The following is a 55,738-nucleotide window of genomic DNA, read 5'->3' as shown; positions in this document are numbered from 1 at the left end:
GCTGGCCTTCAACCTGCCGGCCGCACCGGAGGCGGGGGAGCGCATCGCCGCGGCGCTGGGTGCCGAGGGGCCGATCATCGGCCTGGACCGGCTGCGCACCCAGATCGACGTCCCGCGGGCGCTGCGCGACCACGGACTCAAGGAGGCGGACCTTCAGCGCGCCGCGCAGCTGATCCTCGACGTCGTCCCGGCCAGCAACCCGCGCCGGATGACCCCCGCAGACGCGACCGCGCTGATCCGCGCCGCCTGGTCCGGAGCGGATCCGGCCGCATCGCCCGAACGACCCCAGCAGTCATAGATCGCAGCAGTCACCTCCACAGAAGGGCATCATCATGACCTACCTGCTCGGCTCCCACCACGTGACGCTCTCCGTCGGCAAGGCCCAGGAGGACGTGGACTTCCACACCAAGGTCCTGGGCATGCGGTTCATCAAGAAGACCGTGCTCTACGACGGCTCGATCCCGATCGATCACCTGTATTACTCCAATGCCAACGGTGACCCCTCCGCAGTGGTCACCACCTTCCCCTGGGCCCAGCAGGGGATCTTCGGCACTCGGGGCACCAACCAGGCCCGCGAGGTGATGCTCGCAGTGCCCGCGGGGTCCCTGGACTTCTGGGCGCAGCGACTGAGCTCGATGCAGATCGAACACCAGCAGTCGGAGCTCTTCGGTGAGCGGCGTTTGGCGTTCAACCACCCCTGCGGCCTGGAATATGTCCTGGTCGGAGTGCACGGGGACCCCCGGGTGGGTCACCCCGGACACGGGGTGCCGCCGGAGCACGCGGTGCACGGGATCTACGGCATGGGCATCCATGTCTATGACCAGGACCGGATGGTGGACTTCGCCAAGGATGTGTTCTTCCTCGGCGGTGAGATCGCCGAGGCCGGCGATGTCGCCCGGTTCAAGGTCGGCTCCGATGAGTTCGGGAACTGGGTGGAGCTGCGCGGCAATCGCACCGACGAGCAGGGCACCTGGCGCTTCGGGGCAGGGACCTATCATCACTTCGCCTGGAACTTCGACACCCTGGAGAACCAGGAGGCCTCGAAGTTCGTGATCGAGGGTGCCGGCTACACCGACATCTCCGAGCTCAAGGACCGCACCTACTTCAAGTCCCACTATGTGCGCACCCCCGGAGGTGCCCTGTTCGAGCTCGCGGTGACCCACGCCGACGGCGGCTGGGACTGCGACGAGTCCCCCGAGGAGCTGGGCCGGAAGTTCATGCTGCCCCCGCAGTTCGAGCACGAGCGCGAGCACATCATGTCCCAGCTCGAGCCGTTGAGCGTGGACGACTGATCCGCCGTGCCGACCCATGACCAGATGGGCCTCGTGCACCACGGCGCCGCCGCCGAGGAGGCGCGGCTGGTGGTGTACGGGGTCCATGGTCGCACCCAGAGCCCCGAGTTCTTCATCGACCTCGCCGCACGCTTGACGCTGGAGGGGATCTGCTGGTGGCTGCCGAGCCCGGCAGAGCACTCCTGGTATCCGGGGAAGTTCATGGAGCCGCCCGAGTCCAACCAGCCGCAGCTGGACCAGGCGCTGGGGGTGATCCACAGTCAGCTCTCAGGCCTCCTCCGCGAGCGCGACGCCGGCGGCCCCCCCGGTGGTGGTCTTCGGATTCTCCCAGGGAGCCTGTCTGCTGACCGAGCATCTGCTCACGATCCAGCCGGCCGTGGACGGCGCGGTGCTGCACACCGGCGGATATCTCGGGCCGCGGCCGCGCAGCTTCGCCCCGACCGCCTCTCCCGGTCTGCGCGGACTCGCGGTGGAGCTCTTCTGCGCCGACGAAGACCCCTGGGTGCCGCTGCACCGGGTGAAGGACACCGCCGCGGCATTCGAGGGGCTGGCCGGGGTGACCACGCTGAGCGTCTACCGCGACGAGGAGCACCACATCACCGACGACGCCGCCGCCCGGATCCGTCACTATCTGAGCCGGAGGTCCCGGGACTGAGCCGCGTTCGGGGCTGAGCCGCCCTCGGGACTGGGTCGCCGGCGGACCTCAGCGCAGCTCGCGGGCCAGGCGCCGGATCGCGGCCGGACCCACCAGGTCCCCGGTGAGCAGCGGCAGCGTGTCCACCGGCACCCCGGGAAGAAGCTCGGTGAGCGAGTCGAGGTGGCGCTGCTCCTGCTGTCTGCGCTGGGCCAGATAGTCGCCGGCGTCGGTGGGGGAGAGCCGGTTGACCACCAGGCCGCCGACGTCGACGCCGGCCTCGCGCAGCTGGGCGCAGAGCTCCACGGATTCCAGGACCGGGAGCCGCTCCGGGGTCAGCACCACCACGAAGCTGCAGACCGCTGAGTCGGCGAGGACCTGGCGCATCATCTCGAAGCGCGCCTTCCGGCGGGTCAGCACCTGCCGGATCCGCTGATCGCGGTTGGTCGGGGAGGTCTTCGCGGGATCGTCGTCGCCGTCGAGGACCCGCACGGCCGCCCCGAACCGCTCGGCCTTGCTGCGTCGGGTCAGCAGCCCCGACATCCAGGTGGACATGATCTCGGGCAGCGCCATCAGCCGGGCGGTGTGGCCCGAGGGGGCGGTGTCGAACACGATCAGGTCATGGGAGTCGAGGCCGTATTCGATGAGCACGGCGATCCGTTCCAGGATCGCGGACTCATGGGTGCCCGGGGAGTGGGCGGAGAGCTTCAGATGCGCCGCTACCTGCGGGTGCAGGTGAGCGGGCATGAAGTCCCGCAGCGTGGCTCCGACCTCGGCCAGGTGCTCGTCGATGGTGCGCTGCGGGTCGATCTCCACCCCGCGCAGCACCCCGCCGGAGACCTCGTCGCGGTAGAGCTCCACCGGGTCATCGCCCACACCCTGGTCCCACAGATGGCCCAGATTGTGCGCGGGGTCCGTGGAGACCAGCAGCACCCGGCGACCGGCGGCCGCCTGATGCAGCGCCACGGCCGAGGCGGTGGCGGTCTTGCCGACTCCGCCCTTGCCGCCGAGGAAGAGCACCCGGCGTCGTTCAATCAGATCCAGCAACATGCGTGCAGCGTCCTTTCAGCAGCAGCCGAGTCCGTCCATCGGGGAGTGCTCCAACCCCTGTCGGGTGTGCCATTCATGCATCCGGTCCAGCATCTCGGGCAGCAGCTCCAGCGTCATCCCGGAGGCGGGATTCGGCAGGCCCAGCGCCTCGGAGAGCACCAGCATCATGAACAGGTCTTCCTCGTCGCGCTTGGCGCGGGCGAAGACGCGTCGATACGGGGCGACGTAGAACTCATGGAGTCCGGCGTTGAACCGTCGCCACAGGCTCGCCGGCTCGCCGGGTCCAAGGTCACCGCCGCTGGAGCCGAGAGCACCGGCGCCGCGGGCACCGGGTCCACCGGATCGAGGGCCATCGGCGTGCGGATCACGCCCAGATGAGCTTGTCACGGTGTCCCCCTTCCCCGCAGGAGCGGGCCATCTCGTGTGAGGCACCTCATGTTACGCGAGGCCGGCCGCGACGCGCTGGAGTCCTTGACGAAGCCGGGTTGTCGGACGACACTGGTCCTAAACGGACACACGTCCGCATCTTGAAAGGTGATCATGGACATCGGTCTGCTGCTGCTGCGCCTGGTGCTGGCGCTGATCCTCTTCACCCACGCCAGCCAGAAGCTCGCGGGCTGGTTCGGCGGCAACGGACTGCGCCGCCAGGGGGAGATCTTCGCCTCGCTGGGGCTGCGCCCGGGGCGAGGAATGGTCCTCGCGGCGGGGCTCTCGGAGCTGATCGCCGCGACCCTGCTGCTGCTGGGGCTGCTCACTCCGGTCGGAGCGCTGCTCGCGGCCGGAACCATGGTGGTGGCCGGAGTCACCATGCAGCTGAACTCCGGGAAGTTCTGGAACATCGCCGGAGGCGGGGAGTATCCCTACGTGCTCGCGGCCGCCGCCGCCGTGCTGGGCTTCACCGGCGCCGGAGCCTATGCGCTCGACGCGCAGTTCTCCGGGGCGGCGTGGAGCACGCTGATCCATGAGCCCGCGGCCTGGGTCGGGGTCCTCATCGTGCTCGCGGCGCTGGCGGCGGCGGTGCCCTTCGCCCTGGTGGTCCGCCGGTCGGCCCGCTGAGCGTCGGAGCAGATCCAGCCTTCGGCCTGGCGGCAGACGACTGGGGCTGCGCTCCCCTCGAGCGCAGCCTCAGTGCTTCCCTGCACGTGACCGGTGCGAGGGATCACGTGCAGGTGTTCTGCTGGCTCAGGCGTCAGGGCCCCGCCCCTGCGCGGAATGAGTCGTGTCCGTGCGGTAGTCGGTGTAGGTATAGGGGTTGTCCAGGATCTTGGTCTCCGGGACGTCCGGGCTCATGCCGGCGTCCCACTCCTGCTGCCCCAGCTCCGAGGTGATGTGCTCCACGGTGGCCTCCACGGTCCGCCGGACCTTGGCCATGTCCACATCCACCAGCTTGTGCTCGTGCTTCACGATCCGGCCGTTGACCATCACGGTGTGCACATCCCCGCGCTGGGCCTGGAAGACCACGTGGCCGTGCGGGTTCAGGATCGGGAACATCGCCGGGGAGTCGTCGTTCTTGATCAGCACGATGTCAGCCTTCTTGCCGACTTCGAGGGAGCCGATGGACTTCTCCATCCCCAGCGCCTCAGCACCGCCATGAGTGGCCCAGCCGACCACCTGATCCGCGCGCAGGCCCAGATTGGTGCAGGTCTCGCCGGTGGCGTGATGCTCGAAGTGCTCCCGCGCCCGGTCTGAGCTCAGCGTGGACCGCATCGCCGCGAACGGATCCGCGCTCCACCAGACCGAGGTGTCCACCGAGAGGGAGACCGGGATCCCGTGCTTGCGCAGCTGCCAGGAGGACGGATAGCCCTGGCCGCAGCTGGACTCGGACTCCGCCGAGACCGAGGCGGCGCCTCCGGTGGCGGCGATCCGCTGATAGGAGTCCTGGTTCAAGGTGGCCGCGTGGACGTACACGGTCTTCTCGTTCATGAACCCGTGCTCGTGCATGAGCCGGATGCCGTCGTCGTTGGTCGCGCCCCAGACGCCGGCGTGGGTGGTGACGCCCACTCCCAGGTCCCGGGCGACCTCGAAGGCCTTCTTCTCCGGGAACTCCGGGTCGCCGGTGACGTCGAAGGCCATCTGGAAGCCGAGCATGTCGTCGCCCAGCTGACCATCGGCGCGCGGGATCCGGCGGTCCACGAAGTCGCGGAACTCCGGCGAGGCGGACCACTCCCAGGGCCCGGCGTGGATGTTGCCGTAGGCGAAGACGAAGCGGCCGGCGACCTCTTCGAGCGCATCCACGGCGGCGTCGGCGTGGTCCACGGTGGAGAGCCCGTGGGACCAGTCCACCGAGGTGGTGACGCCGGAGTCGATGGCCTCCACGGCGGAGAGCAGGTTGCCCGCATAGATGTCCTCGGGACGGAACTTCCTGCCGTGCTCGAGGTAGTTCCAGACGAAGTACTGGGTCAGCGTCCAGTCGGCGCCGTAGCCGCGCATGGCGGTCTGCCACATGTGCCGATGTGTGTCGATGAACCCGGGGGTGATCATCCCGCCCTCAGCGTCGATCACCCGGGCGTGCTCGGGCGCTTGAAGATCCGGACCGATGGCCGCGATGGTGTCATCCACCACCAGGACATCGCCCCGGGTCAAGACGCTGTGCTGCTTGTCCATGGTCAGCACGATCCCGTTCTTGAACAGAACGGGCGCGCCGGTGCCGTTGGATGCGGCGTCAGAACTCATGTCAGCCTCCTGTGAAGATCTCTGTGATGGACCTCACGATAGCGTGCGTTCGCACAGTGGACAAGAGTCCGATTACTTCGTGACGGCGATCTCTCGAGGTTCATTCTAGAATTCACCACCGGATGCACGCGGGGTTGACGCCCGCGCATCCACGGTGTGAAACTGATCACGAGCTACGCGGACGACTGTCCGCATGACGACGCATCGGGGTGAAGCGCGCCGGTGCGGGAATCGTAGAAAGAGGACTCCGTGATGAGCCAGAGCAGTCCCCATGAGACCGGCGCCGCCGCGCAGTCCGGAAGCGAGGCAGGTGCACCCGCGAGCGGCGGTCTGCCGCTGGAAGGCGTCCTGATCGCGGACTTCTCCCGGGTGCTCGCCGGCCCCTACGCCACCATGCTGCTGGCAGACCTCGGTGCCGAGGTGATCAAGGTCGAGGGCACCGGCGGTGACGACACCCGGACCTGGGTGCCGCCCCGGCGGCCCGACGGCGTCTCCACCTACTACGCCTCGATCAACCGCAACAAGAAGTCGATCGTGCTGGACTTCAAGGACGCCGAGGACCTCGCCGCCGCCCAGCAGCTGGCGCGCCGCGCCGACGTCGTCATCGAGAACTTCAAGCCCGGAGGACTCAAGAAGTTCGGACTGGACTACGATGCGGTGGCGAAGACCAACCCCAGCGTCATCTACTCCTCCATCACCGGCTTCGGCACCGAGGGAGAGGGTGCGAAGTACCCCGGCTACGACCTGATCGTGCAGGCGATGTCGGGGTTGATGAGCCTCACCGGCTCCCCGGACGGTCCGCCCTACCGGGCGGGGATCAGCGTGTTCGACGTGATGGCCGGGCTGCATTCGACCATCGGCATCCTCGCCGCGCTGCGCCAGCGCGACCACACCGGCGACGGCACCCACGTCCAGGCGTCCCTGATGGCCTCGGCCATGTCCGGGCTGGTGAACCAGACCCACGCCTACGTCGGCGGCGGCACCACCCCGATGCGGATGGGCAACGCCCACCCCTCGCTCTACCCGTATGAGGCCATGCCCACCGCCGATGACGACGTGATCATCGCAGCCGGAAACAACACCCAGTTCAGCAGGCTGTGCACGGTGCTGGGGATCCCGGAGATCGCGCAGGACGAGCGCTTCGCCGACGTCGGGGACCGCACCGACCGCCGCGACGAGCTGCGCCCGATCCTGGAGGCGGAGCTGGCGAAGCACACCGCCCAGGAGCTCTTCGAGAAGCTCAACGACGTCGGCGTGCCCTGCGGCCCGATCAACACCATCAAGCAGGGTGTCGAGTACGCCGAGGCGCTGGGACTGGAGCCGGTGGTCCAGGTCGGCAGCGGGGAGAACGCCGTCCCCGGCGTCCGGCACCCGCTGACCTTCAACACCATGACCCCGCGCTATGAGCTGGCTCCGCCGGAGCTGGGGGAGCACACCGAGGAGATCAAGGCATGGCTGAAGCAGGCCGAGTCCGGACACGACGAGAGGACCCAGCGATGAGCGCCGCGCAGCCCGAGGAACAGACGCCGAGCTACCCCACCTCGCTGGGGACCTCCACCACCGAGGAGATCAGCCTCATGGGGCAGTCCCTCGCTGAGGATCTGATGGGCAAGGTCGGATTCGCCGAGCTGGCCTTCTGGATGACCGCCACCCGCCGACCCACCCCCGGTGAGCTGCGGACCTTCGAGGCGGTGCTGGTCGCACTGGCCGACCACGGGTTCACCCCCACCGCGATCGCCGCCCGGCTGACCTACCTCTCCGCCCCGGAGTCCATCCAGGGCGCCATCGCCGCGGGCCTGCTCGGCGGGGGGTCCCGCTTCCTCGGGGTCACCGAGGACACCGGCAGGTTCCTGCATCAGGTGCTCGAGGCCGACGACGGCGAGCGCAGCACCGACGCGGACTATGACGCGCTGGCGCGTGAGGCGATCACCCGGGCGCGAGCAGCGAAGCAGATCGTTCCCGGTCTGGGCCATCCGGTGCACAAGCAGGGTGACCCGCGCACGCCACGGCTGATCCAGATCGCTGAGGAGGGCGGCACCCGGGGGGAGCACCTGCGCCTGTTCGAGGCCATGGGTCGGGTCAGCGAAGAGGTGCTGGGAAGGAAGCTTCCGCTCAACGGCGCCGGGGTCTGCGGAGCGGCCCTGGCCGACCTGGGGCTCCCGGTGGACTTCCTGCGCGGCTTCGCCCTGCTCGCCCGGACTGCCGGGCTGCTGGGACAGATCGCGGAGGAGCGGCGCAACCCGATCGCCAATGACATCTATATGCACGTGGACCGGAATGCGAGGTTCGTTCCCCTGGCCCCGGAGCCCGCAGGCACCGATGCGTCCCATGAGTCTGACCAGAGCGGCCATACCGACCAGAGTGGCCATACCGATCAGGAGAGGCAGAGCTGAGCATGGCAGAGCTGACCGCGGTGCTTGCGAGCACCCACCACCCGTTCTACTACAAGGCCACCACCTCCCCGGAAGATCAGCGACCGCCCTATGCCGCCGACTGGCAGCGCAAGGTGGAGGCCTACCGCGAGACGCTCACCGCCGCGGAGCCCGACATCCTGGTGATGGTCGGGGCGGATCACTTCCACCAGCTCTGGCTGGACAACTATCCGCAGTTCCTGATCGGCAAGCAGGAGACCTACGACGCGACGTTCTACAACGAGGAGCGCGAGTTCGGGATCCCGAAGTACACCCTGGCCGGCGACATCGAGCTCTCCCGGTACATGCATGAGGAGCTGCTGGGCAAGGACTTCGACTTCTCGGTCAGTCACGAGCTGAAGATCGATCACTCCATCATCTGCCCGATCATCACGGTCCGGCCCGACGCAGATCTGCCGATCGTGCCGATCTACACGAACATCTTTGTTCCCCCGCTGCCCTCACCGCGCCGGTTCTACGCTGTGGGACGCGCGATCCGGGAGATCATCGACAGCTTCCCCAGCGACAAGAAGGTCGCCGCGATCGGCACCGGGCATCTCTCGCTGGAGCTCGGCGGGCCGCGCCAGTTCGGCGAGCACGGCCCCGATCCGCTGTTCGACGCCGATGCCATCGAATGGCTCTCCACCGGCAACATCGACGCGATCCTGGACAACGTCACCCACGAGTCCATGGCCGGGGCCGGCAACGCCACGCACGGCTTCATGGACCTGCTGCTGATGATGGGCATCGCCGGGCCCGGCGTCCACGCCGACTACGTCGATCACCTGGACCTGTTCCACACCCGGGAGATGTACATGACCTGGTACCCGAACAAGACCCAGGAACAGCTCGACGCCGCCGCCCGCGCGGCCGCGACCGCGAATGCCAGCACCGGGCCGATCTACGCCTCTGATCCGGCCTGGGAGAAGTTCCGTGTGACCCAGGAGCAAGCATGAGCAAGTACTACGTCAACAAGTTCCTCTACACGATCGACCGGGATCCCGAATGGGTGGCCAGTTACCGCGAGGACCCTCGGGCCACGGTGGACCGCTGGGAGAAGGAGGTCGGGGGCTGGCTGAACCCGGTGGAGCAGACCAGCTGGCTCGAGTTCACCGCTGAGGAGCGCGAAGCTCTGGCCACCCATGACTATGTGTGGCTCTTCGAGCACGGTGCCCACTTCTTCCTGAACCTCACCCTGTTCATCGCGCTCTTCGACGAGGAGTATGCCGCCGAAAAGGGTCCGCTGGCGTTCCAGACCGAGATGGCGCAGAAGCTGGGCCACTGGACCGGACGGGACTACCCCTCCGTCGCCATGTGAACCGTTCGGGCCGGCTCAGCCGGCAGTCGGGTCTTGCGCGCTAGTCCTCCGGTGAGGCCAGCAGCGGGATGCGTCCGACGTCGGCGGCGTCCCGCTCCCGGACGTGGCTGGGCAGTGACTGCCAGCGGGTCCAGTCCTCGGTGACCGCGTCGGCGGCCTCGCGCAGGGGCGGCAGGTGCTTCGTCAGCAGGGCTTCCACGCTGGTCTCGGCCGCATGCACGGTGGTGTTCATCGAGGCGAGCACCCGGCCATGGGAGTCCCGGACCGGCACGGCGATCGAGCGGATTCCGCGGGCCAGCTCTTCATCGGCCAGCGCATAGCCCTGCTGCTTCACCCGGTCCAGCTCCTCGAGGAACGACTTCTGGTCCCACTGCACGACCGGGATCACCGAGGAGCGTGAGGGGTCGGAGAGTCGCTGCAGGATCTCGCGGCGTTCCATGTCGGCCAGCAGCACCTTGCCCTGCGAGGTGGGGGGCGCCGGGAAGCGGGTCCCGATGTCGACCCGCAGCCCGATCAGCTTCGGCACCGCGACGCGGGCGACATAGACGATGTCCGGGCCGTCCAGCTGGGCCATCGAGGCAGACTCGTGGGTATGGCTCACCAGCGCCTCGAGGTGCGGCTTCGCCACATCCCAGAGTCCGAGCGAACCCACATAGGCCATGCCCAGCTCCATCACTCGGGGGGTCAGCGCGAAGAGGCCCTTGTCTGCGCGCACGTACTCCAGCTCTTGGAGCGTCATCAGGATCCGTCGCGCGGTGGGTCGGGCGAGATCGGTGGCCTTGGCCACCTGGCTCAGGGTCAGACTGGGGTACTCGGGAGTGAACGCCGTGATGACGGACAATCCGCGTGAGATGGCCTCGATGAATTCGGGACTTCGCTCCGGTGACATCTGGTTCCTTTCAGTGGAGCTGGGTCTGGGGCTGGTCGACGCGGGCTTCGCGCAGTCTGGTCCAGGTCCGGACGAGCTGGCTGAACTCCTTGACCTGCACCAGGACGTGATCGCGTGCGGTGTTCTCTGCGGTCTCGCCCGCTCCGGCGCTGATCGCGTTCACGATCGCGCGGTGCTCGGCCAGGGAGCGGCGCATCCGGTCGGGAGCGCGAAGCTGGAGTCGCCGGTAGGGCTGCAGCACGCGGCGCAGGTGGTGCGCCTGCTGCTGCAGATAGCCGTTGCCGCAGGAGTCATAGATGATCCCGTGGAACCAGGCGTTGGCGTAGTAGTAGCCATCGGCATCCCCTTGAGCTTCGAAGCGCTCACATTCTTTCAGGGCCTGGCCGAGTTCCGCCAGGGCCTCGCGCTCGATGTGCCGGGAGGCCAGTCGGGCGGCCATGCCTTCGAGCTCAGCCATCAGCTCGAAGCGCTCGGCGAGCTCGGGCAGGCTCAGCTCGGTGACGTAGGTGCCCTGCTTGGGGCGGATGCGCACCAGGCCGGAGCGCTCCAGGGCCTGCAGCGCCTCCCGCACCGGGGTGCGCGAGCACCCGAACTCTTGCTGCAGCTTGGCAGGGTCCAGCCGCTCGCCGGGACCGTACTGTCCATCGACGATGGCGTTCTCCAGCGCGTCGCGCACGCGCTGGGATTCCGGGACTCTGACCATGACACCTCCTGTCACGAGCATATCGCCAGCCGCATAGTGTGGCGTGGATCACGTTTATACCCTATAGTCCCTGTTATATACATCACAGCCACTGATATACACTGAGGGAGGGATCATGGCGACTACTCAAGGCTGGCTCCTCGCCGACCTGCTGCGCAGCCTCGGCGGACACAAGGCCCACCCTGGCATCGACAGCCACGAGCCCGCAGCGCTTGATCAGCTCACCGCCGCCTGTGCGGTCTTGATGGGAGACCTGGGCGAGGCCTCCATGCGGGCCGTGGCGGAGCGGGCACTGGCCACCTACCGCGAGCTTGACGATCAGTCGCGCATCGAGTTCTTCGCACATATGCTCCACGCCTACGCCGTGGAGCGCGACGAGCTGCGCCGGGCCTACGCCACGTGGGAAGCCAGCGAAGGACAGGCCGAGCTGGCGGACCTCTTCGACGCCAGCGAGCCACGACGCCAGGCGCTGCTGCGGCGGCTCAACCATGCCCCCGACGGCACGCTGCACCTGGTCAACATGCGCGCTGATCTGCGCCAGGCGATGCGAGACCACACCGATCTGGCCCCCTTGGACCGGGACTTCCGGCACCTGCTGAGCTCCTGGTTCAACCGCGGGTTCCTGCGCATGGAACAGGTCGGTTGGGACGCCTCCCGGGAGATGAAGAATCATCTGCTGCGCTACGAGAAGGTCCATCCCATGCGGGACCTGAACGATCTCAAGCGTCGCCTGCGGCCCAGGGACCGCACCTGCTACGCGTTCTTCCACCCCGCCACCGGGGACCTCCCGCTGATCTTCGTCGAGGTGGCGCTGGTGAAGGGCATCCCCGGGGCGATCGAACCCCTGCTCAGCGCCACCGAGGCGCTGCCCCCGGCCAAGGCCGACACCGCAGTGCTGTATTCGATCAACAACTCCCTGGACGGTCTGGCGGGCATCTCCTTCGGAAGCCTGCTCATCAAACAGGTCATCGATCAGGTCTCCACCGAGCTGCCGCATCTGGCGAACTTCGTCACGCTCTCCCCGATCCCCGGGTTTCGACGCTGGCTGCGCGAACAGGCCCGCACCGCGGCATCCCCTGAACTCGCCGCACTGCACATCGACCTCACGGAGCTGCGCGGCCCGGCGCAGATCGGGACCGAGCAGATCGGGACCGCGGAGCTGCGCTCCCGACTCTGCTCGGCCGTGGCCCGCTACGTCGCCGTCGAGCGCCGCGCTGACGGTCAGCCGCTGGATCCGGTGGCGCGCTTCCATCTGGGAAACGGGGCCACCGCCTGGCAGCTGCACTGGCCGGCCAGCGGAGCGGACTACATGTGGGACCAGTCCTACGGCGCGATGATCAACTACCGCTACGACCCCGCCCTGGTGGAGCGGCGCCACGAGGACTACGTCCGGCACGGGGTCATCGCGCTGGGCGGCCAGGTCTCGGACCTGCTTCCCGCCGGCGCAGCCCGCAGCCCAGACACCAACAGTCCAGACGCCAACAGCACAGCAGACACCGCCGACATCGGCAGCACAGCAGACATCCGCAGCGAGAAGGGAACCGCGCCAGTGGACAACCACACCGAGGGCATCTACCAAGGCTTCATCCAGCAGACACAGGCGCACCCTGAGAAGCCGCTGTTCCATCTTCCCGACGGGCGCAGGCTCAGCTACGCGCAGGTGCTCCACACCTCGCGGCGGATCGCATCGAAGCTGATCGGCGACGGCGTCGTCCCCGGCGACCGGGTGGCCGCGCAGGTGGAGAAGTCCCCCGAGGTCATCGCGCTCTACCTCGCCACCCTTCAGGTCGGCGGGGTGTATCTGCCGCTGAACACCGCCTACACCGGGTCGGAGATGGACTACTTCATGTCCGACGCCGCCCCGCGGGTGCTCGTCTGTGACCCGAGCCAGGCCGCCGCACACGTCAAGCGCGGCCGGGACGGCATCGTCGTCGAGACCCTCGGCGCCTCCGGCGAGGGCACGCTGCTCGCCGCCGAGCTGGAACACACTGAGATCGCCCAGCTGCGTCCCACGGACCCCGGCGCCATCCTCTACACCTCCGGGACCACCGGCCGGTCCAAGGGTGCGGTGCTGACGACGGGGAACCTGGCCGCGAACTGCGCCTCACTGCTGACGTCCTGGGAGTACACGAGCGAGGACGTGCTGATCCACGCGCTGCCGATCTTCCACATCCACGGGCTCTTCGTCGCGGTCAACATGACCCTGGTCGCCGGCGCCTCCATGATCTGGCTGCCCAGATTCGATCCCGACGCCGTGCTCGACGCCATGCCTGAAGCCACCGTGCTGATGGGGGTGCCCACCTTCTACACCCGGCTGCTGGGCACCGAGCGGCTCAGCGTCGAGGCCTGCGCCGGGATCCGGCTCTTCGTCTCCGGCTCGGCGCCGCTGCTGGCCAGCGACCACGAGGCCTTCGAGGCCCGCACCGGCCACGCCATCCTGGAGCGCTACGGGATGACCGAGACCGGGATGAACACCTCCAACCCCTACCGCGGGGGACCGCGCCGTCCCGGCACCGTGGGACATCCGCTGCCCGGCGTGGAGGTGCGGATCGTGGATCGGGAGAGCCAGGCGACGCTGCCCCAGGGCGAGGTCGGCATCATCGAGGTCCGCGGCGCCAACGTGTTCGCCGGCTACTGGAACATGCCGGAGAAGACCGCCGAGGAGTTCCGCGAGGACGGCTTCTTCATCACCGGGGATCTCGGAGTGATCGATGACCAGGGCTACCTGAGCATCGTGGGCCGCGACAAGGACCTGGTGATCTCCGGAGGCTTCAACATCTACCCCAAAGAGGTCGAGGGGCTCATCGATGTTCACCCCGGGGTCTTCGAATCCGCCGTGATCGGCGTCCCGCACCCGGATCTGGGCGAGGGCCTGGTGGCCGTGGTGGTCCCCGCCGGCGGCGACGCTCCCGATGAGACCAGGATCCTGCAGGCGCTCGCCGGAGAGCTGGCCCGCTTCAAGCAGCCCCGGGCCGTGCGCTTCGTGGACGCGCTGCCGCGCAACGTGATGGGCAAGGTCCAGAAGGCCGAGCTGCGCAAGCAGTACACAGATCTCTTCAGCAGCTGAATGCTCGCTCAAGACACTTTCATTCCAAGTCAGGAGTAGACGATGGTTCTCTATGGAGTCGCAGCGCTGGCGCTGTGCATGCTCGTAGGAATGTTGATCGGAGATGTGCTCGGGGTCGCCGTCGGCGTCGACGCCAATGTCGGCGGGGTGGGCTTCGCGATGATCCTGCTCGTCGTGGCCACCGACCGGCTGCGCAAACGGGGCCTGTTCCCGAAGCCGACCGAACAGGGGGTGCTGTTCTGGTCCGCCCTGTACATCCCGATCGTGATCGCGATGGCCTCCACGCAGAACGTGGCCGAAGCGATCGGCGGCGGGCCCATGGCCGCGATCGCCGGTCTCGGGGCACTCGCCGCAGGCGCCGCCCTGGTCCCGGTGATCGCCCGCATCGGCGGACAGTCTGAACCGCTGCCCGCGATGACCGAAGAAGAGAAGGCGGAGGCCTGAGATGGACATCATTGCTGATGTGCTCGAACGCAACGGCCTGCTCTTCGCCTTCGTGGTGGTCGGTGCGCTGATGATGATCTCGGGCTGGCTGTCCAAGACGCTGACCCGGGGCCGCCTGCAGGGCTCCGCCATCGCCATCATGCTCGGCCTGGTGCTGGCCTACTTCGGCGGCATCAACACCGGCGGCGAGGCCGGCCTGGCCGACATCGCCATCTTCAGCGGCCTGGGCCTGATGGGTGGCGCGATGCTGCGCGACTTCGCGATCGTCGCCACCGCCTACGGCGTGGACCTCCAAGAGATCAAGAAGGCGGGTGCCGCCGGTGTGGTCGCGCTCATCGCGGGCATCGTGGTCTCCTTCGTGGTGGGCGCCGCCGTGGCCGCCGCCTTCGGCTACACCGACCCGGAATCGATGGCCACCATCGGCGCCGGCGCCGCGACCTACATCGTGGGACCGGTCACCGGCACCGCGATCGGGGCCAGCTCAGAGGTGATCGCGCTCTCGGTGGCCGCCGGGCTGATCAAGGCGGTGGTGGTCATGGTCTGTACCCCGCTGATCGCCCCCTTCATCGGTCTGAACAACCCGAAGTCAGCCATGGCGTACGGCGGACTGATGGGCACCACCTCCGGGGTCGCCGGCGGACTCGCCGCCACGGACAAGCGCCTGGTCCCCTACGGAGCGATGACCGCGACCTTCTACACCGGCCTGGGCTGCCTGCTCGGCCCCTCGGTCTTCTACTTCGCCCTGGTCGGCCTCTTCGGCTGAGCGGCGGAGTCAACCAAGCCCACGACGACGACGGCGGCTGTTCACCTCTGCACAGGTGGGCGGCCGCCGTCGTCGTGCTGCGGGGACTACTTGTACCCGTCCACCATGGCGGCGGCGATGTTCATATACGCCCGGCGGGTCTCCTCCTGGAGCATGTCCAGGTTGATCCGGTCCCCGTCCACCACGGCGCGGTCGAAGGGCACCACCACCAGCTTGCCGCAGTAGCCGCGCAGACTCTCCTGGATGGCCTGCTTGTCCACCCGGTCCGAGACGCGCTCCTTGTCCGTGATCACCACGATGGATTCCCGGGCCAGCCGCTCATAGCCGTGATTGGCCAGCCAGTTCAGCGTCTGCAGCGCGCGCTGGGCCCCGGAGACCGCGAAGCCGGCGGCGATCACGATGTTGTCGGCGGTGTGCAGGATCCCCTTCATGGCGTTGTGGGTGACCCCGGTGCCGCAGTCGGTGACGATCACCGAGTAATACTTGGCGAACTCCGCATGGATCCGACGCCACTCCTCGGCGGTGAGGCTGTCGGAGAGGGCCGGATCCTGTTCCCCGGCCAGCACGTGCAGCCGCCCGGCCTGCTGCAGGTAGCCCTGCAGCGCGGTCAGCGAATCGACCTGTCCGAGCTGCTTGAGCAGGTCGGTGATGCTCGGCGGCTGATGCGCCTGGATCGCCCGCTCGCCGAGGGCGCGCTCGACCAGGTCCCCGGAATCGGGGTTGGCGTCGATGGCGCAGGGGATGTCGCCGCGATGCTGAGCCAGGGCCATGCCGATCCCCACCGTGGTGGAGGTCTTACCGATCCCTCCCTTGAGGGAGAGCACAGCGGTGGTGTGGCTGCCCTGCAGGGGACGGGAGATCCGTTCGATCAGCTCCTGCTCCTGCAGCTCCTTCTGGCTGGGTCCGATGTTGATCACTCCACCGGTCGCCGTATAGAGGAACCGGCGCAGACCTCCCTGCGGCCGCTCCGGTGCGACAGAGATGAAGGGTCGCCCCGCATCGGCCAGACGCCGTCGTTCGGCCCGGGTCCGAAGCTCCCTGGGCTCGTCTCCGGGCTGCTCGGCCGGACTCGGCGCGTCGCCGCGGCGCTGGTTCTGCGTCAGAGGCGTCGCCTCGGCTGGACGCATCAGCTCGACCGGCCGCTGTGGCTCGTCTGGACTCGGGGACATGTGAACCCTCCCGTTGAAGGATGAGACGCCTGAGGAGTCCCTGCCCGTGCAGGCTGGCCTCCATGGCCGGGCCATGCTGTGAAGCGGGCTGCGGCACATCATGAACAGTTGCACAAAGACAGTAGATCCTGTCAACACAATAAGCGATCCAGCGGTTATTGCACCCGAGACAGCATGGATTTATGCCCGATGAACATCTCCGTGTGGTGGTGACACATGACGACGGCCCGCCGGTGAGCACCGGGCGGGCCGTCGTCGTTCCTATGCAGCTGGTGCTTGAGGCTCAGACCTCGGCAGGCTGGCGCTGATGCACCCGGGCCGAGTGGGCCAGCTTCACGGTCCAGGTCTCACCCGGGGCCATGGTCTTGCGGGTGCCCTCGACGTTGACGTCGATCGGCTCCGCCGAGCCCTCGGAGAGCTTCAGCTCCACCTCATCATGGTTGATCGAGACCACGATGGGCTGGTTGCGGTAGCGCATCCTGAAGGTCAGGGACGGCAGCTCGTCGGGCAGCAGCGGGTGCAGCCACAGCGCGTCGGCGCGGGTCTCCACGCCGCCGTAGCAGCGCAGCACCATGTCCACGGTGCCCGCCATCGCCCCCAGGTGCACGCCCTCGCGGGTGGTGCCGCCCTGGGTGTCGGCGAGATCAGCCTCCAGCGCCTCCTTGAACAGGTTCCAGGAGCCGGAGCGATCGAACCGGGCCGCCACCCAGCCGTGGACCAGCCGGGAGAGCGTGGAGCCGTGGGAGGACCGGGCCAGGTAATACTCCACCGTGCGGCCGAAGTCCTCCATGGAGAGCGTGTAGCCCATGTGGTCCAGGGTCTCGACGAGCTCATCGGCGGAGAAGATGTAGCACAGCATCAGCACGTCGGCCTGCTTGGAGAGCTTGTACCGGTTGGTCGAATCACCCTCGGCCTGCAGGATCAGGTCGAGCCGGCCGATGTTGCCGTACTTCGCGCGGTAGCCCTCCCAGTCGAACTCCTCCAGGGCCTCATAACCCTCGAACTGGCTGATCACGTTGTCCTCGTGGAAGGGCACATGCAGCCGCTTGGCGATGTGCTCCCAGTGGTCCAGCTCGTCTTCGAAGATGTCGAGCCACTCCGAGAGCGGGTCATCGCGGCCGTCGAGGTCGCGCACCAGCCGTGCGGTGTGGCGCAGCATCCAGGAGGTCAGCACATTGGTGTAGGCGTTGTCGCGCAGGCCCGTCCCGGGCGCCTCGGCGGTGCCGTCGTGGTACTCGTCCGGGCCCATCACACCATCGATGCTGAACCGGTCGGTCTCGGCGTCGTAGGTGGTCATCGAGACGAAGAACCGGGAGATCTCCACCAGGATCTCGGCCCCGTAGTCGGCCAGGAAAGTGTAGTCCTGCGTGGTCTCGAAGTACTGCAGCACCGAATAGGCGATCGCCAGCGAGACGTGCCGCTGCCGGTGGGAGTTGTCCGGCATCCACATCCCGGAGCGCGGGTTCCACAGCTCGCTGGGAGTCTCCTCGCGGCCGTCGGAGCCGGACTGCCAGGGGAACATGGCGCCGTCGTAGCCCTCGCTGCGAGCCATGGAGCGGGCCTCGCTGAGCCGTCGGTAGCGGTAGAGCAGCAGCCCACGGGTCAGCTCGGGCCGGCGCAGGGTGAGCATCGGGTACATGAACATCTCGTCCCAGAAGAGATGCCCGCGGTAGCCCTCCCCGGTGAGGCCGCGCGCCGGAAGCGTCGCATCCAGATCGTGGCGGGCGCCGAAGGCGGTCTGCAGCACGTGGAAGGTGTGCAGATTCAGCGCCATCTGCTGGCGGGAGGCGTTCTGCCCGATGGAGACCGCGAAGCGGTGCCAGAGCACGCCCCACATCTCCTCGTGATAGGTGAGCATGGTGCGGAAGCTCGAGGCCCGCTGGACCTTCTTGACCGCGTTGTGCCAGACCGTGGAGATCGCCTGGTCGTGGGAGTTCGAGACCGCCGCGATCTTCTCCAGGATCACCGGCTTCCCGGATTCCAGCGCCAGCGAGATGTCGTGGCCCGCGACGAGCTCACCCTCGTGGATCGCTCGGCGCATCGGGTTGCTGGTCCCGGAGGTGGTCACCGTGGTGCGGGTCGCCAGCGCGATGCGCACCTCGGACTGGTTGGTCTGGGTCTCCAGCAGCACCGTCTCGCCGTCGACCTCGCGGGACTGCACCGGTTCCAGGTGGTTGCCGGCGAGCTCGCGGTCGGCGTCGACGTTGCGGTTGGCCACCCGGCCATCGATCATGGAGCGCACGTTGACGTTGCCGGACCAGTTCTCGGCCTCGATCTTCATCTCCAGCGCGGCGATCTGCACCCCGGCCAGGGACTGGAACTGGCGCATGGTCACCTTGGTGCGGCGACCGTGGAGGTCCTGGTAGCGGGCGATCCGGGTGACCACGCCGCGGCGCATGTCGAGTTCCTGGTGGTAGTGGATCAGCTCCGGGGAGCCCGGCAGCAGCGGGGTCCCGGCATCCGGGGTCACCTGCAGGAAGGTCCAGTCCGGCACATTGACCATGTGCTCGGTCTCCACGGTCTTGCCCATCAGGTCGGTCTTGAGCCGGTTGAACACCCCGGCGATGTAGCTGCCCGGGTAGTGGGTGGCATCGGCGGCGGTGCCCGGGTAGTGCCCGCGGGTGCCCCAGTAGCCGTTGGCCATCGCCATGAGCACCTCGCGGGTGGGCTCCAGCTTCGGATCGAAGCCGTCATAGGAGAGCACCCAGTCGGAGTCATAGGGGCGGGTGGTGCGGCTGGAGAGGTTCATCACGGCGAGATCGGTGACGACGACGTCGGCGCCCGCCTCCTTGAGCCGGGCCGGGTCATCGCCGCGGTTGAGTCCCACGACCATCCCGAAGTCCCCGGCGCGTCCGGCCTGGACGCCGGAGGCCGCATCCTCGATCACGATGGTGTCCTGGGGCTCCACGCGCAGCAGCTCTGCGGCGTGGAGGAACATGTGCGGGTTGGGCTTGCCCGGCAGACCCAGCTCCAGCGCGTCGGAGCCGTCCACGATCACGGTGAACGCGTCGAGCAGCCCGGCGATGGTGAGCACCTCGCGGCCGTTGCGCGAGGAGGTCACCAGCGCGGTCGGGATCCCGTCCTTGCGCAGCTGGGTGATCAGCTCGACGGTGGTGTGGAAGACCTCCACGCCGTCGCGGGCGAGCACGGACTCGAAGTAGCCCTGCTTGCGGGCCGCGAGCCCGTTGACGCTGAGCGTCTCGGGCGCGTCATCGAGGCGGCCCTCGGGGACCTCGAGATTGCGCGCCTCCAGCAGCGACCGCACCCCGTCCTCCCGCGGCCGGCCGTCGACGAAGTTCAGGTAGTCCTCTTCGGTGAACTCCGGCTGGGGGGAGCCGGCGATCTCGGGCAGGGCCGTGTCGAAGAGTTCCTTCCAAGCGCGCGTGTGCACCCCGGCGGTATCGGTGACGACCCCGTCCATGTCGAAGATCACGGCACGGAAGTGACGCAGTGCGTGGCGCTTGGCCTCAGCGCTGTGTCGGAAGGGATTCTCAAAGGGATGCATATCGGCCTCACGCGGAGATGGTTCAAAGGTCGGGTGGCTGCCCATGGACGGGGCTCGTCCGGTCGGGCACGGTGCCCCATCCTAGGTCTCTAGGGTCCACGATATACACCCGACGGGTTACCACCTATGGCGCAGGTCTCCCACGTGGGGGTGCTAGCGTCATTGTCATGGCGCGGCGAAGCAGCATCGAACTGACTTTTCGAGAGGTGGCGGGCACCTCTCCGGACTCCTATGTGGCCGCCGGCACGGTGGTGGACTGGATCGATAAGACCGCCTATGCGTGTGCGGCCTCCTGGACCAGGACCGACTGCGTGACCTCCTACGTGGGCAATATGCACTTCACCGTGCCGGTCCCGCGGGAGACCCCGGTCACGGTGCAGGCCCGGGTGGTCCACACCGGGCGCACCTCGGTGCACATCCAGACCCGGGTGCTGATCCGCAAGGACGAGGGCTGGGTGGTCTGCACCGAGTGCTTCATGATCTACGTGGCCGTGGGCGACGACGGCGAGCCCGCCGCCGTTGCCCCCTTCGAGCCGCAGACCGAGCTGGAGCGACGACGGGACCTCGACGCCTCCCAGCGGATGGTCTATCGCCGACAGATGGAAGAGACGATCCAGTCGCTGCCCGAGGGCATCGGCAGCTCCGAGGCGCTGACCCTGCGCTTCCTGGCCGACACCGACGAGCGCTACCCCGATGGCAAGATCCGCGGCGGTGCAGTGATGAAATGGATCGACAAGACCGCAGAGATCTGCGCGGAGCGATACAGCGGCTATGACGTCGCCGCCGTGCTCACCGGCGGTGTCCGCTTCTACCGTCCGGTGACGGTCGGGGACCTGGTGGAGGTCGATGCCCGGCTGGTGCTCACCGGGTCCAAGTCCATGCACGTGCTGGTCCGCGTCCGTGCCGGTGACCGCCGCGAGAAGCACCCCGCGGTGGTGGCCTACGGGCTTCCGGTGATGGTCGCCCCGGACGGCGAGGGCTCGGCCCGGCCGATCGCTCCGTGGGAGCCGATCACCGACGAGGACCATGCGGTGGCGGCCCAGGCCCGGAAGCTGCGCGACCTGCGCAACGCCACCTTGCTGACGCCGAGCCCCATCACCTCGCAGAACTGACCCCCTCACCTCACAGAACTAAGCTGGTATGCGATGACTCAGCCTCCGCAGAACCCCTACGGCCAGGACCCGGGCTACCCGGGCTACCCGGCGCCCGATGCCCACGGTCCGCAGCCCGGGCTCTACGGGCAGCCGCATGGCCAGCAACCCTCGCCGTACGGGCAGCCGCCGCAGCAGGGCCAGCAGGCCGGCCTCTATGGGCAGCCGTCGTACCCCTACGGGCAGCCGCCGCAGGATGCCTGGCCGCCCCAGGGCCACCCGGATCAGCAGGTCCAGCTGCCGCAGGGCGGCTGGCCGCCGGCGTCGTACCCTGCGCGCAAGCGGCAGCGCGACTCTGAGCCCGGCCGGTTCATCTGGGGCGATCTCATCGCCGTGCTGGCCTATGTGGTCGTGATGCTCGTCGGCGGGGTGAGCCTGCTGGCTCTCCTCCCGCCCTTCTCCACGATGCTCGGCTCCGGGGTCGAGGAGCAGGAGCAGCAGGCGCTGTTCCTGCTCAACGTCATCGGCTACACCGTGATGGTGGTCATCGCCCTCGCCTTCTCCGCCAAGGCGCTCATCCGTTCGATCCGGGCCTTCGGCCACCTGTGGTGGTTGAAGCTGCTGCTGGTCCCCGTGGCGTGGGTGGGCACGCTGATCGTCACGGCGGTGCTGGTGCTCAGCCTCGGTGGAGAGCCGGAGACCTCGGAGAACCAGCTCGCGATCGAGTCGATGCTCTCGTTCGTGCCGTTCCTCGCGGCGGTGCTGGTGATGGGTCTGCTGGGCCCCTATGTGGAGGAGTACTTCTTCCGGCACCTGATGATCGGCAAGCTCTCCCGCTATATCAACATCTGGATCTGCGGCGTCCTCTCGGTGATCACCTTCCCGCTGCTGCACTTCATCCCGGCCCTGGTGATGATGCTGGCCGACCCCGGGGCCCCCACGGACCTGACCCTGATCTCGGTGGTGCCCTACGTGGTGATGGGCTCGGTGTTCACCCTGGCCTACATCCTCACCGGGCGCTCGCTGGTCTACGCCTGGCTGCTGCATGCCTTCAACAACGTCATGGCCCTGGTGATGGCCTACTTCGTCCAGCCCCAGCTGGAGCAGTTCCTCGAGGACAGCGGCATGGAGGAGATGCCCGGTCTCCTCGCGAACACCGGTGCGGTGCTGCGCGTGCTCACCGAGACCGCCCTGGCGCTGACCGGCGGCAAGTGAACCCGCAGCCTCCGGAACTCGAGTCGAGGGCCCCGCGCGACCCACGCCCGATGGGACGCCAGATCCTCGCCCTGGCCGTCCCCGCCCTCGGGGCGCTCGTGGCCGAACCGCTGTTCCTGCTCGCGGACACCGCGATCATCGGCCGGCTGGGCGTCGATGAGCTCGCCGGGGCGGCCCTGGGAATCACGGTGATGCACACGGTCACCGGACTGATGATCTTCCTGGCCTACTCCACCACCCCCGCCGTGGCGCGACTTCTCGGCGCAGGCCGGCTCTCCCGGGCGCTGGCCGCGGGTCGTGACGGCCTCTGGCTGGCCGTGATGCTCGGTGTGGTGCTGGCCCTCGCCGGCCTGGCCTTCGGGGAGTCGCTGCTGATCGCCATGGGCAGCACCGGAGAGATGCAGGTCCACGCCTGGAACTATCTGCTCTGGTCGCTGCCCGGGGTGCCTGCGATCCTGCTGGTCTTCGCGGCCGTCGGGATGCTGCGCGGGCTGCAGGACACCAAGACCCCGCTGATCGTGGCGGCCGTGGGCTTCGGCGCGAACATCGTGCTGAACCTGGTGCTGGTCCATGTGGTGGGACTGGGAACCGCGGGAGCCGCGCTGGGCACATCGATCGCCCAGTGGGGGATGGCGGTGGCGTACCTGGCGATGCTGGTGCCCCGGATGCGGGCGGCTGGCGTGCCCCTGGGTGTGGACCCGATCGCGCTGCGCCAGGCGGCCAGCGTGGGCTCCTGGATGATGCTGCGCACCGTGTCGCTGCGCGCGGCCATCGTCGCCACGGTCCTGATCGCCACCGATCTGGGACCGCATACCCTCGCCGCGCACCAGGTGGCGTTCACCATCTTCTCCACCCTGGCGTTCGTGCTCGACGCGCTGGCCATCGCTGCGCAGGCGCTGATCGGCAAGGAGCTGGGCGCCTCCCGGGTGCGCGAGGCCAAGGCGATGACCCGCACGATGATCCGCTGGGGGCTCGGGTTCGGCGTGATCACCGGCGGGCTGATCGCGCTCGCGGCACCCTTCGCCCCGGCGCTGTTCACCCCGGACGCCCGCGTGGCGGCCGGCATCACCGCCGCGCTGCTGGTCATGGCCGCGGCCCAGCCGCTCGCCGGTTTCGTCTTCGTGCTCGACGGCGTGCTCATGGGTGCCGGCGACGTGCGCTACCTCGCCGTCGTCGGCCTGGTGAACCTCGCGGTGTACCTCCCGGTGCTGTGGTGGGTCTCCAGCGCCGGATTCAGCGGCACCGAGGCGATCCTCTGGCTCTGGGCCGGGTTCGCCGTGGTCTTCATGGGGGCCCGCGGGGTGACGCTCGGGATCCGCGCCCGCGGTGAGCGCTGGATGATCGCCGGCGAGCACCGCTGAGTCGCGGAGGTCAGAGGTGGTGCCGCATCCCGCCCGTGGGCCGCGGGTCATGGCCGCGGCTGTAGACTTCTAGGCGTGCCTGTGCAGAAGATCCCCGCCTCCACCGCCGAAGAGCTGACCCGTCCGGTCTGGCTGCGCGCGGTCATCACCGTCGTCTTCGCAGTGGTCGCGATCTTCTGGCAGGAGGAGACCGTCACCCTGCTGAAGATCTCGATCGCCGGGTTCTTCGTGCTCGGCGCCACGGCCGTCTGGGACTACGCGAAGGTCGAGGCGGTGCCGATCTCGCTGCGCGGTCCGCTGGCCATGGGCGCTGCGGCCTGGGTGCTCTCCGGTGTCGCGGTGATCTTCGTGGACACCGCCACCGCGGCCGCCGTGATCGCTGCCATCGGCTTCGCCGCGATGGGCGTGGCCGAGCTCATCGGAGGCCTCCGCGCCAGGAACGACTTCGTGCCGGCACGGGACCAGATCATCCTCGGCGCCGTGGGCGTGCTGACCGGCCTCGCGCTGGGAGTCGGCCTGCACCTGGACCCGCACGGGATCCTCGGGCTCGCCGGCATGGGCGTGGTCATCATGGCAGTGGTGCTCTTGATCAGCGGCGCCGGACTGCTCCATGACGCCAAGCGCGGGCGTGCGTCGACTCGTTGAGTCGCTGAATCGTCCCCGTTCTACTACAGGACGTAGAATTGATCTGGTGGTGCCGCGCCGCACGCGCAGCCCATCAGAGACCAGATACCGATGCTCAGGAACGAGGAACTCCAAGTGGCTGAAGACGATAAGGGGCGCCGATCTCTGCTTGAGACGGTCAAGGCTCCGCTGATCTTCTCTTTCGCCATGGGCTTCGTGGCGGGATTCGTCACGCTGATCACCTCATCCGGCGGCACCGACAACCCGGCCCGGCTTGACCTGGGGCTGATCGCGTTCGGGATCGGGTTCATCGCGACGCTGCTGGTGATCTCGATGCTGCACCTGGCGTCGCGGGAGAACCCTGAACACCTCGCGGAGGGCTCCGGCGTGAATCGGAACTCCGAGGAGCTCTACCGCCAGCAGGTGGCGAAGCGCCGCGAAGACGCCCGGCGCAATAAGGCCGACGAGGCCGCTCAGGCCCGGCGGGGTGCCGGGGAGCCCGAGGACGGCGATGAGCCGACCTACGGGCGACGCGACGAGCGTCGCTGATCCGCCACCGTCGCTGATCCGCCACGGTCGCTGATCCGCCACGGTCACTGACTCTTCCGACTCGCCGACCCTCGGCGGTGACCGACCTGCCCGGGTCGCTGACCCTCACGGCCGGCAGATCCTCCAGGTCCGAGGATGCGGGCCAGCACGGATTCTGGGCGCGCTGGTCCCGGGCCCACTGACTCCGGCGCCTCAGCACCAGCACCAGTCGACCCGGGATCACGCTGCCTGACTGACAAGCACGTCACAGCCTCCTGTTTCCGTGACGGTCCCTCAGTCATCCGGCTATTTCTTGACCTTCTTCTTCTCTTTCTTCAGCTTCTTGGCCGATTTCTTCTCGCGCTTCTCCATCAGCTCGTCCCGCATCCGATCCCGGAACTCCTTGGCCGCCCGTGCGGACTGAGATGTCGGCACTTCGATCTGGGCCGCCTTCTCTGCCGCGCTCGGCTTGGCCAGTCGCGGACTGTCCAGCGTGTCCACAAGGGCTCCCTGGTGCCGGGTCGAATGCACCGCGGCGGCAGCAGCTGCCTCTCGTGCCGTTGAGAACGTCTTGCGGTGTGCCGCCTGACGTGCTCGGTAGGCCCGGACATGGGCGCGGTTGGCGCAGTTGCCGAAGTCGCAGAACAGACGTGAGCGATTGCGGGTGAGGTCGATGATGACCGCATCACAGCTCTCACCCTTGCAGGTCCGCATCCTCACCGTCTCATCCCGCACCACCAGGTGCTGGATGGCGGTGGCGATGCTCGCCGTCATCACATCTGCCAGATCCTTCGACGCCGGGACCGGCTCGGCGCGGTACTCGCCGTCGGCGCCGCGAGCGACCCTGAGCCCCACACCGTGCAGCAGCTCGTTGAGCACCTGCACCGGGGCATCGGACTCGATCGGCGTCGAGCTCCAGATCCGCTGAACCTTCTCACGCAGGTGCTGCACCTTCTCGAGCTGCGTGCGGTCAGCGCCGGACGACGCCCACCGCATGCCGGGATCTCGTGAACCCAGATAATCCTTGAGCTGCGTCACCGTGGTGAGCTGGTCAAGACCGGGCGTGGCACTGCGCAGTCCAGCACTGGTGTTGACCAGGTCTGCTGCCGCTACGAGGGTTCGGTCAGTATCAACATCGAACATGCATCTCCTCTCCCGAGGTCATAGCACCCGTCCGAGATCCGCGGCCTCGCGGCGGCGGGCGCTGGTGTGCGGCTAATGCTAGTCCATCGGTGAGGCAGAGCCCGGGTCGGTCCACGGGTCGGATGCTGCGCTCACGCGTCAGGGCCGAACCGTTTCTGCAGCCTGGAGAGTGAGGCCTCGATCCCACGCCCGTTGCGGGAGTAGACCTTCGAGAGTCTCAGGGCCGCTCGCATGACTCGGAGCTGAGCCCGTGCGTCGTAGGACTCGGTGACCACTGTGCGGTTCGTGTCCGCCGGGACCGGGGTCATCTCCCAGCGCCACCGGTGCCCGGTGGGCTGGGCCCACTCCAGCACCCCGGTCCGCTGCGGCGTCGGCGGAGCCGCGGTCAGCACCCTCAGCGGCAGCCGGTAGGGGATCCCGAACACTCGCATGGCAACGCTGAAGCGATCGCCGGGCTGAAGGCGATGCGGACCGAACGCCCGGCTCTGCACGGTGCCGGATCCGTCGATCTCATGGTGCCGGTGCGGATCCGCGACCAGGGCGAAGACCTGCTCCGCCGAGGCGGAGACCTCTGCGCTGAAGGCCACGACATGGTCACCTCGATCCACCGGCTGAGGCGGGCGGAGGGCGTCTCGGTGGCCGGGTGCGTCAGGCGTCGGAGTGCTCATGAGCGCCAAGTCTAGGGCGGCACTGCCCACCGGAGGGGTCCGTTCGCTGGGAGTTCACCGCACCAGCTTGCAAGAAGCTGGTGCGACGGCAAGGCTTGGGCGGTGATCAGATCCCCGTCCACCCATGGCACCGCCCGCCGACTTGCGGCGCAGGCGGCGGTGGAGGAGGCCACCCACCCCGCGGAGACCACCCGGTCCCAGGCCGAGACCCAGGCTCGGCTCCAGGTGCTCATCGAGTCCCGGGCGATCTGGTGCGCCATCGGCGGCGCGCTCATCGGGCTCGGACTGGGATTCTTCGTCTTCGGCGATCACCGGCCGCCGCTCGCCGGGGAGGAGTCCATCCAGGTCTACGGCTCCGTGGTCGGCGGCGTCACCGCCGCGCTCGCCTTCCTGCTCGGCTTCTCGCTGAACACCCGACTGGCGAACATCTGGCTGGGCCAGCGACCCCGGATCCGGCAGGTGATGGACACCCTCGCACTGCTGGTGGTCCACGCCTCGATCGCGGTGATGGTCTCCCTCGGCCTCTTCCGAGTCTTCCAGGAGGCCTTCATCGGGCTGACCGTGGACCACATCGCGGGAGCGGTGCTGCTGGCCATCGTCGGGGGCACGGCCGGATACTTCAGCTTCAACTCCGGCGCGCGGATCAACGCGTTCACCCTCTCCACGCTGCTCGCGATCTTCACCGCCTCCGGCGTGCTGGTCTCGATGATCTTCGCGGAGAACCCGTTCTGGTGGCACGTGATGTTCTCCGAGCTGGGCACCGGCCAGGCCGGGCTGACCTCCTTCTGGACCTTCAACACCACCCTGGTGGTCTCCGGAACGATCATCACCACCCTGACCGCGTTCATCACCCGGGACCTGGAGATCTGGTCCGATCACATCTCCGGCACCCGCGACCAGGAGCTGGAGCGGCGTCAGGCAGGCCGCCGCCGTCCCAACGGCAGCCTGCCGCTGGGGGCCCGGCTCACCGCAGCGGTGAGTCGGCACGTCTCTCGCCCACGGATCGGACTGGTCCGTTCGGTCATGATCGCCATGGGCGTCTCCCTCGCCGGGGTCGGGCTGGTGCCGATCAGCCTGCATCACGACATCCACGTGCTCTTCACCGCCGGCTTCGGCTTGTCCTTCCTGATCCTGCTCCTCGGCATGCCCTACCTGCTGCCCGGCTTCCCGCGCACCTTCTACCTGGTCAGCTACCTGGCCGCCGCGGGCGTGATCTTCGCGGGCGCCCTCTGGGAGCCCATCGGCTACTACAACCTGACATCATTGGAGCTCATCGGCGCCGCCGTGCTGCTCTCCTGGATGGTGGTGTTCATCCGCAACATCGCGGCCCAGGTCGCGCAGCTGAAAGGCCCCTTCTCATGAAGCGAGCCGCCGTCGTCGGGTCGGGTCCGAACGGGCTGACCGCAGCCTGCCTGCTGGCCCAGGCCGGCTGGGAGGTCACCGTCTACGAGGCCGCCGACGCGCCCGGCGGCGCGATGCGCTCAGCCGAGCTCTTCGCTGGTGAGCTCGGCCGCGGGGTCCCCGGCGGGGAGGGCGTGATCAGCGACCTCGGCGCCAGCGTGTTCCCCTTCGGACCGCCGCCGGTCCCCGGGGTCGAGCGCCACGGCCTTCAATACGTCCACCCCCCGATCCCCGCCGCCCACGGGCTCGACCACGGCGCCCCGCCGGTCCTGCTGCACGCCTCGGTCAGCGACACCGCCGCGGGGCTGGGCCCCGACGGCACCGCCTGGACTCGGGTCTTCGGACCGGTCGCCCGGGACTGGGACCGGGTGCTGCGCGCCGGGATGACCCCGGTGACCGCCCCGCTGAGCAACCTGCAGTCCGATTCGGCCGCGCGTCGGGTGCAGTCCCTGGTGCAGATCGGGGCGCGCGGCGCCTGGCCGGCGACCTGGCTGCAGCAGATCTTCACCGAGGCCCCGACCAAGGCGCTCTTCGCCGGGCTCTCCGGGCACGCCACCACCGACCTGCGCAGACCGCTGACCTCAGCCTTCGGGCTGCTGCTCGGCGCCGCCGCGCAGGTGAGCGGCTGGCCGGTGGCCCGCGGAGGCTCCGGCGCGGTGGTGAGCGCCCTGGTCGCGGAGCTCGAATCGCACGGCGGCAGGGTGGTCACCGGTCGCCGGATCACCGGCCTGGAGGAGCTGCGCCAACCCGGCAGCACCGGAGCCCAGGCGCACATGCCCGACGCGGTGCTGCTGGACCTGACCCCGCGGCAGCTGCGCGGCTTCGGCGGACTGCGGCTGCCGCGCGGCTACTCACGGGCGCTGAGCCGGTGGAACTATGGCAGCGGCATCGTGAAGATCGACTACCTGCTCGAGGGCCCGATCCCCTGGCGGCATGAGTCCATGGGCCAGGCCGGCACCGTGCACCTGGGAGGGGGAGCCTCGCAGATGGCTGCCTCCGAGGCCGCCGCCGTGCGCGGCACTCTGCCCGGACGGCCGTATGTGCTGCTGACCCAGCCCAGTGTTGCGGACGCCTCCCGAACACCCGATGAGCGCACCGTGGCCTGGGCGTACGCCCATGTGCCCGGCGGACTCTCCGGACCTGCGGTGACGCGCGCCGCGAAGATGATCGAGGCCGAGATCGAGGCCCAGGCCCCCGGGTTCGGCGCGACCGTGCAGGCGCGCAGGCTCTGGAGCCCCGCGGACCTGCAGGAGTGGAACCCCAACCTGGTCGGCGGCTCGATCAGCGCCGGTGCCCCGACGCTGCGCCAGTTCCTGGCCCGCCCGGCGCTGCGCGCGGATCCCTACCGGGTGCCGCATGCCGGGGATGAGGCGCCGGGTGCGCCAGAGGTCCTGACGCCTGATGGTGCCGGCCCGGAGGTCTACCTCTGCTCCGCCTCAGCGCCTCCGGGCGGCGGGGCGCATGGAATGGCCGGGTTCCATGCCGCGCAGTCGGTGCTGCGCCGACACCCGAAGCGGCCGAACTAGAAGCCGCTGAACGCCAGCAGACCGGCGACCACGAGCATGATCGCTCCGACGAGGATGTCGAGCACCTGCCAGGTGCGCGGCCGGTTGAGCCACTTCGAGAGCACCGCACCGCCCAGGGCCAGCGCGCTGAACCAGATGATCGAGGCCAGCACCGCGCCGCCGGCGAAGAGCCAGCGCTGATCCCCGAAGGTGTTCGCCATGGTGCCCAGCACCACCATCGTGTCCACCCAGGCGTGCGGGTTGAGGATGCTCACGCTGAGCCCGGTCGCGGCGATCGAGGAGATCCGGGTGACCTGGACCCGCTGTGCCTGCTTGAGGGCACCGCCGCCTCCGCCGGAGCCGGCGGGCGCGTCGTCGTCGTGCTGCTGGCTGGAGAGCTCGACGTGGACACCGGGCTTCAGAGCCTGACCCGCGCGGCGGGCCGAGCGGAAGGAGCGGTAGGCGAACCAGGTCAGGTAGGACACGCCCAGCCAGCGCAGCACCTCCATCAGCCACGGCGCGTGATCGAGTACCGCGCCGACCCCTGCGGTGCCCAGTGCGATCAGCAGGATGTCGCCGAAGATGCAGCAGGTCACGGCCAGCAGCACGCGGTCCCGGCGCAGGCCCTGGCGCAGCAGCCAGGCGCTCTGCGGGCCGATCGCGACGATGAGGGCCAGGCAGGTCAGGAATCCGGTGAGCAAGATGGTCATGGCTCCATCTTGGAACCCACACCCCCATCCGCACCAGCTCATCATCCTTCACTATCTGAAGCAATGCTTCAGATGCCCAGGTAGGCTTGTCCCCATGAACACCGATCACCTGCGTGCCTTCGTCGCGGCGGTGGACGAGGGGACCTTCGAGTCCGCCGCCGCGCTGCTGCAGATCTCCGGCTCCGCCTTCTCCCAGCGGATCAAGGCGCTGGAGAAGGAGGTCGGCCATGTGCTGCTCACCCGCACGGTCCCGGTGGTGCCCACCGAGTCCGGGGCGGAGCTGCTGCGGATCGCGCGGCAGACCGTGATGCTCGAGGATGAGGCGCGACGCAGCCTCGGCTTCCACCGGATCCCCGGACAGGCGGCGCCCACGGTCACCCTCTCGGTGGCGGTGAACGCCGACTCCCTGGCCAGCTGGTTCCTGCGGGTGCTGCAGGAGGCCGCCACCTGGGACGATGTGGAGCTGCATTTCTACGCCGAGGACCAGGAGCACACCCACGAGCTGCTGCGCAACGGCACGGTGGCTGCTGCGGTGGCGGAGAACCCCGCGCCGGTCTCCGGATGCCGCTCCACCGTGCTGGGGGTCATGCGGTACTGGCCGGTCGCGAGCACCGAGCTGCTCGATCGGCACCGTTCCATCGGCGGGACGGTGGACTGGCAGCGGGTTCCGCTGGTGGAGTACGGCATCCGGGATTCGCTCCAGCGCACGGGCCTGCGCCGGCTCGGGGTCTCCGGGACTCCGACGACGCATATGGTGCCCTCGGTGGAGGCCTATAACGCGGCCGTCGGCTACGGACTGGGCTGGGGGATGATTCCCGAGTCCATGATGCCCGCCGGGGTCATGGAAGGGACGCATCGGGACCTGGCGATCGTCCAGGAGATCGGTCAGCAGGAGACCACCCTGCACTGGCAGCACTGGTCCAGCACCACCTCCGCGATGGACCGGCTGACCGCGGCGGTCCGCCGCGCCGCGGCCCGGATGAGCTGACCAGGAGTCCGAAGAGCCTAAGTCCTTCAAATTTTGAGGAATGAACCGGGAATGATCGGTGTTGCACCCACCATGAGCATCAGCACAGAGCGCCACAGCGACCATTTCGAACTCGGCCTGCACACCTTCGGGGACGTCACCAAGACCCTCGACGGCGAGCAGGATGTCCCACAGCCCCAGGTGCTGCGCAACGTCCTGGCCGAGGCCAAGATGGCCGACGCCTCGGGGGTCGATGTGATCGGCATCGGTGAGCATCACCGCCCCGACTACGCGATCTCGGCACCCGATGTGGTGCTCTCCGCGATCGGCGCCGCCACCGAGCGGATCAAGCTCGGCTCCGCCGTCACCGTGCTGTCCTCCGACGACCCGGTGCGCGTTTACCAGCGCTTCGCGACCATCGACGGCCTCACCAACGGCCGCGCCGAGGTCTCCCTGGGCCGCGGCTCCTTCATCGAGTCCTACCCGCTCTTCGGCTACGACCTCTCCGACTACGAGCAGCTCTTCGAGGAGAAGGTCGAGCTCTTCACCCGGCTGCGCTCCGAGGGCCCGATCAGCTGGCAGGGCAACACCCGCGGGTCGCTGAACAACCAGGAGATCTACCCCAAGACCGACCACGAACACGGCCTGCCCACCTGGATCGCCGTGGGCGGAACCCCCAATTCGGTGGTCCGCGCCGCACGCCACGGTCTGGGCCTGGAGCTCGCCATCATCGGCGGCGCCCCCGAGCGCTTCCGCCCACTGGCCCAGCTCTACCAGAAGGCGCTCGATGAGTTTGGTCACAGCGGCAACCGCCGGATCGCCGTGCACTCCCACGGTTTCGTCGGCCCCACCGACGAGGAGGCGCTGGACGTGTTCTACCCGTCCTGGGCCGAATCGATGGCGAAGCTCGGCCGCGAGCGCGGCTGGGGCAACGGCCACCCCTCACGGGCCCAGTTTGAGCAGGAGGTCCACCAGGGAGCCCTGTACGTGGGCTCCCCAGAGACCGTGGCCAAGAAGATCGTGCGCACCCAGAAGCTGCTCGGCAACAGCCGATTCGGCATGAAGTACGGCAATGCCAGCCTCGCGCACGAGCACATGATGAGCGCCATTGAGCTCTACGGCACCCAGGTGAAACCCCTGGTGCTGGACATGCTCAGCGACTCCTGAGTCGCCGGTGATCGGTGTCAGCGCGCCATGAGCGCGCTGACACTGCTTCGAGGTGCAACGGTACTGTGGTGACATGGCATCGCAGGAAACGCGCGAAGAGACGCATGAGGACCAGAGCCAGGGAACGGCGCCCGGGCAGCAGGACACGCAGAACCAGGGTCAGGTCGACCAGTACCCCGAGACAGACCTGTCCGTCCGCGACGGAAGCATCGTGGTCTACTCCGACCCGGGTCGCACCTCGCTGCTCGTGCGCAAGATGCTCCAACAGCCGCAGCGGGGCCGCCGCGCCGGCTGGGCCCGTGGTGCCGAGGTCACCCAGGAACAGGTGCTGATCCCGCTGCGCGAGGATGCCACCCTCGACCTGGAGGTGGCCAAGCGCTGGGCCCGCGAGGCCGAGGCCGACATGACGGTGATCGTCACCGAGATCCCGCGCATGGCCGGGGAGCGGCCCAAGACGGCGGAGCTGCACTTCTCGGACCGGCTCGCGATCATCTCGCTGCCCGCGCTGGGGCCGACGTTCATCATGCATTCGCTGCGCCGCGAGCTGCACCGTGTGGTCACCGCTCTGATCAACGAGTCCGTGGAGCCCGCGCGCCAGTACGGCGGCTACTACGCCCACGTCGAGGAGCAGAAGGGCGATGACACGTTCTTCATCTCGCCCGGGATGCTGTTCCCCGGGCGGTTCTGGATGACCTTGGGGATGGTGGCGGCGAACGAGCCGTTCTGGTCCCTGCCCAAACTCTCCGGCGTCTTCGCCGCCGCGGCCGCCACCGGCGCCTTCGGCATCTTCTTCACCACGATCTGGGAGATGGCCAGCTTTCTGCCGCATTGGCGACTGGCCATCGTCTCGGTGGCTGCGATCAGCATCGTCACCGCCTGGCTGATCATCAGCAATCGGCTCTGGGACAAGTCCGCCGCCGTCGGGGGTGCCCGCGAAGCCGCGATGTACAACATCTCCACCGTGATGAGCCTGCTCAGCAGCGTCACCGCGCTCTACCTGGTGCTCTTCGGCTCGATCCTGGTGGTCGGGCTGCTGCTGATCGAACCAGGGTTCATGGCCGAGATCCTGGGGGAGGAGACCGGCTTCGTCAACTACGTCGAGATCGCCTGGCTCTCCGCCTCCCTAGGCACCTTCGCCGGGGCGATCGGTGCGAACTTTGATGACAGCGTGGACCTGAAGAACCTCACCCAGGGTTCCCGCGAGCTCCAGCGCTACCCGAAGGACGCCGAGCAGCGCTGAGTCCCGTGCGGGAGTCGGCCCTATCCCGTCGGGGTCCAGTTCTGCAGCCCGGCGATCCAGCTGTCCCCGTCCACCGTGGTGGCGACGTCTGTGGCGAGTGTGAGTGATTCGATCATTGGTTCATTATTTCGGAGGACCGCCGGGAAAAGCGTCAGCCTGAGGGCTGATCTGCGGCTTTATCGGCCGCCCCCGCTGCGCTGTGCCGCTCTCGAGCGGGCCGGGCCGCGAGGTGCTGAGTCCCGATGTGCCGAACTGTGCCGTCCTGTGCGGAGCCGATGGAGTGCCGAATCCCGGTGTGCCGAACCGCACGTTCTTGCACTTGTGCAAAATTGTATCGATGCATAAGATGCACTAGTGCAAGAAAACCTGACTCAACGCAAGCGCAACCAGCGTGACACCTGGAACGCGATCCACCAGGCGGCCTTCGGGCTGGCCTCCTCCAAGGGGCCAGGGGCGGTCACCGTGGATGAGATCTCCGCTCAGGCGGGCGTCTCCCGCCGCACGTTCTTCAACTACTTCCCGGTGAAGGAGGACGCGGTGCTCGGGACCCGGTCAGCAGAGCTGGACCCCGCCGTCGTCGAACGGTTCCATGCCTCCACCGAGGATGAGCTCACCCGCGTGGTCCACCTGTTCGTCTCCGTGGTGCGCACCTGTCTTCCGGAGGAGACCGCCGCGCAGCGCCGCGCGATCATCGCCGAGCACCCGCAGCTGCGCGCCCGGCTCGCCGAGCTGCTCGCCCAGGTGGAACGGCTGGTGTACTCGGCCGTGCACGCGGAGACAGACCAGGGCGGGATGCACCTGCCTGAGGGAGCGGGCGCCCATGCGTTCGAAGCGCTGCTCGCGCTCGCCGGCGGCATCACCAAGTTCGCCTTCTCCCGCTATCACGAGTCCGGCGCGGAGAGCCTGGACCCCTTCATCAGCGAGACCATCGCCCTGTTCAGAAAAGTCGTGGAGACCACCCGATGACCAACCCAGAGACCTCTTCGCTGCCGAAGGCCATTCCGCCGTCCGAGACAGAGGGACAGGCCGCAGGCATTGCCAACGCCGCAAGCACTGCCAACGCTGCCGACACCGTCGACGCCAGCACCCCGCTCGAGCCCGAGACCGGGCACCTCAGATGGATCTTCAGCGCCCTGATCCTCGCCATGCTGATGGCCTCGCTGGGCCAGACCGTGCTGGCGACCGCGCTGCCGACCATCGTCGGGGAGCTTGACGGGGTGGAGCACATGGCGTGGGTGATCACCGCGTTCATCCTCGCCTCGACCGTGATGATGCCGGTCTACGGCAAGCTCGGAGACATGTTCGGGCGCAAGCCGCTGTTCATCTTCGCGATCATCGCCTTCGTCATCGGCTCCGCGCTCGGCGGCGCCGCAGACAGCATGTCCCAGCTGGTCGGGGCCCGCGTGATCCAGGGCATCGGCGGCGGTGGACTGATGATCCTGTCCCAGGCGACCATCGCCGACGTGGTGCCCGCGCGGGAGCGCGGCCGCTATATGGGTGTGATGGGCGGGGTCTTCGCCTTCTCCTCGGTGGCGGGCCCGCTGCTGGGCGGCTGGCTCACCGACGGTCCCGGCTGGCGCTGGACGCTGTGGATGAACGTCCCGCTGGGCGTGCTCGCGCTGATCGGGATCGTGCTGCTGCTGAAGCTGCCCAAGCGTGAGCCCGAGGCCCGCGGACGCATCGATGTGTGGGGGATGGCGCTGCTGGGCGTGGCCACCACCGCCGTCGTGCTGGTGGCGACCTGGGGCGGCGGCGAATACGCCTGGACCTCCCCGATGATTCTGGGCCTGCTGGCCACGCTGGTCGTCTCGGGACTGCTCTTCACCTGGATCGAATACCGGACGCCGGAGCCGATCCTGCCGCTGATGCTCTTCCGGAACCGCAACTTCGTGCTCACCATGGTGGCCGGACTGATCACCGGCGTGGCGATGTTCGGCGCGCTGGGCTACATGCCCACCTACCTGCAGATGGTCACCGGCTACAGCCCCGCTCAGGCGGGCATGCTGATGATCCCGATGATGGGCACCCTGCTGGTGGCCTCGATCATCGTCGGGCGCCGGGTGAGCAAGTCCGGCCGGTACAAGAAGACGATGGTGATCGGCAGCGTGATCACCGCGCTGGGCCTGGGGCTGCTCTCCACGGTCAGCGCCGACTCCCCGGTGATCCTGGAATGCCTCTACCTCGGGGTGCTCGGGCTCGGGCTGGGCTGCACCATGCAGCTGCTGACCCTGGTCGCGCAGAACTCCTTCGCGCTGCGCCACGTGGGCACCGCGACGGCGGGGCAGAACTACTTCCGCCAGGTCGGCGCCACGCTGGGCTCGGCCGTGATCGGCTCGCTCTTCGCGAGCCGACTCACCGAGATGCTCACCGACCGGCTGCCCGCCGACGCCGCGGGCGGGGTGGGCGCGAACTCGCTGACCCCGGAACTGGTGCGCGGACTGCCGGATTCGATCTACACGGTGGTCGTGGAGTCCTACAACGAGGCGCTGGTGCCGTTGTTCCTCTTCATGGTGCCGCTCGCGCTGATCGCGACCGTGATGCTGCTCTTCGTGGAGGAGAAGCCGCTGGCGACGACCCTGGACCGCTGAGCCGTCCCGCGCAACCCGGGCGATGCCCGGCCCCGGCCCCCTCCTGCGCGGCCCGTCCGGCCCCGGCCCCGGCCCCCGCTTCTCATCTGCTGGGCGATTTGAGGGATTTTCGGGGCCTGATCGGGCTGAAAATGCCCGCAAATCGCCCAGCAGATGGAGCAGGCGCCTACCTCACGGCGAAGGGCTCACCGAGGCGGAATCCCAGGCTTCCGGAGCCGCCGGTCGCGGCTCTCCACCCCGCTGGTCACACCCAGGACGACCGCTGCGCCGACGCTGCTGCCGATGAGCACCATGATCGCACCGACCATCCAGAGCCCGGTCACGTCTTCGGCGGCGGCGGTCACGCTCCAGGCCACGGTGAACGACGGTGGCAGCAGCAGCACAGACTTCCAGTGCCGCCCCCAGGAAGCGGGCAGGGCGACCGCCAGCAGGGTGACCCCGCAGCCGATGACCTGCCAGGCCTCGTAGGGGCCGTGCTCCAGGCCGGTCATCGGGTCCACCTGGTACTCCTGGTCCCACCCCATCCAGGCGAACCATGCGCCGGCGGATCCGAGGATCACGAAGATCGACCAGGTCAGGAAGCGTGCGCTTCGCCATGAGTGGCTGCGGTCGGTCTGTCCGGGCGGCGGAGTGGTGGTCATCGCGCCAGTATGTTCGAGGCTGTGTCAGTCTCACTGCGACACGCTGGAACTGCCTGCGAAGGGAGACCTGGGCAGCCGGTGCTCAGGCCGGGCGAATCTCGTGACGCCCAGAACGACAAGTGTCCCCAGCGTGGTGCCGACCGCCATGACGCCTGCCCCCAGCGGCCAGAGCCCGGTGATGTCTTCGGCGGCTGACGGTCACGCTCCAGGCCAGAGTCAACGACGGCGGCAGCAGCAGCACCACGGGCCAGGACCGGTTCCAGGACGCCACCACCGCGATTCCCACGAGCAGGACGCCGCAGACCAGGAACTGCCCGGGCATCGGCGGGCCGTGCTCCCCTCGAAGAAGCCGCTCGGCGCATCCGGTGGGGTCACCCTTCATCCGCCACACACCCGCCTCAACGGTTGTGCAATTCGACCGCCGAAACGGGCTGAATCGGGCGAAGAACCTGCACGAATTGCACAATCGATGGCGGGATCAGGCCTCGCGCGAACGGGCCTGTCGACGCCCCGCTCCCGCCTCAGTCGAGTTCTACGCGCTGTAGTAGACTCGCCCGCATCAGCCGAGGGAAGGGGTCTCCTGTGGTCAATGCCGCGGACTTCGCCCCTTCTCCGCGCCCCGTCACCGGCGCTGCACGGCTGACCCGAGGCCTGTTGGCCGCGAGTCTGGCCATCGGCTCCGCCGCGGTCTCCCATTCTGTCGCTGGTCATCACCTGCCGCACTGGATCGTCATCGTGCTCGCCCTCGCAGTGAGCCTGCCCGTATGCGCCTCGCTCTCCGGCGTCCGGCTCAGCCGGGTCCGGCTCGGCGTCGCCGTCGTGTTCAGCCAGGCGGTGCTGCACGGTCTCTTCGCGTTCTTCCCGGCGGCCAGCGCATCGGCCAGCGCCACGATGCCCAGTGATGTGGCGTCCAGCGAGGCCGCAGCTCACGTCGGGCACGCAGCGCATGACCACGCCGTCGTGGTCACCGCGGCGGCGCAGACCAGCGCGGTCACCCAGGTGCTGCCCGACGGGCCGATGCTCGTCGCCCACGCCCTCGCCGCCCTCTTCGGCTTCGCGGTGTTCCGCCGCGGCGAGGTGATCCTGCATGTGCTCAGCGCACTGCTCCTGCTGCGCCCGATCTTCCTGCTGTTCCTGCGCCCGGTCTCGCTGACCGGGCCCCGCGCCATCCGCGCGCACGATTCCTTCTCCACCGTCATCCTGCAGGATCTCTGGCTCGGCGGCGGCGCGCGGACCCTGCGTGGACCGCCGGTCCTCGTGAGCTGACATCACCACGTGGTTCCCGGCGCGATGCCGGGGGCCAGTCACCTCGCGACGGAAAGCACCAATCTCATGTCATCCCGCACATCCACATCCCGCACAGCCACCACCGGCCGCCAGCGCGCCGGGCGCATCACCGCCCTCTCGGCCACCGCCGCACTCGGCCTGGCAGTCACCACCATGGCCGCCCCCGCCTGGGCACACGATTCGCTCCTCTCCTCCACCCCGGAGGCCGACGCAGTCCTGGAGCAGAGCCCCGAGGAGATCACTCTCGAGTTCTCCGGCGGCGGGCTCACCACGGGAGAAGCGATCACCAACGTCATCGAGGTCAGCGATGAGGGCGGGGAGAACTGGGAGGGCGAGACCGAGATCGACGGGTCCACCATGTCCACCGAACTCCCCGAGGAGCTCCCCGGTGGGGACTACACCGTGGCCTACCGGGTGGTCTACTCCGACGGGCACGCCGAAGAGAGCTCCTTCGACTTCGAGGTGGTGGACACCGCGCCGGAGCCGACGCCCGAGGCCTCGCCCCCGACCGAGCCCTCAACTGAGACCGAGGCCGAATCTGAGTCAGATGCCGAGTCTGAGACCGAGTCCGCTGCCCCGGCAGAGGACGACGACGTCGCCGAGGCCACCACCGCGGACTCCGGCCAGCCGGACGAGCCGGTCGCCGGTGACGCCGCGTCAGACACGCAGCAGAATCCCGGCCTGCCGGTCTGGGCAGTCGTGGTCGGCGCCGTCGTGGTGGTCGGGCTGCTGGCCGCGATCGTGATGGCAGTTCTGCGCGGGCGCAAGAACCCCCGCGCCTGATCGGCATCGGCTGACCTGCTCGCACCCGTTCCGTCGGCCTCCCCGGGATGATCAGACCCTGCTCACACAGCCGGGCGCCTGGCTCCGGCGAGGCCGACGACCAGGACCGCGGCGGCGATGAGCAGCAGCGACAGCGCCACTGCCGCGTCGGGGTCTGTCTCGCGCTGCAGATAGATCTCCAGCGGCAGGGTGCGCGTGACTCCTTCCAAGCTCCCGGCGAAGGCGATGGTCGCGCCGAACTCCCCGAGTGCCCGGGCAAACGCCAGGATGGCCCCGGAGATCAGGCCGGGCATGATCAGCGGAAGCATGATCGTGCGCAGCACCGCGGTGGGCCCGGCGCCGTCCATCACGGCGGCCTCGATGACGTGCGGGTCCAGCGCGTGCAGCGCGTTCTCGACCGTGATCACCAGGAAGGGCATGGCCACGAAGGTCTGGGCGAGGACCACCGCCGTCGTCGAATACGCGATGTGGATGCCCAATGCGCTCATCGACTCGCCCAGCAGGCCCTGGCGTCCGAAGGTGTAGAGCAGCGCGACGCCGCCCACCACCGGGGGCATCACCATCGGGAGCAGCACCAGTGACCGCAGCACGCCGTGGCCGCGGAACCTCAGTCGGGACAGCACGAGGGCCATCGGCACACCCAGGACCACGCACAGGACCGTGGACGCGCCGGCGGTGCGCAGGCTGAGCATCAGGGCTGAGACGGAGGACGGGGAGGTGACCAGGGCGGGGAACTCGTCCCATGACACTCGGAGCACGATCGCGAGGATCGGCACCACGATGAGCGCGATCCCGATCGAGGCGGGGATCAGCAGCCATCGGGGACTGGAGGAGGCGTGCCGACCGTTCTTGGGCCGAGGCATGACCGGGGAGGCGAGTGTCATGGCCGACCGAAACCGGCGTCGCGCAGAATCGCCTGCCCCTGCTCGCCCTCGACGAACGCGACGAATTCTGCGGCGACGTCAGGGTTCTGCGAGGACTCGAGGGTGGTGATCGGGTACCGGTTCACGACACCTTCGGACTCCGGGAAATCGATCCGCTGGACGTCCTCGCCCGCGGCCGAGGCGTCGGTGACGAAGACCAGCCCGGCATCGGCCTCGCCTGCACGGACCTTGCCCAAGACGTCGGTGACGGCCGATTCTTCACTCGCCGGTGAGAGTTCGACGTCGGCCGCTGCCGCGACCTCTTCGGTGGCAGTGCCGCAGGGCACCTGGGGGGCACAGACGACGGTGATGATCTCGTCCCCGGCGAGGTCGGTCAGATCCTCCACCGCGGCAGGGTTGTCGTCCGGCGTCACGATCGTCAAGGTGTTGGAGGCGAAGATCGCCGGCGTCGTCCGTACGAGCCCAGCAGCCTCGACGCGGTCCATCGTGACCTCGTCCGCGGAGGCGAAGACATCGGCGGGTGCGCCCTGGTCGAGCTGAGCCGCCAGGTCTGCGGAGCCGGCGAAGTTGAAGCTGACCTCCACGCCGGTGTCTCGCTCAAACTGCTCCCCGATCTCGGTGAAGGACTCGGTCAGCGACGCGGCGGCGAACACCTGAATCGCGTCCGTCGGTTCCCCGGGTGAGGCACACGCGCTGAGCAGCATCAGAGGCAGCGCCGAGGCGAAGGCCAGGAGACGCTTCATCAGGGCTCCTTCACCGGCTTCTCCAGCACCACCTGCGTGGCCTTCACCGATGCTGTGGCGATGACCCCGGGTTCCAGTCCGAGCTCGCGCACGGATTCCGTGCTGAGCAGGGAGACCACCCGGAACGGCCCGCACTGCAGCTCGACCTGGGACATCACCGGGTCGCTGTGCACCGCGGTGACCAGGCCGGTGAACTTGTTCCTGGCGGAGCTCCGGGTGCTGCCGGAATCGGCAGGTGCAGAGGCGCGAGCCTTGGCGAAGCCTGCCAGTTCGGCCCCGTCGAGCACCATGCGCCCGTGGGCGTCGTCCTCGGCACGCAGCTGGCCCTTGGAGATCCAGCGACGGACGGTGTCGTCGCTGACGCCCAAGAACTGGGCTGCGTCGGAGATTCGAATCTGCGGCATTCTTGGAGCGTATCAGCCGCAAACGCGCTACAAACGTCTACTCGACGTTGCGAATGCAGATCTTCGTGTCCCTCTGCAGGAGCTGTTCGGGCGGGCCAGGCCCTTCTGATCACTGCGGGGGATGCTATTGAATAGGGGGGTGAACTCCATGATCTCTACGATTCTCAATGTCATCTGGCTGGTCTTCGGCGGTCTGTGGCTGGCCCTGGGCTACTTCCTCGCCGGGATCATCTGCTGCCTGCTGATCATCACGATCCCCTTCGGGCTGGCGTCCTTCCGCATCGGGGCCTACGCATTGTGGCCCTTCGGCCGCACGATCGTAGACCGCAGCCCCCGGGGTGCAGGCCTGTTCACCACGATCGGCAATGTGATCTGGGTTCTGGTGGCAGGCATCTGGATCGCGATCGGCCACGTGCTCACGGCGATCCCGATGTTCATCAGCATCATCGGCATCCCGCTGGGCATCGCGAACCTCAAGCTGATCCCGGTCTCGCTGATGCCCCTGGGCAAGGTGATCGTGACCTCCAACGCGGTGCTGCCGACCTACCGGCACGCCTGAGCCGGCGTCAGCCCTTGAGCAGGATCTTGCGCATGCCCCACGAGATGGGGGCCTTCGCCAGCCGGGTGGGATCGAATCCGGGCAGCTTGCGCAGCACGCCGCGCTCGTGGCTGAAGGTCTCCACGCTGTACTCCCCGTGATAGCGGCCCATGCCGCTGGCGCCGACTCCGCCGAAGGGCAGCGTGGACACGGCCAGCTGGGTCATCACGGTGTTGAAGGTGATCCCGCCTGAGGAGGTCTGCCTGAGGAAGTCCTCACGCACCTCGGGGTGCTCGGTGAACGCGTAGAGCGCCAGCGGCTTCGGGCGCGCGTTGATGAAGTCGATGGCCGCCTGGTGATCTGCCACCGTGAGGATCGGCAGGATCGGACCGAAGATCTCATCCTGCATGATCGCCGAGTCGGGATCCACCTCGAGCAGCACCGTGGGGGCGATGTAGCGGGCGGCGGTGTCCGTCTCCCCGCCGATGACGGCTCGGCCCGAGTCCAGCAGTCCGGCGAGGCGCTCGGCGTGGCGCTCGTTGATGACCCGCCCGTAGTTCTCGGCCCGGGACGGGTCCGAGCCGAAGGCTCGGCGCGTGATCCGGGCGATCTCCCGAGCCAGCGGCTCAGCGAGCTCCGGGGTGGTCAGCAGGTAGTCCGGCGCCACGCAGGTCTGGCCACAGTTGCTGAACTTCCCCCAGACCAGGGCCTCCGCGGTGGCGGTGAGATCCGCAGAAGCGTCGATCCATACGGGGGACTTGCCGCCGAGCTCCAGCGTGACCGGGGTCAGATGCTTGGCCGCGGCGGTCATCACGATCGAGGCCACCGTGCCGTTGCCGGTGTAGAAGATGTGGTCGAAGCGGTGTTCCAGCAGGCGGGTGGTCTCTTCGACGCCGCCCTCGATCACCTGCACCGCTTCGGTGTCGAGGTACTCCGGGATCAGCTTCGCCACGGTCGCGGAGACCGTCGGCGCCAGCTCGCTGGGCTTGAGCACCACAGAGTTTCCGGCCGCCAGCGCGCCGATCAGCGGCATCAGCAGCAGGTGGAACGGGTAGTTCCAGGGTCCGATGATCAGCACCGTGCCCAGCGGCTGGCGCTGCACATGGGCGCGAGCGCTGCCGACGATGAAGGGCACGGAGGTGCTTCGATCCCGGGTCCAACTGGTCAGGTTCTTCAGCGTCGTCTTGACCTCGGACTTCACCGAGAGGACCTCGGTGAGGTGAGAGTCGACGTCGTTCTTCCCCAGATCTGCCGCCATCGCGGCATGGATCTCCGGTGCCCGCTCCTGGAGCAGTCGCAGGATGCCCCGCAGCTGGTCCCGGCGCCACTGCATAGACCGGGTGCGGCCGGTGGCGAACGCCGCCCGGGTCCCCGTCACGCAGGAGTCGACGGCGGCCAGGGGAGTGGAGAGCTGCTTCGCAGCGGTGCCCTCCACCTCGGCTGGGGTGTATGGCGTCATGGAGTGAACCTCTCAGGTCAGGGCGTCGTCCCCACACTACAGATCACGAACCGTCCCTACCTGGGGCGCAGGGCGTGGGCGGGCGGTCAGTCTAAGACCGAGCGGCTGCTGGGCGCGGTCAGCGGGTCGGGGAGCCGTCGCGCTCGCCCCGCCGCGCGCTCCACCAGAAGACCCTCACGGGCCCAATACTCGAACCCGCCGATGAGCTCCCGGACCTGCGAGAACCCCAGGGTGCTCAGAGTCAGCGCGGCGCGGGTGCTGCCGTTGCACCCCGGACCCCAGCAATAGACGACGACGGCGCGGCTCCGATCCTCGCCCAGCTCGTCCACTCGGACCTGAAGCTCAGACCCCGGAATGTGGATCGCGCCGGGGATGCGTCCCTGTGCCCAGGCTGTCTCGGAACGGACGTCCACGACCAGCGGGGAGGCGCCTGAGGCGCGATCAGCCGCGAGGTCGGCAGGGTCGGTCTCATGGCGCAGCTTTGCCGCGAAGAATGCGGCGGCAGACGATGGAGTGTTCATGGGTCCATTCAACGCGGGAGCGGCATTCGGCAGAACGCCCATTCGTCGAGAAATCTCAGCTCTGACCGGCATTTCGACGCTATTCTTAGCCCCATGCCGGCGAATACTCGTATCGACATAGATTCCACCGACCATCGCATCATCGAGCTTCTGCAGCGTGATGGCCGGATGAGCATGGCCGAGTTGGCGCGCAGCATCAACCTCTCCGCCAGTTCCACAGCAGACCGGCTGCGTCGCCTGCGCGACGCCGGGGTGATCACCGGATACTCCGCGACGGTGAATCCCGAGGCGCTGGGCTATTCGGTGAGCGCCTTCGTACGACTCGCCTATCCCTCCGGCAACTACAAGCCGTTCCATGATCTCGTGGAGACCACCCCGGAGATCATCGAAGCCCACCACGTCACCGGAGCGGACTGCTTCATCATCAAGGTCCTGGCGCGATCCATGCGGGATCTTGAACGGATCACCGGCCGGCTGGCCACCCTCGGAAGCATCACCACCAGCGTGGTCTACTCCAGCCCGGTGCCCACCCGCCACGTCGCCCCAGCATGAGCGCGGCTGACTCGGAGTGGCTGCACGTGAGCCGGGCTACCGACGGCGCGTTTGCAGAGACAGTCCAGCTGCGCCCATGGCGCCCCGGTGACGCCCGCGCGCTCATGGCCGCCAGGGGTGACGCTGCGGACCTCCAGACGCAGTTCGACGCCGCCGCGGTCGCCACGGAGGAGCTGGCTCGTGACTTCATCGCCGGTTCTCTCGGCTTCGCCGAGCAGGCGAAGAACTGGGCCGTCGTCGTCGGTATCGAGCGCGCGAAGCTGCGCTATGGCGAGCAACGGTTCGACGTCGAGACGCACGCCCGCCTTGCCACGGATCCGACGCCCATCACGAACTGGATGCCCAGCGCGCAGCAGGCACCGACCGCGCAGCAAGTGCCCAGCGCCCACTGAGTGCATCATGGTGCGATGGGCCGGCGACGCCGGCGGCGAACAGGTCCAACGTCGTCCTGGACCATGAGATGGAGCAGGAGCGGAGCTCCGGGGCCGACAGGATCAAACCCACTGTTCACTCACATTGCGTTAGAGGTGCTAATAGTTATACGGTCTAACAGTAAGGTTGATGAAGAGGTAGATGTGTGACTGCAACAGGGGGCAGGCACTCGAGGGTACGGAGAGTTCAGATGAGTACACAGGCAGTCCCCAACACCAGGATCACGCAGGCAGACGCGATGCCTCAGCCCGTTGAGCACCAGACGCCCCGCAGGGCAGTGCTGGATGCGGATCAGCAGCTCCGCTGCTCGCGCTTCGACCAGATGGCCAAGGCCGCATCGGCCGGGCTCATGGCTCACCCCCATGTGGAGTCCGCGATGGTGGAGATCTCCGGCGACGACGCCGATCTGGTCTTCCACCTGACCTGCACCATCAAGGCCGAGGCTGACCCCTCAGATCTCATGGAGACGATCTCCCAGGGGGTCATCTCCAACATCGAACGGATGCTCGGCACGGAGTTCGCATCCCGGAGGCTGCATTTCAATCGCAGCCTCGACGGCGCCGCCTGAATCCGCTCACCCGAGCAGCAGGCCAGCAGCGACAGCACGGCAGCATCAGATCACGCACACTTTGAGGAGCCAGCCATGGACATCACCCTGATTCAGACGTTCAACGCGTTCTTCATGGCCGCCGTCCTGCTCGCTGTGCCGGTGCTCCTCATCGCGGGCATCTGGGGTGCCCTCGGACGCCGTCAGCCGATTCCCGTGACGGTGGAGCTCCAGCCCGTGCGGCAGCCGGCCAACCAGTCCTGAGTTCAGTGCAGGAACTCGGTCTGCGCCACGCTCGGGCTGGCCGGGCCGAGCACGTCGATGAGCATGTCGGGATCGGCATAGCTGCCATGGAGATCCCACCCGGGCACGGCCCGCAGGTCCGCCCTGATCTGCTCCGCTGAGCGGAATGCCTGGGCATCGGGATGACGCCAGTGCACCGACACCAGGTGCCCGCCGGATTCCAAGGTATCCGCCGCGCGTCCGAGGACCGTCGCCCACTGGGAGTCGTTCAGGTAGTAGGCCAGTTCGCTGATCAGGATCAGGTCGATCGTCCCGTCCGGCCAGTCCTCGATGCTCGCCTGCTCGAACGTCACGTTCTCTGCCGCGACCCGCCGCGTTGCCGCCTGCAGGGCGGAGCCTGAGATATCTGTGGCGAGGACGGCGTCGCAGCGCTGCGCCAGCTGTTCGGTCAGCACGCCGATGGAGCAGCCCGGCTCGAACGCGCGGCGGTATCGGGCCCGGGGGAGCACCGCCATGGTCAGCGCGTATTTGCGCTGTTCATACCACCGGCTCGTCACGCCCCACGGATCCGCCTGCCCGGCGTGGAGGCCCTCGAAGTCCAGCGGCGTCCCGGGAAACACGATCTGCCGCTCCCGCAGCACGGTGGCCAGCATGGTCGCCGTGAGCACCGGCTCACCGGGTGCGCGATCCACCGGCGTGCCGTGCGCCGTCCCCAGCTGGGAGACGAACCCGGCGACGGCGCGGCCCCGGACCCGCGCGAGCTCGGCGTCGATCGGGATGGAGCGCGCCGCGGTCCACGGCACCTCGGTCCCCGAGGATGGCGCAGCCTCGGCTCTCAGCTCGCTCGCCTCGTCAGCGCCAGGGGCTTCCTCACCGGCAGCGCGTGGTGCGGGCGGGGTGCTGTGCAGCCAGAGCCACACCGGGTATTGCACCAGCGGGGCGTTGTGCTGCGCGGCGGCGGCCGCGGCGGCCTCGCCACACGCGTCGTGGTCGGGGTGGCCGTCACGGGAGAGCGGAGCGGTCACCAGGGTGCCGTCGGGCAGGTCCTGCAGTGCGGCGCCGATCGCCTCGGTGAGGGATTCGGTGTGGGTGCTGAGCTCGCCGTCGGGCAGCTGCAGCCTGATCCGTTCCAGGGTGCCCAGGCCGTGCGGACCCGGCGTGAGCGAGCGCAGCTCCGCCATGGCCGCCTCGGACTCCGCGGCCCGGATCTCGGCGAGCTGATCGGCAGGAATGCTGCTGGAGGGATGTGAGCCGGTGCCGTCGGTGGCCGCCAGGACCCGGACGGGGGAGCCGCGGCGCAGCCCGGCGGCGATCAGGGCCGCCGCGCCGAGCACCTCATCATCGGGATGCGGAGCGATTACCAGCAGCCCGGGCAGCTCGTGAGGAATCCAACGCCCGGCGTCATCGATCTCACCGATGCCCCATTCCGGCACTGCGGCGTCGTACTGCGCCAGTGCGGCGCGGGTGGTCCGCGGAGTCTGAGCTCCGTGGAAGGTCGGCGGGGTCTCAGCAGGTGTCACGGGCGTCTCCGATCAGGTCGTCCCAGCTCAGACGGTCCTCGGCGATGACGGTCGGCAGCGCCGCCTCGTCGGTCTCGGCGTGGGACTGCCGGATGTAGACGCTGAGATCGGCGACTCGCTGGGCGTGGACGGCGTCCGAGGCGAGCGGTCCCGGCCCGAGTGCCCGCCCGGTCCGGTCGATGACCTCGGCGGCCAGCCGGTCGATATAGGTGCGCACCGCGAAGGCCTGCGCCTTGGCCAGCGGCAGGTTGTGCGGGTCGGCGTCGACCGCGCGGGCGATGCTGCTCAGCAGGGCCCAGCCAGCGGTCAGCGCGGCGGCCACCGCCCCGGCATGAGCGCGCAGGATCGGTGAGGCGCCGGCGGCCGTGGCTCGAGTGAGCAGCGGCGCGGCGACGGCGCGGGCGGCGCCGTACCAGCATGCGGCCACCCCGACCCCGCCGTGCCAGAAGCCGGCACGATCGAGGTAGTCGGCATGCGTGCCCAGCGCGGTCGCGGGCACCTGTTCGAAGGCGACCCAGCCCGAGTCGCTGGCCGCCATCCCGACCGCCTGCCAGGTGTCGGGCACCGGAGCGACGCCGGGGGAGGAGAGGTCCACCGCGAAGACCATCTTCTGCGGTGCCCCGTCCGGCGACCCGTCCGGCGTGCCGCCCGTGCCTGCGGTGGTTGCGGCAACCGTGGCGGTGACCAGCGCGTGGGTGCACATCGATGCTCCGGAGCACCAGGGCTTGGTGCCGGTCAGCGTCCAGCCCTCGTCGCTGCGCGCCGCGGTGAGCACCGGTGTGGGCGGCTCTGCGGCCCAGACGCCCCAGAGCTGACCGGGGGAGACCAGGTCGGGGTGGCCGAGGTCCGTGGTGATCGCGACCGCGTCGGCGTGGGCCTCATAGAGCCGGCCCACCACCGTGTTCTGTGCGGTGATCCCGGCCAGTCGGCGCCAGCGCGCCTCCGTCTCGCCCCGCCCGGGAAGCGCGGGGGTGGGCTGGCGGAGGTGCTCGTGCAGCTGGTGCAGAAGATCGGTCATGCGTTCAGGGCTCCCAGGGTTTGAGCGAATCCGCGCGGGGTGCGGCCGGTGGTGCGTCGGGAGGTCATCACGGGCATGTCGGTGGCGGTCACGAGGACCGCGTCGCTGCGCCGCAGCCGAGCCACCAGGTCGACATCCTCGTCATCGGCGAGGCTGCGGAATCCCTGTACGGCGAGGTAGGCCCGGGCGGTGAACGCCAGGTTGGCACCGTGGATGTGGCTGTGCCGGGTGCCGGTGATCTTCTGGGCATAGTCAGCCGCCCAGGCCAGGCCCACCGGGTCCGCCCCGGGAACCGGGGTCAGGAGCACGGTCCCGACGACGACGTCGGCGCCGCGGTCTCGATGCTCGGCCTGCTTGGCGAACCAGTCCAGCGGGACGTGACTGTCCGCATCGGTGGTGGCCAACCACTGCCCAGCTGCTGCTTGTCGGGCATCGGCGCTCGCTGGCGGGTCTGCGGCGTCGCCGGGGCTGGTCAGCGCGTGATCGAACCCGGCCGCACGGGCGGCCCCGACGTTGTTGGCGTCGATCTCGAGGACCTCGGCGCCTGCCGCGCGCGCGATGTCCGCCGTCGCATCCGTGCAGGCGTCGGCTACCACGAGCAGCCGAAGCCTCACGTCGGCCAGGCGGGCGGAGGCCTGGACGGAGTCGAGCGCAGCGGCGATGGTCTCGGCCTCATCGTGGGCAGGGATCACCACGATCATCTGCGGGTCCTGCGCGGAAGGGACGGTCACCTGACTGAGTCTAGGCTCTCGGTGAGGTGGGAGGTCACCGCTGTCTGGGGCTTTGGTCCTTGCGCGGGTCAGGCGGGGGCGGGCAGCCTGCAGCGCCGGAGTGCAGGCGCAGCAGCTCACTTTCTTCTTCCATGCTCAGTCCGGAGCGACGGGGCCTTTCGAGTCCGCGCCGGCGCTCATCTTCGAGCACCCGCGCAGTGCTCTCAACGAAGGGGCTCAACCTCCCACCGGCGCGCCTCAACGCAGCGCTGCTCCGCTGGGCGAAGGGGGTGTCGGTCAGGGGCAGCCACAGCGGCAGGGAGCGTGGCCCGGCCCAATACCGCACGGAGCGGTCCAGCAGCCATTCATCGGTCGCGGTCACCAGTGTGGTGCCGGTCGGGGCAGCGGATCGAAGCTGGGTGAAGAACTCGTGCAGGGGAAGGCTGGGCCCGACGGCGTTCACCTCTCCGCTGGCCCGGGTGGAGCCCGCGTGCAGGATGAACTCGGCGAGGTCGGACACGTCGATGCTCTGCACCCAGCGGTTGGTCACCTCCGGGACCAGGATCGGTCCCCCGCGTTGGAAGCGTGCCGGCCAGTACCCGAACCGATCGCTCGGGTCGTCGGGTCCGCTGATCAGTCCAGGCCGGATGATCGCCAGACGATCCCCCAGTCGTGCCCGGGAGATGCCCTCGGCATGGACCTTGGCATCGGCGTATTCCGCCAGATCACGAACCTCGAGGAGCGGCGCCGTCTCATCAGCCCCGGGCTGATCATTGTCGGCATAGACCGACACGCTTGAGATCAGCGTCCAGTGCCTGGCGTGTGCGGCGAGTGCGTCCAGAGCCGACTCGACCAGCTGGGGCGTGTAGGAGAGTTCGATGACCTCATCCCATTCGCGCTGGACCTGCTGGTACGCTCCCGGCTCGGTGCGGTCGGCCTTGATCAGCGTCACCCCATCGGGCACGGTTCCTGAACTCCCGCGCGCCAGGGCAGTCACCTCGTGGCCCTGTGCCACGGCAGTCGCTGCGATCTCGGCGCCCAGCCACCCGGTTCCGCCGAGGATCAAGATCCGTGTCATAGGCCGATCCAACGTCACGACGCGGGGCGCGGCAACAGTGTTTCGCTCTGAGCACCAGGCCACGACCCCGATGGAGTCGACGGTGGACTCAGGAGTCCTGATCCTCCAGCAGCTGCTGGAGCGCCTCCTTGTGCCCGAGGTATGCCTCGTGTCCGGCAGGGGTCAGCGCGAGCATCAGGCGGGAGCGGCCCTTGAAGACGAAAGGCTCCTCGCTGAGGTATCCGGCGTCGGTCAGCTGACTCAGGTGCTTGCTCAGCGCCGACTTCGACAGCCCCGTGCGCTCCTGGATCTCACCGAACTCGATCCCGGAGGCTTGAGAGAGCATGGCGCAGATCCGCAGCCGCTGTGGGGCGTGGATCAGCGCGTCGAAGTGCGGCTCAGGCGTCACGGTGCCGCCGCTGATAGGGAACACCGACGGCGAGGATCCCCGCCGTGAGGATGGCGCCTGCCACCAGCCAGATCCAGGCACCCAGGACATCGTCCAAGAGGATCGCCGCGACCGGGAAGGCGCCAGCCAGGGCACCTGCCGCGCAGACCTTGACCCACAAGAGGCGTCGTGATGTGTCTCGGCTCTCTCTCGAGTGTCCGGGGGAATTTCCTCAGCCCCTCGCGGCTTCCACCGGACATGACTTCCATTGCAGAATCCTCCGCACCGACCAGCCGTACCGCGCTGATCGTGGGTGCCTCCGGGATCACCGGATCGGCTATCGCCCGCCAGCTCATCGACGAAGGGTGGGAGGTCATCGCGCTCTCGCGCAGCGCCTCCTCCGCCCCGGGCATCCGCGGGGTCGCCGCTGATCTGCGCGACCCCGAGAGCCTGCGCAGCGCGCTGGCGCAGGAGCGCCCCACTCACGTGTTCTTCACCGCCTGGCAGAAGCAGGACTCCAAGGCCGAGAACATCACGGTCAACGGCGGGATGCTGCGCGACCTGCTGGCAGCCCTGGCGCACGCGCCGCTGCAGCACGTGGCGCTGGTGACCGGGCTCAAGCACTACCTCGGTCCCTTCGAGGCCTACGCCGCCGGAGAGACTCCCGATACCCCCTTCCACGAGGAGGAGCCCCGGCTGGAGACCCCGAACTTCTACTACGCGCAGGAGGACGAGCTCTTCGCCGCCGCCGCCACGCAGGGGTTCCACTGGTCGGTGCACCGTGCGCACACGATCATCGGCCACGCCGTGGGCAACGCCATGAACATGGGCCTGACCATCGCCGTGCAGGCCACGCTGGCCAAGGAGCTCGACCTGGACTTCGTCTTCCCGGGCAGCCAGCAGCAGTGGAACGGCCTGACCGATATGACCGATGCCGGACTGCTCGCCGAGCAGATGATCTGGGCCTCCACCGGCCCAGCCGGCTCGGATGAGGCGTTCAACATCGTCAACGGCGACGTGTTCCGCTGGCGCTGGATGTGGCCCCGGCTCGCCGCGGACCTCGGCGTCCCCGCCGAACGGGTGGTCGGCTACGCCGACGCCCCGCGTCCGCTGGAGCAGCAGATGGCTCCGCATGAGGCGGCCTGGCCCGGCATCGCGGAGAAGCACGGCCTCGTGGAATCAGACATCAGTCGGCTCGCCTCCTGGTGGCACACCGACGCCGACCTGGGCCGGGACATGGAGGTCGTGACCGATATGGGCAAGAGCCGCGACGCCGGGTTCCTCTCCCACCGCCGCACCGAGCAGGCGTTCAAGGACCTCTTCGCCCGCTACCGCGCGGACCGCGTCATTCCCTGATCCAACAGCCCTGTGTGCCGGCTGGCCGGGGTGCGCGACGTTCAGGCGAGCTGATCGTCGCGCCGGGCGCTCAGTCCTGGACGGCGGCCACGGCTTCGATCTCCACCAGCTGGTGGTCGTAGCCCAGGACCGTCACCCCGAGCAGCGTGCTGGGCGGATCATGATCACCGAACGCGGCGCGGACCACGCGCCAGGCCGTGACCAGGTCCGCCTGGCGCGTTGAAGCGACCAGCACTCGGGTGCTCACCACGTCGCTGAGCCCGGCCCCGGCGTCGTCCAAGGCGGTGCGCAGGTTGGTCACGCACTGTGCGGCCTGGGATGCGTAGTCGCCGACGCCGACGGTGACGCCCTGAAGGTCCAACGGGCACGCCCCGGCCAGGAAGATCAGCCGCGCATCCGCCGGTGCGGTGGCCGCATGGGCGTACTCCACCGACCCGGCCAGAGAGCCGGACCGGATCAGGGTGACGGCGCGCCGCGCGCTCACCGCTGACTGATCCGCAGCAGGTTGCCGGAGGGGTCGCGAAAGGCGCAGTCGCGGACCCCATAGTCCTGGTCGATCGGCTCCTGGACCACATCGGCGCCGGCGGCCTCGAGCTGCTGATAGAACGCGTCGAGGTCGTCCACCGCGAGCGTCATGCCGGCGAAGCTGCCCTTGGCGATCAGCGAGTGGATCACCCGGCGCTCCTCCTCGGTGATGCCCGGGTCCACCGCCGGGGGCTGGAGCACGATGGAGGTCTCCGGCTGCCCGGGAGGGCCTACGGTGATCCAGCGCATGTCCTCGTAGCCGACGTCCTGGCGGACCTCGAAGCCGAGCAGATCCCGGTAGAACCCCAGCGCCGCCTCGGGGTCGGTGTGTGGCAGGAACGTGTAGTGGATGGTGATGTTGTTCATGACCGTCAGCCTAGGCAGACGCGCCCGCACGCGCTTCTCGATTCCTGACCTGTTTCTCCGACGCCCTGCCGGAGCCGCTCCGGACCGGCCGGCTGACCTGCTTGGCCAGACAGGGTGGGATCCCGGCCAGCGCCCCGGCTTCGGTCTCCCGGTACACCCGCGGCGGCACCCCCCACCAGCTCGGTGAACCTCGTGCTGAAGGTGCCCAGCGAAGAGAACCCGACGGCGAAGCAGACATCGGCCACGGTCATGTCCGCCCGGCGCAGCAGCGTCATCGCTCGCTCGATCCGGCGCGTCATCAGGTAGGAATATGGCGACTCCCCTGAGCTTGAACTGTCGGCTCAGATACCCGGCCGAGAGGTGCACGCCCCGGGCCAGCTGCTCGACGTCGAGCGGCCGGTCGTACTCCCGGTCGATCCGGTCGCGCACCTTGCGCATCAGCACGAGCGTCCTGCGCTGCTGGTCTTCCCGCGGGCTGCCCATGACGGCATTGTGCCTAACTCCGCGGTGCGGCGCGAGGGTTCGGCACACGGCCGGCGTAGAGCACGAGCTTCAGCAGCTCGGTGACCACCAGGACCAACACCCCTGAGCCGAGCGTGATCAGCAGGTAGAACGGGTCCAGCACGGCGGTGTCGAAGACCGTGTGCAACCAGGGCAGGTAGATGAACCCGACCTGCAACAGGGTCAGCGCCCCGACCATCATCCAGGCCACCTTGTTCTTGAACAACACCGAGGGGCGCAGGCTGAAGCCCTCCAGGGACTTCACGCTGAAGAGGTAGAAGACCTGACAGACCACCAGCACCGTGGTGGCCAGGGTCCGGGCGACCTCGAGATCATCCCCGGCGTCCATCCGCCAGCGGAACACGATGATCGTCACCGCGGCGATCAGCAGCGAGACCACCACGATCTGCACCACATGCCGGGCCTCCACGATCGCCGCCTTCGGATCCCGCGGCCTGCGCCGCATGATGCCCTCCTCGGCAGGTTCGAAGGCGAATGCGAAGGCCAGCGTCACCGCGGTGACCATGTTGACCCAGAGCACCTGCAGCGGGGTGAGTGGAAGCGTCCAGCCGAAGGCGACGGCGAAGAGCACCACGGTGGCCTGGGCGCCGTTGGTGGGCAGCAGGAACACCAGCGCCTTGCGCAGGTTGTCATAGATCCTGCGGCCCTCTTCGACCGCGGTCTCGATGGTGCTGAAGTTGTCATCGGCGAGCACCACCTCGGCGGCGTCCTTGGTGACCTCGGTGCCCTTGAGCCCCATGGCCACGCCGACGTCGGCTCGGCGCAGCGCGGGGGCATCGTTGACGCCGTCGCCGGTCATCGCGACCACCTCGCCCTCGGCCTGCAGGGCGCGGACCAGGCGCAGCTTGTGCTCTGGGGAGGTGCGGGCGAACACGTGATGGCGCATCGCCAGCGCTCGCAGGTCCTCATCATCGGTGGCTTCCAGCTGAGTCCCGGAGATGGCGCCCTCACCGTTGTCGATGCCCATCGCCCGCGCGATCGCGGTGGCAGTGCCGGCATGGTCGCCGGTGATCATCTTGACCTGGATCCCCGCGTCGTGGCAGACCTTGATCGCGTCGATCGCCTCCTGCCGCGGGGGATCCACGATCCCGACCACGCCGACGAAGGTCAGCTCTTCGCCGACGCCTTCCACGGTCAGGGATTCACGGTCCGACCCCTGGGCCGGCCGGTAGGCGGCGGCGAGGACGCGCAGGCCGTCGGCGGAGAGCGCGTCGATGTGTTCGTTCCACGCGGTCGCGTCGAGGGCTTCGGTCTGGCCCTGCGCGGTGAGCTGTGTGCTGGCTCGGGCCAGCAGTCGGTCCGGGGCGCCCTTGACCAGCACGAGGGTCTCACCCTCGGGAAGCGGCTGACCTTCTGGAGCCGCCTCGGGCTCGGGCAGCGTCGCGGTGGTCGCCATGAGCTTGTTCTGCGAGCTGAAGGGCAGCGTGGTCAGCCGTGAGCCGGCGTCGTCGTCGAAGTCGAGCTTGCCGGCCAGGGACTTCAGCGCACCCTCGGTCGGCTCTCCCGCGATGCTCCAGGCGCCCGACTCGCCGCGGACCAGCTCGGTGTCGTTGGTCAGGCTCATGATCTCCACGAACCGGCGCAGCCCCGGGTGGGCCAGGTCGACCCGCTCGCCGTCCCGGGTCACCTCGCCCTCAGGGAGGTAGCCGGTGCCGGAGACCTCGAAGGTCTCTCCGGCGAGGACCACGCGCTCGGCGGTCATCTCGTTCTTGGTCAGCGTCCCGGTCTTGTCCGAGCAGATGGTCGTCACGCTGCCCAGGGTCTGCACCGCGGAGAGCTTGCGCGTGATCGCATTGCGCTTGGCCATGGTCTGCACGCCCAGCGCCAGGGTGATGGTGATCAGTGCAGGCAGGCCCTCGGGGATCGCGGCCACGGCGAACCCGGCGGCGGCCTGGAGCAGCGCGGTCATCGGAGTGCCGTGCACGCCCCAGCCCAGGCCGATCAGCAGCACCGTGAGCACCAGCACGCCCAGGGAGAGGACCTTGCCGAACCGGGCGATCTGCCGGGTCAGCGGGGTCTCCAGCGTCTCCACCTCGGACATCATCGTGTTGATCCGCCCGATCTCGGTGTCCTCGCCGGTGCCGACGACGACGCCGGTCGCGGTCCCGGAGGTCAGCATGGTCCCGGAGAATGCCATGGAGGTGCGGTCGCCCAGCGCAGCGCCCTCCTCGCTGGGCTCGGTGGTCTTCTCGGATGGGACGGATTCGCCGGTGAGCGCCGATTCCTCGATCGCGAGGTCGGCGGTGTCGGTGAGTCGGACATCGGCGGGGACCTTGTCTCCGGGGCGCAGCCGCACCATGTCTCCGGGGACGACCAGTTCAGCGTCGACCGTGGTCCAGGAGCCGTCGCGGCGGACGTCCGCGCTGGGCGAGAGCATGTTGCGGATGCCCTCCAGAGCGCGTTCGGCACGGCCCTCCTGCAGGAAGCCCACGAGCGCGTTGATCACGACCACCAGCAGGATCACGATCGTGTCCGCCCAGTGCTGCAGCACCGCGGTCAGGGCTCCCGCGCCGAGGAGCACATAGATCAGCACATCGTTGAAGTGCTTGATGAAGCGGATGAACGCGTGGTCCTTGTCCGGCTCCGGGAGCCGGTTGGGGCCGTGCCGCTCCAGGTTGGCCGCGGCGGCCTCGGCGCTGAGCCCCTGGGCGGGGTCGACCTCCAGACGGCGCAGCACCTCCTGGTGCTCGAGTGCGTAGGCCGTGGCGACATCCGCGGGGTTCGCGGGCGGGTCGGCAGGTGAGGCGGCGGAGGTGTCGAGCGTGGACGGGGTCTGGGCGGGGGAGCTCACAACGGTTTCCTTCATCCGGGGGGGGGTGCCTCTATGGTTTTCGTCAAGCGGCCAGGGAGTGCTCAGTTGCGATCGGGGCGGCGGGGTCTTGGTAGAGGGTCCCGTCGCGCAGCATCGCGTAGAGAGTGTCCAGCCGGCGGCGGGCCAGGGCGATGATGGCCTGCTTATGCCGCTTGCCCTCGGAGATCTTCCGGTCGTAGTACGCCCTCGAGGGCGGGTGCTGCAGGGCAGCGAACGCTGAGTTATACAGGCTCGATTTCAGCCGCTTGTTGCCACCGCGGTTGGCAAACTCCCCACGAATGGAAGTCCCGGAACGCCTCGTGGT

Annotated in this window: 55 protein-coding genes and 2 pseudogenes (1 of these 57 cut by a window edge); 31 read left to right on the top strand and 26 right to left on the bottom strand. The window is 68.6% G+C overall.

The genetic code is table 11. The annotated features are described in order from the left end of the window. The 3 genes from BCL67_RS06250 to BCL67_RS06240 all read left to right on the top strand — a co-directional run. Nucleotides 1–298 carry the end of a maleylacetate reductase gene (locus tag BCL67_RS06250; RefSeq protein ID WP_106122601.1) on the top strand. It extends 794 nt beyond the left edge of the window, so only the last 298 of its 1,092 coding nucleotides appear in the window; its start codon lies off the left edge, out of view; it ends in the stop codon at nt 296–298. A gap of 34 nt (nt 299–332) precedes the next feature. Continuing rightward, nucleotides 333–1,292, top strand: coding sequence for a VOC family protein (locus tag BCL67_RS06245; RefSeq protein ID WP_106122600.1), 960 nt, complete (start codon nt 333–335; stop codon nt 1,290–1,292). A gap of 307 nt (nt 1,293–1,599) precedes the next feature. Further along, nucleotides 1,600–1,947 (top strand): alpha/beta hydrolase, encoded by a 348-nt coding sequence (locus BCL67_RS06240; protein WP_106122599.1) that lies wholly within the window; start codon nt 1,600–1,602, stop codon nt 1,945–1,947. A 48-nt stretch (nt 1,948–1,995) separates the two neighbouring features. On the opposite strand, the gene BCL67_RS06235 is transcribed toward BCL67_RS06240, so the two are convergent. Both BCL67_RS06235 and BCL67_RS06230 read right to left on the bottom strand, forming a co-directional pair. Next, nucleotides 1,996–2,976, bottom strand: coding sequence for an ArsA family ATPase (locus tag BCL67_RS06235; protein ID WP_106122598.1), 981 nt, complete (start codon nt 2,974–2,976; stop codon nt 1,996–1,998). Nucleotides 2,977–2,991: 15 nt separating this feature from the next. Then, nucleotides 2,992–3,363: a cory-CC-star protein gene (locus BCL67_RS06230; protein WP_308737974.1), complete on the bottom strand. Its 372-nt coding sequence runs from the start codon at nt 3,361–3,363 to the stop codon at nt 2,992–2,994. A gap of 153 nt (nt 3,364–3,516) precedes the next feature. Here BCL67_RS06230 and BCL67_RS06225 point away from each other — a divergent pair, with 153 nt between their 5' ends. Next, nucleotides 3,517–4,032 carry a DoxX family membrane protein gene (locus BCL67_RS06225; protein ID WP_106122597.1) on the top strand — a complete coding sequence of 172 codons (516 nt, stop codon included), beginning with the start codon at nt 3,517–3,519 and terminating at the stop codon, nt 4,030–4,032. A gap of 126 nt (nt 4,033–4,158) precedes the next feature. Here BCL67_RS06225 and BCL67_RS06220 read toward each other — a convergent pair whose 3' ends face one another. Beyond that, on the bottom strand, nt 4,159–5,649 hold the full coding sequence (locus BCL67_RS06220) for an amidohydrolase family protein (protein WP_106122596.1): 1,491 nt from the start codon (nt 5,647–5,649) through the stop codon (nt 4,159–4,161). 252 nt (nt 5,650–5,901) lie between these two features. Between BCL67_RS06220 and BCL67_RS06215 the strand changes: the two genes are divergently transcribed. The 4 genes from BCL67_RS06215 to BCL67_RS06200 are packed head-to-tail and all read left to right on the top strand — an operon-like array spanning nt 5,902 to nt 9,378. Beyond that, on the top strand, nt 5,902–7,149 hold the full coding sequence (locus BCL67_RS06215) for a CaiB/BaiF CoA transferase family protein (RefSeq protein ID WP_106122595.1): 1,248 nt from the start codon (nt 5,902–5,904) through the stop codon (nt 7,147–7,149). Then, nucleotides 7,146–8,042 carry a citryl-CoA lyase gene (locus BCL67_RS06210; RefSeq protein ID WP_106122594.1) on the top strand — a complete coding sequence of 299 codons (897 nt, stop codon included), beginning with the start codon at nt 7,146–7,148 and terminating at the stop codon, nt 8,040–8,042. The genes BCL67_RS06215 and BCL67_RS06210 overlap by 4 nt, the downstream gene beginning before the upstream one ends. Nucleotides 8,043–8,044: 2 nt before the next feature. Continuing rightward, entirely contained in the window at nt 8,045–9,016 is a 972-nt protein-coding gene (locus BCL67_RS06205) for a DODA-type extradiol aromatic ring-opening family dioxygenase (protein ID WP_106122593.1), read from the top strand. Further along, a complete protein-coding gene (locus BCL67_RS06200; protein WP_106122592.1) occupies nt 9,013–9,378 on the top strand; it encodes a hypothetical protein in 366 nt (121 codons plus the stop codon). Before BCL67_RS06205 ends, BCL67_RS06200 begins: the two co-directional genes overlap by 4 nt. A 40-nt stretch (nt 9,379–9,418) precedes the next feature. On the opposite strand, the gene BCL67_RS06195 is transcribed toward BCL67_RS06200, so the two are convergent. Both BCL67_RS06195 and BCL67_RS06190 read right to left on the bottom strand, forming a co-directional pair. Continuing rightward, nucleotides 9,419–10,267, bottom strand: coding sequence for an IclR family transcriptional regulator domain-containing protein (locus BCL67_RS06195; RefSeq protein WP_106122591.1), 849 nt, complete (start codon nt 10,265–10,267; stop codon nt 9,419–9,421). Between the two features lie 10 nt (nt 10,268–10,277). Beyond that, entirely contained in the window at nt 10,278–10,970 is a 693-nt protein-coding gene (locus BCL67_RS06190; protein ID WP_106122590.1) for a GntR family transcriptional regulator, read from the bottom strand. 115 nt (nt 10,971–11,085) lie between these two features. Here BCL67_RS06190 and BCL67_RS06185 point away from each other — a divergent pair, with 115 nt between their 5' ends. Genes BCL67_RS06185 through madM form a run of 3 tightly spaced genes read left to right on the top strand, consistent with a single transcriptional unit; the run spans nt 11,086 to nt 15,244 of the window. Continuing rightward, entirely contained in the window at nt 11,086–14,037 is a 2,952-nt protein-coding gene (locus tag BCL67_RS06185; RefSeq protein WP_106122589.1) for an AMP-binding protein, read from the top strand. 42 nt (nt 14,038–14,079) lie between these two features. Further along, nucleotides 14,080–14,481, top strand: a complete 402-nt coding sequence (madL, locus tag BCL67_RS06180; RefSeq protein ID WP_106122588.1) for a malonate transporter subunit MadL — start codon at nt 14,080–14,082, stop codon at nt 14,479–14,481. 1 nt (nt 14,482) lies between these two features. Further along, on the top strand, nt 14,483–15,244 hold the full coding sequence (gene madM / locus BCL67_RS06175) for a malonate transporter subunit MadM (RefSeq protein ID WP_106122587.1): 762 nt from the start codon (nt 14,483–14,485) through the stop codon (nt 15,242–15,244). Between the two features lie 86 nt (nt 15,245–15,330). Here the strand turns inward: madM and BCL67_RS06170 are convergent, their stop codons facing one another. Then, a complete protein-coding gene (locus tag BCL67_RS06170) occupies nt 15,331–16,413 on the bottom strand; it encodes a MinD/ParA family ATP-binding protein (RefSeq protein WP_258174797.1) in 1,083 nt (360 codons plus the stop codon). A 283-nt stretch (nt 16,414–16,696) separates the two neighbouring features. Continuing rightward, nucleotides 16,697–19,918, bottom strand: a complete 3,222-nt coding sequence (locus BCL67_RS06165; protein WP_106122586.1) for a beta-phosphoglucomutase family hydrolase — start codon at nt 19,916–19,918, stop codon at nt 16,697–16,699. 167 nt (nt 19,919–20,085) lie between these two features. On the opposite strand from BCL67_RS06165, the gene BCL67_RS06160 reads away from it, so the two are divergent. The 5 genes from BCL67_RS06160 to BCL67_RS15420 all read left to right on the top strand — a co-directional run bounded on the left by BCL67_RS06160 (nt 20,086) and on the right by BCL67_RS15420 (nt 24,758). After that, complete coding sequence (locus BCL67_RS06160; RefSeq protein WP_181255911.1) at nt 20,086–21,030, top strand: acyl-CoA thioesterase; 945 nt, start codon at nt 20,086–20,088, stop codon at nt 21,028–21,030. 33 nt (nt 21,031–21,063) lie between these two features. Further along, nucleotides 21,064–22,224 (top strand): CPBP family intramembrane glutamic endopeptidase, encoded by a 1,161-nt coding sequence (locus BCL67_RS06155; RefSeq protein ID WP_106122584.1) that lies wholly within the window; start codon nt 21,064–21,066, stop codon nt 22,222–22,224. Nucleotides 22,225–22,274: 50 nt separating this feature from the next. Then, nucleotides 22,275–23,585, top strand: a complete 1,311-nt coding sequence (locus BCL67_RS06150; RefSeq protein WP_106122583.1) for an MATE family efflux transporter — start codon at nt 22,275–22,277, stop codon at nt 23,583–23,585. A gap of 75 nt (nt 23,586–23,660) precedes the next feature. After that, complete coding sequence (locus BCL67_RS15425; protein ID WP_181255910.1) at nt 23,661–24,230, top strand: hypothetical protein; 570 nt, start codon at nt 23,661–23,663, stop codon at nt 24,228–24,230. A gap of 114 nt (nt 24,231–24,344) precedes the next feature. After that, a complete protein-coding gene (locus BCL67_RS15420) occupies nt 24,345–24,758 on the top strand; it encodes a hypothetical protein (protein ID WP_181255909.1) in 414 nt (137 codons plus the stop codon). 285 nt (nt 24,759–25,043) lie between these two features. Here the strand turns inward: BCL67_RS15420 and BCL67_RS06135 are convergent, their stop codons facing one another. Then, nucleotides 25,044–25,880 carry a CGNR zinc finger domain-containing protein gene (locus BCL67_RS06135; RefSeq protein ID WP_106122582.1) on the bottom strand — a complete coding sequence of 279 codons (837 nt, stop codon included), beginning with the start codon at nt 25,878–25,880 and terminating at the stop codon, nt 25,044–25,046. Nucleotides 25,881–26,011: 131 nt separating this feature from the next. Further along, nucleotides 26,012–26,548 (bottom strand): dimethyladenosine transferase, encoded by a 537-nt coding sequence (locus BCL67_RS06130; protein ID WP_146131093.1) that lies wholly within the window; start codon nt 26,546–26,548, stop codon nt 26,012–26,014. 102 nt (nt 26,549–26,650) lie between these two features. Here BCL67_RS06130 and BCL67_RS06125 point away from each other — a divergent pair, with 102 nt between their 5' ends. Continuing rightward, nucleotides 26,651–27,910, top strand: coding sequence for a hypothetical protein (locus tag BCL67_RS06125; RefSeq protein WP_106122580.1), 1,260 nt, complete (start codon nt 26,651–26,653; stop codon nt 27,908–27,910). Further along, nucleotides 27,907–29,475, top strand: coding sequence for a phytoene desaturase family protein (locus BCL67_RS06120; RefSeq protein WP_106122579.1), 1,569 nt, complete (start codon nt 27,907–27,909; stop codon nt 29,473–29,475). Before BCL67_RS06125 ends, BCL67_RS06120 begins: the two co-directional genes overlap by 4 nt. Here BCL67_RS06120 and BCL67_RS06115 read toward each other — a convergent pair. Continuing rightward, complete coding sequence (locus BCL67_RS06115) at nt 29,472–30,164, bottom strand: LysE/ArgO family amino acid transporter (RefSeq protein WP_106122578.1); 693 nt, start codon at nt 30,162–30,164, stop codon at nt 29,472–29,474. The genes BCL67_RS06120 and BCL67_RS06115 overlap by 4 nt on opposite strands. A 94-nt stretch (nt 30,165–30,258) precedes the next feature. Between BCL67_RS06115 and BCL67_RS06110 the strand changes: the two genes are divergently transcribed. The 5 genes from BCL67_RS06110 to BCL67_RS06090 all read left to right on the top strand — a co-directional run bounded on the left by BCL67_RS06110 (nt 30,259) and on the right by BCL67_RS06090 (nt 36,126). Next, the gene (locus tag BCL67_RS06110) at nt 30,259–31,152 is read left to right on the top strand and encodes an ArgP/LysG family DNA-binding transcriptional regulator (protein WP_106122577.1); all 894 of its coding nucleotides are present in this window, start codon (nt 30,259–30,261) and stop codon (nt 31,150–31,152) included. A 72-nt stretch (nt 31,153–31,224) separates the two neighbouring features. Next, the gene (locus BCL67_RS06105) at nt 31,225–32,298 is read left to right on the top strand and encodes an LLM class flavin-dependent oxidoreductase (RefSeq protein WP_106122689.1); all 1,074 of its coding nucleotides are present in this window, start codon (nt 31,225–31,227) and stop codon (nt 32,296–32,298) included. 73 nt (nt 32,299–32,371) lie between these two features. Then, nucleotides 32,372–33,538, top strand: coding sequence for a hypothetical protein (locus BCL67_RS06100; RefSeq protein ID WP_106122576.1), 1,167 nt, complete (start codon nt 32,372–32,374; stop codon nt 33,536–33,538). Nucleotides 33,539–33,892: 354 nt separating this feature from the next. Continuing rightward, on the top strand, nt 33,893–34,504 hold the full coding sequence (locus BCL67_RS06095) for a TetR family transcriptional regulator (protein ID WP_106122575.1): 612 nt from the start codon (nt 33,893–33,895) through the stop codon (nt 34,502–34,504). Further along, nucleotides 34,501–36,126, top strand: coding sequence for an MDR family MFS transporter (locus BCL67_RS06090; protein WP_106122574.1), 1,626 nt, complete (start codon nt 34,501–34,503; stop codon nt 36,124–36,126). The genes BCL67_RS06095 and BCL67_RS06090 overlap by 4 nt, the downstream gene beginning before the upstream one ends. A 185-nt stretch (nt 36,127–36,311) precedes the next feature. On the opposite strand, the gene BCL67_RS06085 is transcribed toward BCL67_RS06090, so the two are convergent. Continuing rightward, nucleotides 36,312–36,767, bottom strand: a complete 456-nt coding sequence (locus BCL67_RS06085; RefSeq protein ID WP_181255908.1) for a hypothetical protein — start codon at nt 36,765–36,767, stop codon at nt 36,312–36,314. 582 nt (nt 36,768–37,349) lie between these two features. Between BCL67_RS06085 and BCL67_RS06080 the strand changes: the two genes are divergently transcribed. Beyond that, nucleotides 37,350–38,033, top strand: coding sequence for a hypothetical protein (locus tag BCL67_RS06080; protein WP_106122573.1), 684 nt, complete (start codon nt 37,350–37,352; stop codon nt 38,031–38,033). 66 nt (nt 38,034–38,099) lie between these two features. Continuing rightward, the gene (locus tag BCL67_RS06075; protein ID WP_181255907.1) at nt 38,100–38,837 is read left to right on the top strand and encodes a copper resistance CopC family protein; all 738 of its coding nucleotides are present in this window, start codon (nt 38,100–38,102) and stop codon (nt 38,835–38,837) included. A gap of 62 nt (nt 38,838–38,899) precedes the next feature. On the opposite strand, the gene BCL67_RS06070 is transcribed toward BCL67_RS06075, so the two are convergent. From BCL67_RS06070 to BCL67_RS06060, 3 genes are read right to left on the bottom strand one after another with little or no spacing between them, the layout of a single operon-like run. Continuing rightward, nucleotides 38,900–39,700, bottom strand: a complete 801-nt coding sequence (locus tag BCL67_RS06070) for an ABC transporter permease (RefSeq protein ID WP_106122571.1) — start codon at nt 39,698–39,700, stop codon at nt 38,900–38,902. Nucleotides 39,701–39,717: 17 nt separating this feature from the next. Further along, on the bottom strand, nt 39,718–40,464 hold the full coding sequence (gene modA, locus BCL67_RS06065; protein WP_106122570.1) for a molybdate ABC transporter substrate-binding protein: 747 nt from the start codon (nt 40,462–40,464) through the stop codon (nt 39,718–39,720). Next, nucleotides 40,464–40,868: a TOBE domain-containing protein gene (locus tag BCL67_RS06060; RefSeq protein ID WP_106122569.1), complete on the bottom strand. Its 405-nt coding sequence runs from the start codon at nt 40,866–40,868 to the stop codon at nt 40,464–40,466. The genes modA and BCL67_RS06060 overlap by 1 nt, the downstream gene beginning before the upstream one ends. A 151-nt stretch (nt 40,869–41,019) precedes the next feature. Here BCL67_RS06060 and BCL67_RS06055 point away from each other — a divergent pair, with 151 nt between their 5' ends. Beyond that, on the top strand, nt 41,020–41,427 hold the full coding sequence (locus tag BCL67_RS06055; protein WP_106122688.1) for a YccF domain-containing protein: 408 nt from the start codon (nt 41,020–41,022) through the stop codon (nt 41,425–41,427). Between the two features lie 7 nt (nt 41,428–41,434). On the opposite strand, the gene BCL67_RS06050 is transcribed toward BCL67_RS06055, so the two are convergent. Next, nucleotides 41,435–42,865 (bottom strand): aldehyde dehydrogenase family protein, encoded by a 1,431-nt coding sequence (locus BCL67_RS06050; protein WP_106122568.1) that lies wholly within the window; start codon nt 42,863–42,865, stop codon nt 41,435–41,437. A gap of 86 nt (nt 42,866–42,951) precedes the next feature. Then, complete coding sequence (locus tag BCL67_RS06045) at nt 42,952–43,386, bottom strand: rhodanese-like domain-containing protein (protein ID WP_106122567.1); 435 nt, start codon at nt 43,384–43,386, stop codon at nt 42,952–42,954. Between the two features lie 93 nt (nt 43,387–43,479). On the opposite strand from BCL67_RS06045, the gene BCL67_RS06040 reads away from it, so the two are divergent. The 4 genes from BCL67_RS06040 to BCL67_RS15415 all read left to right on the top strand — a co-directional run bounded on the left by BCL67_RS06040 (nt 43,480) and on the right by BCL67_RS15415 (nt 45,181). Beyond that, entirely contained in the window at nt 43,480–43,938 is a 459-nt protein-coding gene (locus BCL67_RS06040; RefSeq protein ID WP_106122566.1) for an Lrp/AsnC family transcriptional regulator, read from the top strand. Between the two features lie 26 nt (nt 43,939–43,964). Further along, nucleotides 43,965–44,330, top strand: a complete 366-nt coding sequence (locus BCL67_RS06035) for a hypothetical protein (RefSeq protein WP_258174795.1) — start codon at nt 43,965–43,967, stop codon at nt 44,328–44,330. Nucleotides 44,331–44,560: 230 nt separating this feature from the next. Then, entirely contained in the window at nt 44,561–44,938 is a 378-nt protein-coding gene (locus BCL67_RS06030) for a hypothetical protein (protein WP_146131092.1), read from the top strand. 75 nt (nt 44,939–45,013) lie between these two features. Beyond that, nucleotides 45,014–45,181 (top strand): hypothetical protein, encoded by a 168-nt coding sequence (locus tag BCL67_RS15415; RefSeq protein ID WP_181255906.1) that lies wholly within the window; start codon nt 45,014–45,016, stop codon nt 45,179–45,181. Between the two features lie 2 nt (nt 45,182–45,183). Here the strand turns inward: BCL67_RS15415 and BCL67_RS06025 are convergent, their stop codons facing one another. From BCL67_RS06025 to BCL67_RS06005, 5 genes are all read right to left on the bottom strand, one after another. Further along, nucleotides 45,184–46,680 carry a PIG-L family deacetylase gene (locus tag BCL67_RS06025; protein WP_106122564.1) on the bottom strand — a complete coding sequence of 499 codons (1,497 nt, stop codon included), beginning with the start codon at nt 46,678–46,680 and terminating at the stop codon, nt 45,184–45,186. After that, nucleotides 46,667–47,698, bottom strand: coding sequence for an acyl-CoA dehydrogenase family protein (locus tag BCL67_RS06020; RefSeq protein WP_106122563.1), 1,032 nt, complete (start codon nt 47,696–47,698; stop codon nt 46,667–46,669). The genes BCL67_RS06025 and BCL67_RS06020 overlap by 14 nt, the downstream gene beginning before the upstream one ends. Next, on the bottom strand, nt 47,695–48,429 hold the full coding sequence (locus BCL67_RS06015; protein ID WP_146131091.1) for a glycosyltransferase: 735 nt from the start codon (nt 48,427–48,429) through the stop codon (nt 47,695–47,697). Before BCL67_RS06015 ends, BCL67_RS06020 begins: the two co-directional genes overlap by 4 nt. A gap of 34 nt (nt 48,430–48,463) precedes the next feature. Further along, complete coding sequence (locus BCL67_RS06010) at nt 48,464–49,486, bottom strand: NAD-dependent epimerase/dehydratase family protein (RefSeq protein WP_106122561.1); 1,023 nt, start codon at nt 49,484–49,486, stop codon at nt 48,464–48,466. A gap of 88 nt (nt 49,487–49,574) precedes the next feature. Continuing rightward, entirely contained in the window at nt 49,575–49,898 is a 324-nt protein-coding gene (locus BCL67_RS06005; protein WP_219886425.1) for a transcriptional regulator, read from the bottom strand. A 213-nt stretch (nt 49,899–50,111) separates the two neighbouring features. Here BCL67_RS06005 and BCL67_RS06000 point away from each other — a divergent pair, with 213 nt between their 5' ends. Beyond that, nucleotides 50,112–51,209, top strand: coding sequence for an SDR family oxidoreductase (locus tag BCL67_RS06000; protein WP_106122559.1), 1,098 nt, complete (start codon nt 50,112–50,114; stop codon nt 51,207–51,209). Between the two features lie 70 nt (nt 51,210–51,279). On the opposite strand, the gene BCL67_RS05995 is transcribed toward BCL67_RS06000, so the two are convergent. From BCL67_RS05995 to BCL67_RS05975, 5 genes and pseudogenes are all read right to left on the bottom strand, one after another. Then, nucleotides 51,280–51,693, bottom strand: a complete 414-nt coding sequence (locus BCL67_RS05995) for a RidA family protein (protein ID WP_106122558.1) — start codon at nt 51,691–51,693, stop codon at nt 51,280–51,282. Continuing rightward, the gene (locus BCL67_RS05990; RefSeq protein WP_106122557.1) at nt 51,690–52,100 is read right to left on the bottom strand and encodes a VOC family protein; all 411 of its coding nucleotides are present in this window, start codon (nt 52,098–52,100) and stop codon (nt 51,690–51,692) included. The genes BCL67_RS05995 and BCL67_RS05990 overlap by 4 nt, the downstream gene beginning before the upstream one ends. 10 nt (nt 52,101–52,110) lie before the next feature. Next, nucleotides 52,111–52,583: pseudogene (locus BCL67_RS05985) on the bottom strand (helix-turn-helix transcriptional regulator). Nucleotides 52,584–52,596: 13 nt separating this feature from the next. Further along, nucleotides 52,597–55,413 carry an HAD-IC family P-type ATPase gene (locus BCL67_RS05980; RefSeq protein WP_258174794.1) on the bottom strand — a complete coding sequence of 939 codons (2,817 nt, stop codon included), beginning with the start codon at nt 55,411–55,413 and terminating at the stop codon, nt 52,597–52,599. Nucleotides 55,414–55,456: 43 nt separating this feature from the next. Beyond that, nucleotides 55,457–55,738, bottom strand: a pseudogene (locus tag BCL67_RS05975) (IS110 family transposase); the annotation flags it as partial.

Origin of the sequence: Nesterenkonia sandarakina, from assembly GCF_003003175.1 — a bacterium.
Lineage (GTDB): Bacteria > Actinomycetota > Actinomycetes > Actinomycetales > Micrococcaceae > Nesterenkonia > Nesterenkonia sandarakina_A.
The sequence above is the reverse complement of the archived record's forward strand: the minus strand, read 5'-3'. Positions and strand labels throughout refer to the sequence as shown.

Excerpts from the sequence above, each read along its gene's own strand:
- BCL67_RS06245 (WP_106122600.1), top strand. The coding sequence starts at position 333 with ATGACCTACCTGCTCGGCTCCCACCACGTGACGCTCTCCGTCGGCAAG.
- BCL67_RS06235 (WP_106122598.1), bottom strand. The coding sequence starts at position 2,976 with ATGTTGCTGGATCTGATTGAACGACGCCGGGTGCTCTTCCTCGGCGGC.
- BCL67_RS06225 (WP_106122597.1), top strand. The coding sequence starts at position 3,517 with ATGGACATCGGTCTGCTGCTGCTGCGCCTGGTGCTGGCGCTGATCCTC.
- BCL67_RS06220 (WP_106122596.1), bottom strand. The coding sequence starts at position 5,649 with ATGAGTTCTGACGCCGCATCCAACGGCACCGGCGCGCCCGTTCTGTTC.
- BCL67_RS06215 (WP_106122595.1), top strand. The coding sequence starts at position 5,902 with ATGAGCCAGAGCAGTCCCCATGAGACCGGCGCCGCCGCGCAGTCCGGA.
- BCL67_RS06210 (WP_106122594.1), top strand. The coding sequence starts at position 7,146 with ATGAGCGCCGCGCAGCCCGAGGAACAGACGCCGAGCTACCCCACCTCG.
- BCL67_RS06205 (WP_106122593.1), top strand. The coding sequence starts at position 8,045 with ATGGCAGAGCTGACCGCGGTGCTTGCGAGCACCCACCACCCGTTCTAC.
- BCL67_RS06200 (WP_106122592.1), top strand. The coding sequence starts at position 9,013 with ATGAGCAAGTACTACGTCAACAAGTTCCTCTACACGATCGACCGGGAT.
- BCL67_RS06195 (WP_106122591.1), bottom strand. The coding sequence starts at position 10,267 with ATGTCACCGGAGCGAAGTCCCGAATTCATCGAGGCCATCTCACGCGGA.
- BCL67_RS06190 (WP_106122590.1), bottom strand. The coding sequence starts at position 10,970 with ATGGTCAGAGTCCCGGAATCCCAGCGCGTGCGCGACGCGCTGGAGAAC.
- BCL67_RS06185 (WP_106122589.1), top strand. The coding sequence starts at position 11,086 with ATGGCGACTACTCAAGGCTGGCTCCTCGCCGACCTGCTGCGCAGCCTC.
- madL (WP_106122588.1), top strand. The coding sequence starts at position 14,080 with ATGGTTCTCTATGGAGTCGCAGCGCTGGCGCTGTGCATGCTCGTAGGA.
- madM (WP_106122587.1), top strand. The coding sequence starts at position 14,483 with ATGGACATCATTGCTGATGTGCTCGAACGCAACGGCCTGCTCTTCGCC.
- BCL67_RS06170 (WP_258174797.1), bottom strand. The coding sequence starts at position 16,413 with ATGTCCCCGAGTCCAGACGAGCCACAGCGGCCGGTCGAGCTGATGCGT.
- BCL67_RS06165 (WP_106122586.1), bottom strand. The coding sequence starts at position 19,918 with ATGCATCCCTTTGAGAATCCCTTCCGACACAGCGCTGAGGCCAAGCGC.
- BCL67_RS06160 (WP_181255911.1), top strand. The coding sequence starts at position 20,086 with ATGGCGCGGCGAAGCAGCATCGAACTGACTTTTCGAGAGGTGGCGGGC.
- BCL67_RS06155 (WP_106122584.1), top strand. The coding sequence starts at position 21,064 with ATGACTCAGCCTCCGCAGAACCCCTACGGCCAGGACCCGGGCTACCCG.
- BCL67_RS06150 (WP_106122583.1), top strand. The coding sequence starts at position 22,275 with ATGGGACGCCAGATCCTCGCCCTGGCCGTCCCCGCCCTCGGGGCGCTC.
- BCL67_RS06135 (WP_106122582.1), bottom strand. The coding sequence starts at position 25,880 with ATGTTCGATGTTGATACTGACCGAACCCTCGTAGCGGCAGCAGACCTG.
- BCL67_RS06130 (WP_146131093.1), bottom strand. The coding sequence starts at position 26,548 with ATGAGCACTCCGACGCCTGACGCACCCGGCCACCGAGACGCCCTCCGC.
- BCL67_RS06120 (WP_106122579.1), top strand. The coding sequence starts at position 27,907 with ATGAAGCGAGCCGCCGTCGTCGGGTCGGGTCCGAACGGGCTGACCGCA.
- BCL67_RS06115 (WP_106122578.1), bottom strand. The coding sequence starts at position 30,164 with ATGACCATCTTGCTCACCGGATTCCTGACCTGCCTGGCCCTCATCGTC.
- BCL67_RS06110 (WP_106122577.1), top strand. The coding sequence starts at position 30,259 with ATGAACACCGATCACCTGCGTGCCTTCGTCGCGGCGGTGGACGAGGGG.
- BCL67_RS06105 (WP_106122689.1), top strand. The coding sequence starts at position 31,225 with ATGAGCATCAGCACAGAGCGCCACAGCGACCATTTCGAACTCGGCCTG.
- BCL67_RS06100 (WP_106122576.1), top strand. The coding sequence starts at position 32,372 with ATGGCATCGCAGGAAACGCGCGAAGAGACGCATGAGGACCAGAGCCAG.
- BCL67_RS06090 (WP_106122574.1), top strand. The coding sequence starts at position 34,501 with ATGACCAACCCAGAGACCTCTTCGCTGCCGAAGGCCATTCCGCCGTCC.
- BCL67_RS06085 (WP_181255908.1), bottom strand. The coding sequence starts at position 36,767 with ATGACCACCACTCCGCCGCCCGGACAGACCGACCGCAGCCACTCATGG.
- BCL67_RS06075 (WP_181255907.1), top strand. The coding sequence starts at position 38,100 with ATGTCATCCCGCACATCCACATCCCGCACAGCCACCACCGGCCGCCAG.
- BCL67_RS06070 (WP_106122571.1), bottom strand. The coding sequence starts at position 39,700 with ATGCCTCGGCCCAAGAACGGTCGGCACGCCTCCTCCAGTCCCCGATGG.
- modA (WP_106122570.1), bottom strand. The coding sequence starts at position 40,464 with ATGAAGCGTCTCCTGGCCTTCGCCTCGGCGCTGCCTCTGATGCTGCTC.
- BCL67_RS06060 (WP_106122569.1), bottom strand. The coding sequence starts at position 40,868 with ATGCCGCAGATTCGAATCTCCGACGCAGCCCAGTTCTTGGGCGTCAGC.
- BCL67_RS06050 (WP_106122568.1), bottom strand. The coding sequence starts at position 42,865 with ATGACGCCATACACCCCAGCCGAGGTGGAGGGCACCGCTGCGAAGCAG.
- BCL67_RS06045 (WP_106122567.1), bottom strand. The coding sequence starts at position 43,386 with ATGAACACTCCATCGTCTGCCGCCGCATTCTTCGCGGCAAAGCTGCGC.
- BCL67_RS06040 (WP_106122566.1), top strand. The coding sequence starts at position 43,480 with ATGCCGGCGAATACTCGTATCGACATAGATTCCACCGACCATCGCATC.
- BCL67_RS06030 (WP_146131092.1), top strand. The coding sequence starts at position 44,561 with ATGAGTACACAGGCAGTCCCCAACACCAGGATCACGCAGGCAGACGCG.
- BCL67_RS15415 (WP_181255906.1), top strand. The coding sequence starts at position 45,014 with ATGGACATCACCCTGATTCAGACGTTCAACGCGTTCTTCATGGCCGCC.
- BCL67_RS06020 (WP_106122563.1), bottom strand. The coding sequence starts at position 47,698 with ATGACCGATCTTCTGCACCAGCTGCACGAGCACCTCCGCCAGCCCACC.
- BCL67_RS06010 (WP_106122561.1), bottom strand. The coding sequence starts at position 49,486 with ATGACACGGATCTTGATCCTCGGCGGAACCGGGTGGCTGGGCGCCGAG.
- BCL67_RS06000 (WP_106122559.1), top strand. The coding sequence starts at position 50,112 with ATGACTTCCATTGCAGAATCCTCCGCACCGACCAGCCGTACCGCGCTG.
- BCL67_RS05990 (WP_106122557.1), bottom strand. The coding sequence starts at position 52,100 with ATGAACAACATCACCATCCACTACACGTTCCTGCCACACACCGACCCC.